The 57671-nt window shown below is 48.9% G+C and carries 50 protein-coding genes, 4 pseudogenes and 1 riboswitch (2 of these 55 cut by a window edge); of the genes and pseudogenes, 35 read left to right on the forward strand and 19 right to left on the reverse strand.

The features are described from left to right. The 4 genes from HUN05_01330 to HUN05_01345 form a co-directional block, all read left to right on the forward strand. Positions 1 to 550 carry the final stretch of an iron ABC transporter permease gene (locus HUN05_01330; protein WDP87870.1) on the forward strand. Its footprint begins 1109 nt before the window's first position, so 550 of the gene's 1659 nt are visible here — the last part of the coding sequence; its start codon lies beyond the left edge, outside the window; the stop codon is at positions 548 to 550. Positions 551 to 554: 4 nt separating this feature from the next. Then, a complete protein-coding gene (locus tag HUN05_01335) occupies positions 555 to 1268 on the forward strand; it encodes an ABC transporter ATP-binding protein (protein WDP83973.1) in 714 nt (237 codons plus the stop codon). Between the two features lie 115 nt (positions 1269 to 1383). Then, positions 1384 to 1902: a helix-turn-helix transcriptional regulator gene (locus tag HUN05_01340; GenBank protein WDP87871.1), complete on the forward strand. Its 519-nt coding sequence runs from the start codon at positions 1384 to 1386 to the stop codon at positions 1900 to 1902. Positions 1903 to 2079: 177 nt separating this feature from the next. Beyond that, a complete protein-coding gene (locus HUN05_01345) occupies positions 2080 to 2922 on the forward strand; it encodes a TonB-dependent receptor plug domain-containing protein (GenBank protein WDP83974.1) in 843 nt (280 codons plus the stop codon). Between the two features lie 148 nt (positions 2923 to 3070). Here HUN05_01345 and HUN05_01350 read toward each other — a convergent pair whose 3' ends face one another. Then, a complete protein-coding gene (locus HUN05_01350) occupies positions 3071 to 3730 on the reverse strand; it encodes an IS6 family transposase (protein WDP83975.1) in 660 nt (219 codons plus the stop codon). 116 nt (positions 3731 to 3846) lie between these two features. Between HUN05_01350 and HUN05_01355 the strand changes: the two are divergent. Beyond that, positions 3847 to 4421, forward strand: a pseudogene (locus tag HUN05_01355) (sigma-54-dependent Fis family transcriptional regulator). Positions 4422 to 4642: 221 nt separating this feature from the next. Here the strand turns inward: HUN05_01355 and HUN05_01360 are convergent. Continuing rightward, positions 4643 to 6328 carry a cation:proton antiporter gene (locus HUN05_01360; GenBank protein ID WDP83976.1) on the reverse strand — a complete coding sequence of 562 codons (1686 nt, stop codon included), beginning with the start codon at positions 6326 to 6328 and terminating at the stop codon, positions 4643 to 4645. Positions 6329 to 6463: 135 nt separating this feature from the next. On the opposite strand from HUN05_01360, the gene HUN05_01365 reads away from it, so the two are divergent. Further along, on the forward strand, positions 6464 to 7111 hold the full coding sequence (locus HUN05_01365) for a hypothetical protein (GenBank protein WDP83977.1): 648 nt from the start codon (positions 6464 to 6466) through the stop codon (positions 7109 to 7111). Positions 7112 to 7131: 20 nt separating this feature from the next. Further along, positions 7132 to 7842: an IS6 family transposase gene (locus HUN05_01370; protein ID WDP83978.1), complete on the forward strand. Its 711-nt coding sequence runs from the start codon at positions 7132 to 7134 to the stop codon at positions 7840 to 7842. Here the strand turns inward: HUN05_01370 and HUN05_01375 are convergent. The 3 genes from HUN05_01375 to HUN05_01385 all read right to left on the reverse strand — a co-directional run bounded on the left by HUN05_01375 (position 7830) and on the right by HUN05_01385 (position 11282). Next, entirely contained in the window at positions 7830 to 9008 is a 1179-nt protein-coding gene (locus HUN05_01375) for an IS4 family transposase (protein WDP87872.1), read from the reverse strand. The two genes, HUN05_01370 and HUN05_01375, sit on opposite strands and share 13 nt — an antisense overlap. 97 nt (positions 9009 to 9105) lie before the next feature. Beyond that, positions 9106 to 10659 (reverse strand): DEAD/DEAH box helicase family protein, encoded by a 1554-nt coding sequence (locus tag HUN05_01380; GenBank protein ID WDP83979.1) that lies wholly within the window; start codon positions 10657 to 10659, stop codon positions 9106 to 9108. Between the two features lie 5 nt (positions 10660 to 10664). Then, positions 10665 to 11282: a class I SAM-dependent methyltransferase gene (locus tag HUN05_01385; protein ID WDP83980.1), complete on the reverse strand. Its 618-nt coding sequence runs from the start codon at positions 11280 to 11282 to the stop codon at positions 10665 to 10667. Positions 11283 to 12117: 835 nt separating this feature from the next. Between HUN05_01385 and HUN05_01390 the strand changes: the two genes are divergently transcribed. From HUN05_01390 to HUN05_01410, 5 genes and pseudogenes are all read left to right on the forward strand, one after another. Beyond that, complete coding sequence (locus tag HUN05_01390) at positions 12118 to 12702, forward strand: penicillin acylase family protein (protein ID WDP83981.1); 585 nt, start codon at positions 12118 to 12120, stop codon at positions 12700 to 12702. A 12-nt stretch (positions 12703 to 12714) separates the two neighbouring features. Then, positions 12715 to 14505 (forward strand): penicillin acylase family protein, encoded by a 1791-nt coding sequence (locus HUN05_01395; GenBank protein WDP83982.1) that lies wholly within the window; start codon positions 12715 to 12717, stop codon positions 14503 to 14505. Positions 14506 to 14529: 24 nt separating this feature from the next. Further along, complete coding sequence (gene sbcD / locus HUN05_01400; GenBank protein ID WDP83983.1) at positions 14530 to 15786, forward strand: exonuclease subunit SbcD; 1257 nt, start codon at positions 14530 to 14532, stop codon at positions 15784 to 15786. Next, positions 15783 to 19481, forward strand: coding sequence for an AAA family ATPase (locus HUN05_01405; protein ID WDP83984.1), 3699 nt, complete (start codon positions 15783 to 15785; stop codon positions 19479 to 19481). The genes sbcD and HUN05_01405 overlap by 4 nt, the downstream gene beginning before the upstream one ends. A gap of 14 nt (positions 19482 to 19495) precedes the next feature. Further along, positions 19496 to 20975: pseudogene (locus HUN05_01410) on the forward strand (MFS transporter). 145 nt (positions 20976 to 21120) lie between these two features. Here the strand turns inward: HUN05_01410 and HUN05_01415 are convergent. Continuing rightward, complete coding sequence (locus tag HUN05_01415) at positions 21121 to 22290, reverse strand: IS4 family transposase (GenBank protein ID WDP87873.1); 1170 nt, start codon at positions 22288 to 22290, stop codon at positions 21121 to 21123. A 228-nt stretch (positions 22291 to 22518) separates the two neighbouring features. On the opposite strand from HUN05_01415, the gene HUN05_01420 reads away from it, so the two are divergent. Beyond that, positions 22519 to 24351 carry a PAS domain S-box protein gene (locus tag HUN05_01420; GenBank protein ID WDP83985.1) on the forward strand — a complete coding sequence of 611 codons (1833 nt, stop codon included), beginning with the start codon at positions 22519 to 22521 and terminating at the stop codon, positions 24349 to 24351. Between the two features lie 84 nt (positions 24352 to 24435). Here the strand turns inward: HUN05_01420 and HUN05_01425 are convergent, their stop codons facing one another. The 3 genes from HUN05_01425 to HUN05_01435 all read right to left on the reverse strand — a co-directional run bounded on the left by HUN05_01425 (position 24436) and on the right by HUN05_01435 (position 27428). Then, positions 24436 to 24732 carry a methylenetetrahydrofolate reductase C-terminal domain-containing protein gene (locus HUN05_01425; GenBank protein WDP87874.1) on the reverse strand — a complete coding sequence of 99 codons (297 nt, stop codon included), beginning with the start codon at positions 24730 to 24732 and terminating at the stop codon, positions 24436 to 24438. Between the two features lie 26 nt (positions 24733 to 24758). Continuing rightward, positions 24759 to 25925, reverse strand: coding sequence for a methylenetetrahydrofolate reductase (locus tag HUN05_01430; GenBank protein ID WDP83986.1), 1167 nt, complete (start codon positions 25923 to 25925; stop codon positions 24759 to 24761). Positions 25926 to 26069: 144 nt separating this feature from the next. Then, on the reverse strand, positions 26070 to 27428 hold the full coding sequence (locus HUN05_01435) for an MATE family efflux transporter (GenBank protein WDP83987.1): 1359 nt from the start codon (positions 27426 to 27428) through the stop codon (positions 26070 to 26072). 221 nt (positions 27429 to 27649) lie between these two features. Between HUN05_01435 and HUN05_01440 the strand changes: the two genes are divergently transcribed. The 5 genes from HUN05_01440 (at position 27650) to HUN05_01460 (ending at position 31824) form a co-directional block, all read left to right on the forward strand. After that, a complete protein-coding gene (locus HUN05_01440; GenBank protein WDP83988.1) occupies positions 27650 to 28150 on the forward strand; it encodes a rubrerythrin family protein in 501 nt (166 codons plus the stop codon). A gap of 105 nt (positions 28151 to 28255) precedes the next feature. Next, positions 28256 to 29251 carry a radical SAM protein gene (locus tag HUN05_01445; protein WDP83989.1) on the forward strand — a complete coding sequence of 332 codons (996 nt, stop codon included), beginning with the start codon at positions 28256 to 28258 and terminating at the stop codon, positions 29249 to 29251. Between the two features lie 37 nt (positions 29252 to 29288). Continuing rightward, entirely contained in the window at positions 29289 to 30233 is a 945-nt protein-coding gene (locus HUN05_01450) for an ABC transporter substrate-binding protein (GenBank protein ID WDP83990.1), read from the forward strand. Continuing rightward, entirely contained in the window at positions 30230 to 31003 is a 774-nt protein-coding gene (locus HUN05_01455; GenBank protein WDP83991.1) for an ABC transporter permease, read from the forward strand. Before HUN05_01450 ends, HUN05_01455 begins: the two co-directional genes overlap by 4 nt. A gap of 44 nt (positions 31004 to 31047) precedes the next feature. Beyond that, complete coding sequence (locus tag HUN05_01460; GenBank protein ID WDP87875.1) at positions 31048 to 31824, forward strand: ABC transporter ATP-binding protein; 777 nt, start codon at positions 31048 to 31050, stop codon at positions 31822 to 31824. Here the strand turns inward: HUN05_01460 and HUN05_01465 are convergent. Next, entirely contained in the window at positions 31821 to 33050 is a 1230-nt protein-coding gene (locus HUN05_01465; protein ID WDP83992.1) for a hypothetical protein, read from the reverse strand. The two genes, HUN05_01460 and HUN05_01465, sit on opposite strands and share 4 nt — an antisense overlap. Positions 33051 to 33425: 375 nt before the next feature. Here HUN05_01465 and HUN05_01470 point away from each other — a divergent pair, with 375 nt between their 5' ends. After that, the gene (locus HUN05_01470; protein ID WDP83993.1) at positions 33426 to 34136 is read left to right on the forward strand and encodes an IS6 family transposase; all 711 of its coding nucleotides are present in this window, start codon (positions 33426 to 33428) and stop codon (positions 34134 to 34136) included. Between the two features lie 246 nt (positions 34137 to 34382). Here HUN05_01470 and HUN05_01475 read toward each other — a convergent pair whose 3' ends face one another. Beyond that, on the reverse strand, positions 34383 to 35582 hold the full coding sequence (locus tag HUN05_01475; protein WDP83994.1) for an ornithine--oxo-acid transaminase: 1200 nt from the start codon (positions 35580 to 35582) through the stop codon (positions 34383 to 34385). Positions 35583 to 35720: 138 nt separating this feature from the next. Here HUN05_01475 and gcvA point away from each other — a divergent pair, with 138 nt between their 5' ends. Beyond that, a complete protein-coding gene (gene gcvA / locus HUN05_01480; protein ID WDP83995.1) occupies positions 35721 to 36641 on the forward strand; it encodes a transcriptional regulator GcvA in 921 nt (306 codons plus the stop codon). Between the two features lie 60 nt (positions 36642 to 36701). Here the strand turns inward: gcvA and HUN05_01485 are convergent, their stop codons facing one another. Then, positions 36702 to 38498, reverse strand: coding sequence for a tetrathionate reductase family octaheme c-type cytochrome (locus tag HUN05_01485; GenBank protein WDP87876.1), 1797 nt, complete (start codon positions 38496 to 38498; stop codon positions 36702 to 36704). A gap of 259 nt (positions 38499 to 38757) precedes the next feature. Between HUN05_01485 and HUN05_01490 the strand changes: the two genes are divergently transcribed. After that, entirely contained in the window at positions 38758 to 39468 is a 711-nt protein-coding gene (locus HUN05_01490; protein ID WDP83996.1) for an IS6 family transposase, read from the forward strand. Positions 39469 to 39522: 54 nt separating this feature from the next. Here HUN05_01490 and HUN05_01495 read toward each other — a convergent pair. Next, positions 39523 to 40308: pseudogene (locus HUN05_01495) on the reverse strand (sigma 54-interacting transcriptional regulator). Between the two features lie 198 nt (positions 40309 to 40506). On the opposite strand from HUN05_01495, the gene HUN05_01500 reads away from it, so the two are divergent. The 3 genes and pseudogenes from HUN05_01500 to hybB all read left to right on the forward strand — a co-directional run bounded on the left by HUN05_01500 (position 40507) and on the right by hybB (position 42814). Then, a complete protein-coding gene (locus HUN05_01500; GenBank protein ID WDP87877.1) occupies positions 40507 to 40770 on the forward strand; it encodes a sulfurtransferase TusA family protein in 264 nt (87 codons plus the stop codon). A 1-nt stretch (position 40771) separates the two neighbouring features. Beyond that, positions 40772 to 41674, forward strand: a complete 903-nt coding sequence (locus HUN05_01505) for a 4Fe-4S dicluster domain-containing protein (protein WDP83997.1) — start codon at positions 40772 to 40774, stop codon at positions 41672 to 41674. Continuing rightward, positions 41674 to 42814: pseudogene (gene hybB / locus HUN05_01510) on the forward strand (Ni/Fe-hydrogenase cytochrome b subunit). Before HUN05_01505 ends, hybB begins: the two are co-directional and overlap by 1 nt. A gap of 3 nt (positions 42815 to 42817) precedes the next feature. On the opposite strand, the gene HUN05_01515 reads toward hybB, so the two are convergent. Next, on the reverse strand, positions 42818 to 43528 hold the full coding sequence (locus HUN05_01515; GenBank protein WDP83998.1) for an IS6 family transposase: 711 nt from the start codon (positions 43526 to 43528) through the stop codon (positions 42818 to 42820). A gap of 170 nt (positions 43529 to 43698) precedes the next feature. Here HUN05_01515 and HUN05_01520 point away from each other — a divergent pair, with 170 nt between their 5' ends. The 4 genes from HUN05_01520 to HUN05_01535 all read left to right on the forward strand — a co-directional run bounded on the left by HUN05_01520 (position 43699) and on the right by HUN05_01535 (position 46807). After that, positions 43699 to 45345 carry a hypothetical protein gene (locus tag HUN05_01520; protein ID WDP83999.1) on the forward strand — a complete coding sequence of 549 codons (1647 nt, stop codon included), beginning with the start codon at positions 43699 to 43701 and terminating at the stop codon, positions 45343 to 45345. Positions 45346 to 45553: 208 nt separating this feature from the next. Beyond that, on the forward strand, positions 45554 to 45961 hold the full coding sequence (locus HUN05_01525) for a hypothetical protein (protein WDP84000.1): 408 nt from the start codon (positions 45554 to 45556) through the stop codon (positions 45959 to 45961). 74 nt (positions 45962 to 46035) lie between these two features. Beyond that, a complete protein-coding gene (locus HUN05_01530; protein ID WDP84001.1) occupies positions 46036 to 46317 on the forward strand; it encodes a DUF1778 domain-containing protein in 282 nt (93 codons plus the stop codon). Then, positions 46304 to 46807 (forward strand): GNAT family N-acetyltransferase, encoded by a 504-nt coding sequence (locus HUN05_01535; protein WDP84002.1) that lies wholly within the window; start codon positions 46304 to 46306, stop codon positions 46805 to 46807. The genes HUN05_01530 and HUN05_01535 overlap by 14 nt, the downstream gene beginning before the upstream one ends. Before the next feature lie 65 nt (positions 46808 to 46872). Here HUN05_01535 and HUN05_01540 read toward each other — a convergent pair whose 3' ends face one another. From HUN05_01540 to proV, 5 genes are all read right to left on the reverse strand, one after another. Next, positions 46873 to 47688 (reverse strand): epoxyqueuosine reductase, encoded by an 816-nt coding sequence (locus HUN05_01540; protein ID WDP84003.1) that lies wholly within the window; start codon positions 47686 to 47688, stop codon positions 46873 to 46875. Positions 47689 to 47854: 166 nt separating this feature from the next. Then, positions 47855 to 48889, reverse strand: coding sequence for a glycine betaine/L-proline ABC transporter substrate-binding protein ProX (gene proX, locus HUN05_01545; GenBank protein ID WDP84004.1), 1035 nt, complete (start codon positions 48887 to 48889; stop codon positions 47855 to 47857). 279 nt (positions 48890 to 49168) lie between these two features. Continuing rightward, complete coding sequence (proX, locus tag HUN05_01550) at positions 49169 to 50203, reverse strand: glycine betaine/L-proline ABC transporter substrate-binding protein ProX (GenBank protein ID WDP84005.1); 1035 nt, start codon at positions 50201 to 50203, stop codon at positions 49169 to 49171. A gap of 48 nt (positions 50204 to 50251) precedes the next feature. Further along, on the reverse strand, positions 50252 to 51082 hold the full coding sequence (locus HUN05_01555) for a proline/glycine betaine ABC transporter permease (GenBank protein WDP84006.1): 831 nt from the start codon (positions 51080 to 51082) through the stop codon (positions 50252 to 50254). After that, positions 51075 to 52313, reverse strand: a complete 1239-nt coding sequence (proV, locus tag HUN05_01560) for a glycine betaine/L-proline ABC transporter ATP-binding protein ProV (protein ID WDP84007.1) — start codon at positions 52311 to 52313, stop codon at positions 51075 to 51077. Before proV ends, HUN05_01555 begins: the two co-directional genes overlap by 8 nt. A 367-nt stretch (positions 52314 to 52680) precedes the next feature. On the opposite strand from proV, the gene HUN05_01565 reads away from it, so the two are divergent. The 7 genes from HUN05_01565 to thiD form a co-directional block, all read left to right on the forward strand. Beyond that, entirely contained in the window at positions 52681 to 53145 is a 465-nt protein-coding gene (locus HUN05_01565) for a MarR family transcriptional regulator (GenBank protein WDP87878.1), read from the forward strand. 178 nt (positions 53146 to 53323) lie between these two features. Beyond that, positions 53324 to 53435, forward strand: a riboswitch (TPP riboswitch). A 42-nt stretch (positions 53436 to 53477) separates the two neighbouring features. Further along, complete coding sequence (locus HUN05_01570) at positions 53478 to 54233, forward strand: ABC transporter ATP-binding protein (protein ID WDP84008.1); 756 nt, start codon at positions 53478 to 53480, stop codon at positions 54231 to 54233. Beyond that, on the forward strand, positions 54220 to 54960 hold the full coding sequence (locus HUN05_01575; GenBank protein WDP84009.1) for an ABC transporter permease: 741 nt from the start codon (positions 54220 to 54222) through the stop codon (positions 54958 to 54960). The genes HUN05_01570 and HUN05_01575 overlap by 14 nt, the downstream gene beginning before the upstream one ends. Before the next feature lie 58 nt (positions 54961 to 55018). Further along, positions 55019 to 55954, forward strand: a complete 936-nt coding sequence (locus HUN05_01580) for an ABC transporter substrate-binding protein (protein WDP84010.1) — start codon at positions 55019 to 55021, stop codon at positions 55952 to 55954. Positions 55955 to 56008: 54 nt separating this feature from the next. Beyond that, positions 56009 to 56806: a hydroxyethylthiazole kinase gene (gene thiM / locus HUN05_01585; GenBank protein ID WDP84011.1), complete on the forward strand. Its 798-nt coding sequence runs from the start codon at positions 56009 to 56011 to the stop codon at positions 56804 to 56806. An 11-nt stretch (positions 56807 to 56817) separates the two neighbouring features. Continuing rightward, positions 56818 to 57447 (forward strand): thiamine phosphate synthase, encoded by a 630-nt coding sequence (gene thiE, locus HUN05_01590; protein WDP84012.1) that lies wholly within the window; start codon positions 56818 to 56820, stop codon positions 57445 to 57447. A gap of 14 nt (positions 57448 to 57461) precedes the next feature. Next, positions 57462 to 57671 carry the 5' end (the start) of a bifunctional hydroxymethylpyrimidine kinase/phosphomethylpyrimidine kinase gene (thiD, locus tag HUN05_01595; protein ID WDP84013.1) on the forward strand. 600 nt of this gene lie beyond the right edge of the window, so only the first 210 of its 810 coding nucleotides appear in the window; its start codon is at positions 57462 to 57464; its stop codon lies beyond the right edge, outside the window.

Below are 57671 nucleotides of genomic sequence, written 5' to 3' on the forward strand. Positions count from 1 at the left end.
CCATTGCGACCAGAAACCAAAGCATAAAATAGTTGCCTTTTTCGACCCTATTTTCATGCTGCCCCTGAGCACATCGGCGGTGACCTTAGGATTTGGCATCATCATTACTTTGGACCGGCCCCCATTGAACCTGAGAACCTCTGTTTTTCTCATCCCCCTGGTCCATGCCTTAGTCGGGTTCCCCTTTGTACTCAGAGCCATTTTACCGGCCCTGAGAAGCATTTCCCCCCAGATCAGGGAAGCGGCCGCCCTTTTAGGCGCCTCTCCCATTCAAGTTTTAAGATTCATTGATCTGCCCCTGATGACCAGGGCCCTTGTGGCCGCCGCCGTGTTTGCCTTTACCATCAGTCTCGGGGAATTCGGGGCCACCATTTTCACGGCCAGTCCGGACACCCCGACCATCCCCTTAGCCATCTACAGATTCTTAGGCCAGCCCGGGGCCTTGAACTACGGCCAGGCCATGGCCATATCCACCATTTTAATGATTGTCACGGCAGCAGGCTATATCCTCATAGAAAATTTCAGAGGCCAAAACGCCCAAGGAATATAAAAAAATGGAAAATCAATTGGAATTAACAGGGATTTCAAAAAAAGATGACCAGGGTGAAATCCTCTTGGACAGCCTGGATCTTTGCCTTGCCAAGGGAAGCCGCCTGTCCGTACTGGGGCCGTCAGGAAGCGGGAAAACCACGCTGCTGAGAATGATCGCAGGCCTTGAACACCCGGACAAAGGAGATATCCGGTTTAATGGAAAATCCATTCTGGCCCTGCCCCCCCACCGGCGGAATTTCGGCCTCATGTTCCAGGAATATGCCCTGTTCCCCCATTTAAACGTCTTCGAAAACATAGCGTTTGGCTTGAAAATGGCGGGCCACCCCCCAAAAAAACAAACCATCCGGGTGGAAGAGATGCTGGAACTGACCCAACTTCAGGGATTTAAAAACCGCTGTGTGGATGAGTTGTCCGGGGGAGAACGCCAGCGGGTGGCCCTGGCCCGAACCCTGGCACCGGAGCCTGACCTGCTCATGCTCGACGAGCCTCTAAGCTCCCTGGACCGGGTATTGAGAAAGCAGCTTCTGGCCCAGCTGACCCAAATTCTATCCCAGCTTTGCATCACCACCATCTTTGTCACCCATGACCACGAAGAGGCCTTTGCCGCAGGCAGCCGGGTGGTGCTCATGAACCAGGGAAAAATTCAGCAGCAGGGACCTCCTGAAGATCTGCTCAATAGACCTGCCAACCCCTGGGTCAAAATGTTCATGGAATAGGGGATGAACGCCTCCTGATTGGAAAGTTGTTTTCCCGAAAAATAAGGAGACTCGCCTTTTTCTGTATCTTATAATTGACAACTGGTAAATTATAAGATACAAACGGCCGTAAATGATGAACCCATTTGATTTTTCCATAATCAGAACCCTTCGCATGAAGCGGGGGATTACAGCTGAAGCGCTTGCCGGCCGTGCCAAGATGACCCGAGCCACTGTGGCCAAACTTGAATCCGGCAGGGGCAACCCGACCATTGATACTGTTTCAGCATTGGGAAATGTGTTTGGGCTGACTGCGGCTGAACTGATTCAAATGGCAGAGACAAAAGAGGGTGAGGCGGGTAAAACCGCCCCCTATGAAAAGGATGGGCTAAAGGGATTTCGGGTAGGATTTTCCGATTTTGAAATTTACCATCTCACAGCCGAGGCCGGGACAAAGGCCGTATCAGAGGCAGGGCTGCATAAAAATACAGCAGAAATCTGCCTGGTCATTTCCGGCAGGATCAGGGTAAGTCTCTTGGATGCTGTCCATGATTTAGGGCCGGGTGAGGCCGTGAGGTTTAAAGCCCTGCAAGGCCATGAACTTGATATCATATCTGATTCATCATTTCTTTTGATACATATTAATCCGGCCTGATTTTTTAAGGTCAGGCCGTTTTTCAACAGACCACGAAGGTCAATTTCCTGCATGGGCAGGGAAGGTGATTTTCGTGGTCTTTTTTTTGTCAGAATCTAAAAATTCAAGAAAGGAATACTGATGAGATTGATACAAAATTGGCAGAGCCCTTGTCCAAAGCGCTTTACAAGGCACTTCATGCTGTCTGTTCTTTTCCTGGTGCTGCTAGGATCCGGCATCACCCTGGCCGGAGAAACCCCTGGCAAGGAAGATATCACCCAATTGGGCCCCATAACGGTCACGGCGGAAAGAAACCAGGCCCAGGGCACGGAGGTGGTTGACACGGATACAATCCAGTCTCCCCGGGTCAGCGGGAACCTGATCGACAGTCTGGGCACCCTGCCAGGGGTCCAGCTCAAGCGCTCCGGCACCTTTGGTACGGGAACCGGCCTGAGATTAAGAGGGTTTGACGAAACCCGTTTGATCATATTAAAGGACGGGGTTAACATAAACCGGGACGGCTCCTATGGAAACGGGGCGGTGGACTGGAGCAGCTTTGGTTTGGAATCTGCCGAACAGATCCAGATATACCGGGGCAGCTGTCCGGCCAGGTACGGCAATACCCTGGGCGGGGTAATTGATATCAAAGGCATTGCGCCGAGTCCATCGCCCGCCGGTAAGGTCAGCCTCTCCTACGGCAGCCTGGGGACCCTGTCGGCAGGGGCATCCCATTCCGGTAAAAACGGTGCCCTGGGCTGGGCCGTCTCTGCCGGTCACTTTGAAACCGACGGCTACCTGATCAACAATTTCTCAGACAGGGATTCGGGATCAGCACAGCTGACCTTTGATATTTTCAAAGGATGGACCCTGGGCGCTGGGGCTGAAATCTCCCAAACGGAAAACGGGAACCCGGTATACAACCGTCCGAACAGCCCCTTTTACGATTCTTCTTACCCCGAGGCTGATGAGCGGGAGCTGCGGGGACCCGGCATCAGTTCCCGCCTGCTTGACGGTCCCCTGGCCTGGGGAAAAGAAAGTTAGACAGAGGATAAAAACACAGGGTACTCAGCCTTTATAAAAGGGGAGGTTCTGTTGCAAAAAATATTTCCAGGACAAAGAGATAGTTCAGGCGTAAAATTTACGCAGCATAAGAAAACAGATTTTCGACGAATTCTTTCTGCTTTAAAATTTATCCCTTCCTGATATTTTTAACTTGTCCTTTTCTGATCATGTTCATAATTTCATAGCCTTTTAGTGTCCGCCAGGCAGAATGAAATGTCTTGAACCCCATACCAGCTCTGACAAGCTTTTTGATAAACCGGTGGTCTTGCTCAATAATATTGTTCAGATATTTATTCTGTCTTAGGATACAGTCCTTATTCAGAAGCTTTTTTTCTTTCAAAGCCTTTACTGCCGGAGGATATGCAGGATTTCCGTCAACACTCAGAACCCGAGGTCTGGAGCTATTGGAAGCTCGCAGCATCTTTTTAAAAAATCGTTTGGCAGATTCCATATTACGTCTGCTGCGAAGAAGAAAATCGATGGTATTTCCACGGGAATCGACCGCTCGGTAAAGATACTTCATTTTCCCCCGCACCTTGATATATGTTTCATCAATACGGTAAGAATCATTTGATTGCCGCAGATACTTCCTGCTTCGCTTTTCCATTTCAGGAGCATAGCGCTGAACCCATCGGTAAATGGTACTGTGATCCACAGACAAGCCCCGTTCTTGCATCATCTCTTCCAGATTCCTGTAACTCAGTTGATATCTCAGATACCAGCGAACATTCAACAGGATGATTTCTTTTTCATAATGACGCCACTTGAAAGGGTTTTCATTTTTCATACTATCTCTCTGCAAACAAATTAGTGCCAAAACGGACTTGTATCAGACATTAATAATTTTTTGCAACAGAACCGACCAAGCTATTAAGGGTTCTTGAGTCAGGCCAGTTTGAGAGAATTGGAGATATTTCACCAATCAAGGTTGACGTTCGAATCATCACGGCCACAAACAAGGACCTTGAAGAGTTGATAGAAAAAAAAGAATTCCGGCAGGATTTACTCTTCAGGATCAACGTCATCCCCATCCACCTGCCGCCGTTAAGAGACAGAAAAGAAGATATCCCTTTGTTGATCAGTTCTTTTATCCGCCGTCTGAATATAACCACCGGCAAAAACATTAGCGGAGTGAGCCGCGATGCCATGGAAGCGATTATGGATTACCATTGGCCGGGTAATATCAGAGAGCTTAAAATGCCATGGAGTATTCCTTTGTTACCACGGAAGGCAGTGCAATCCAGCCGGAGCATTTACCCAAACAAATAAGCACATTTAAAAGACGCGCTCCTTCTTCTATCAAAACCGAGACAAATGGCAAGATCCTGCCCGATGAAAAAGCCCAGTTAATTCAGGCCCTCAAACAGACAAATGGCAACCAGTCAAAGGCGGCAAGACGTCTTAATATAAACAGGGTCACCGTATGGAACCGCATGAAAAAATACAAGATAGATCTTAAAAAGGTTTTGTCAGTGTAAAAATAATCGTATGAAACCCGATTAAAAAATTTTGATACTGGATTCAGGCCAGCGTATCAACCGCTGGGGCTTGAGCCTATCCAGACCGGAAATTACTATTTTTCCAGGCCTGAATTCAACCGGGAGGCCAAAGGGGTCAACCTGTTTTGGGACTGGCTGAAAGCCACCCTGGACCTTCAAGAGACCGGCCCCTAAGGTTCAAACGCCGTGAATTTGAAATTTCATGATTCAGGACCTGCGGGGTCCGGGGTCTGCTGCCCACTGAGGCGGCAGGCCATGAGCGTGCAGTCTTCATCTGTCAGGTAATCGGCAATTCGCCGGCTCAGTTCCTCACCCATAAGGGTTTCCTCGTCCACCACCAGGGTGGCACCGGCAGCGTTTAGATCCTTAACATGCCGGTTGTAGCGCCCCCTGACCACAAGAGAGATGCCAGGGGACAATTGACGAATGGTTTTTATAATTTTCCGGGCAATCTGAGAATCCGGCACCGTAACCACAGCCATACAGGCACGGGACAGACCGGCATGGCTTAAGATCTCTTCATTTGCCGCATCCCCCAGGTAAATTTGGGCATTTTCCCGGGAGGCAAAGGCTTGACTGGCAGGATTTACATCAACAATCACAGGCATAAGACCCCTGGATTTCAAGGTTCTGACCACATGGCGGCCGGCCGGGCCCAATCCCACCACAATCACCCGTGGTTCGCCAAAGGATTCGTGGACTTCGGAATCAGGCATTGATCTCCCCAAAGACTTTGAAAATAGCCAGTCACTCAAGGGAAGGGCAAAATCCACCATATAAGGGGTGGCCATCATCAGCACAATGGTCACAGAGATAATAAAATCCATGGCCGGGACTGTCATCAGCCCCCCCTGGTTTGCCGCCGTGGCCAGGACAAAGGAGAATTCTCCTATCTGGCCCAGACAGATCCCTGTTGCCAGGGCATGGCGGCGGTTCAGTCCCAAAAGCCGGGTCACCCCGAAAATCACCCCTGCCTTGCCTGCAAATATCACCAGGGCCAAAGGCAGGATATAATGAAGATGCGCCATAAACCAAACCGGCTTGATAAACATGCCCACAGAGGCAAAAAACAAGGTGACCATCATGGTTCTCAAAGACCCGATATCTGCCCTGATTTGGGGGGCAAAAGGGGATTCTCCCAACAGCATTCCCGCCACAAACGCCCCGAGCGCAGGGGAAATGCCCACTTTATGCGCAGCCCAGGTCGCGCCCAGACCTGTGGACACAGCCAAAAGCACGGTCAGTTCCCTGTCTGCAAACAAATGGGCCGAGGATAAGAGCCGCGGGACCAGATGATAGAGAACAAGATACAATGCCAGGGCCAGTCCTGCCACGGAAGCCAGAAGCGTAACCATATGTATGACCATGCCATCCCCTGTGCCGGGGGAAGCTAAAAAACCGATCATCAATACCAGGGGCACAATGGCCATATCCTGGAACAAAAGAATACCTAAACTGGTCCTGCCCTGGATGGATTCCATTTGCGCCCGAGCCACCAGCACCCGGAGCACAATGGTAGTCGAGCTTAGGGTCAAAACCGCCCCCATGGCCAGGGCGGTTTGAATATTGAAAAAAAAAGACATGACAACAGCACCCAGGATCAGGGTAAGCCCCACCTGCATGGCACCACCGCCAAAGGCGGTTTTCCCCATGCGCCGAACCTGGCCAAAGGAGAACTCCAGGCCAATGGAAAACAGGAGCAAAGAGACACCCAGCTCAGCCATTTGGCCCACCATGTCGGCATTCCCGATAAAAGGCCCTGCTGCCACACCGGCAAAGATATACCCCAGAATCGGACTTTGCTTGAATTTTAAGGCCAGGCTGCCGAATATAAAGGCAGCTCCCAGCAGTAAAACCAATTCCATGAGAAAAAGCCAAATATCCATATTCTACGCTTCCATCTTAAATTCTTAAAATTAAGGCTCTTTGAATATACACTTTTTCCTCCCCAAAAAACAAGAAATCAGACCGTAACAAAAAACGCAAACTTTCAAAAAGGAAAAATATGGTTTATTCATCCCATGTTTTTCAAACTCCGCCATAAATTATTCCCAACAATTTGCTGCTGGATCATTTTTGGTTTTACCTTTTCCCCTTTTTGCTTTGCCGAGTCCGTAAAAAAGGTCATATCCGTCAGCCCGGCCTGGAACGACTTTACAAACAAAGACGGATCCGGTCTTTACCATGATATATTAAAGGCTGTTTTCACCCCCCATAATATCCAGGTCGCCCACAAGTACACCAATGCCAAACGCGGGATCTACATGGTCGAGAATAATTTGGCAGACATTTATACCTGTATAGACCAAATCAAAAATTTTCCGGGCATAGCCCTTGGGAAATATCCCATGTATGAAGGCCGGGTCTATGCGATATTTAAAAAAGAAAAAATAAAAGACTGGCAGGGACTATCCTCCCTTGAAAACCGGAATGTCGTATGGCAGCGCGGATATTACCAAGCCTCGGACTTCAAGGTTGACCTTGTCCCGGTGGTGGCTGATTCCGGGATATCTGCCCTGGGCCAGGTGGTGGTCGGCCGGGCGGATTTTTATGTTGACGATCTCAACCTGATCAGGGACTCCATCTTCAAAAGCCTGTTCACCATTGACATGGACGGGTTCTGTTGCAAAAAATTATTAATGTCTGATACAAGTCCGTTTTGGCACTAATTTGTTTGCAGAGAGATAGTATGAAAAATGAAAACCCTTTCAAGTGGCGTCATTATGAAAAAGAAATCATCCTGTTGAATGTTCGCTGGTATCTGAGATATCAACTGAGTTACAGGAATCTGGAAGAGATGATGCAAGAACGGGGCTTGTCTGTGGATCACAGTACCATTTACCGATGGGTTCAGCGCTATGCTCCTGAAATGGAAAAGCGAAGCAGGAAGTATCTGCGGCAATCAAATGATTCTTACCGTATTGATGAAACATATATCAAGGTGCGGGGGAAAATGAAGTATCTTTACCGAGCGGTCGATTCCCGTGGAAATACCATCGATTTTCTTCTTCGCAGCAGACGTAATATGGAATCTGCCAAACGATTTTTTAAAAAGATGCTGCGAGCTTCCAATAGCTCCAGACCTCGGGTTCTGAGTGTTGACGGAAATCCTGCATATCCTCCGGCTGTAAAGGCTTTGAAAGAAAAAAAGCTTCTGAATAAGGACTGTATCCTAAGACAGAATAAATATCTGAACAATATTATTGAGCAAGACCACCGGTTTATCAAAAAGCTTGTCAGAGCTGGTATGGGGTTCAAGACATTTCATTCTGCCTGGCGGACGCTAAAAGGCTATGAAATTATGAACATGATCAGAAAAGGACAAGTTAAAAATATCAGGAAGGGAGAAATTTTAAAGCAGAAAGAATTCGTCGAAAATCTGTTTTCTTATGCTGCGTAAATTTTACGCCTGAACGATCTCTTTGTCCTGGAAATATTTTTTGCAACAGAACCACTATGAGAGCCCTGCTCCTCGCAGCCAAACAGGTCATTTAGAATGGCGGTTCGCAGCTGCCGAACTCTTTTGATCGTGACCTTTTCATTAAACTGTTTTTGGCAATGGATTGCCAGTAACAGGTAAGTGATAAGGCCGCCAAGAATCTGAACCATAAGGCCGTATTCACTGCGGGCAATGAGATGATATACCTTCAGATGTTCTTTCCACCATTTGAAAAAATCCTCAATGGTCCACCGGAGTTTATAAATTGTTGCTATTTGTTCCGCTGTTAAATCATGCCTGTCAGTTGCCACATAGTATTTGACGCCAGCAATTTTATAGCCAACAACCCGAACAGGCCTTTTCGTCTGGTTTTGATTCGGAGTACCAAGTTTAACCAGTGCATCATAAAAAATGTAGCTGTCGGAAGGGGTCTCGTGGTTATCAATAATTGTTCTTGTTGTCCTGGTTTTTATACGGCAGACAAAATGTTTGCCTTGCTCCTGAAGCAGGTCAAATTCTTTATGGGATTGATATCCACGATCCATAACACCTGTTTGCCCCTTGGAAAGTATTTTGGGAACAAAAGTGCGTTCAGCGCCGTTGCCTTCAGTCAAAAAGATTTTGTTTGGGATTCCGTGATTAATGTCAAATCCGCAATGTACTTTGGCTTTTTTACTTCCTTTTCTGTAGTTCGCCCAGTGCATTGAAAGGACTGCATTTATGAGACTACCGTCAATGGAAACCAACTCTCCTAACTCGGCGTGTTCACCCGGATGACACTCAAGAGCCTGTTTATAAAGATCCTCAAAGATAAATTGCAGTTGTTCGAGTCCCCTGTGATTGATGGCTTCACAGAAACTACTACGGCTGATACCACCGTCTGGCGCAATATTTTCTTTAGCAAAAACATTCTCCTTGAGATCCTGAATTAAATGTCGGGCAGACTTGTGCTCCTGAAGATGGAAATAAACCAAAGCATTTATCTGGTCTTCGAATGTCATTTTTAAAGGGCGGTCTCCTCGAGATTGTAATTCCGGTGCTTTTGAAAGTGACTTTATCAGAGGGCACCTGAAATTGTCAAAGTTCAGGGACCGTAGTTGTTTTTTAGGGACTGAGATGTGCGTCATTTGAGCTCCTTGAGTTAAATTTTCAAGGCGCACAAAAATTTTTACGCACATTTGTCAACACAAAACAGACTGTTTTTTCAATGATTTTAGATGCTTTTTATATGCAACAACCTAACCGGACACTACTGATGGTGACTGCATGTTTGACAGAGACACAGAAAATAACGCCTTGTTTGAATGGGAGGCTTGAGTCGGGATTTACAAAATATTTTAAGAGAACATCAACGATAAGCTGATCCCTTGACGGCGCAATCACTTTTCTTTGCAGATCTGTGGCCATGTAATCCTTACCATTAAACCGAACCTGGCTCAGATCAATATTGCTTTTGATCCGGAATGCCTTGATCGGTGCGAGCAGTCCCGTTTTGATGGCTTGGTCCAGGCTTAAATCTGTTTCATATTTTCCAAAGATTGTTTCCAGTTTTTTGTCGTCAAGACGCTTATCCGTGGCGGTAAATCCGATCAGGGTATTGGGCCTGAAATGCTGGATTACCTTTTGAACTGTGGGGGCCACTGCATGGTGCGCCTCGTCTATGGCGATGTAGTCAAAGAAATCAAAGGGGATTTTTGGGTAATGTCGGCTCAGCCAGGAATAGGTCTGTACGATGACGGCATGTGAACTGATATCCTCTCCCACCTTGATTCTGTCCGAGAGATCATAGTCTTTTAACCGCAGTGTAAGTTTAGCAATATGATCGATTTTCAGTTGCCTTGACGGCACCATCACCAATGTCCTGTCAGCCTGTCCTTTTTTGAATTCATTGGAATGATCTGCGATGAGTATTTCTGTTTTACCTATTCCTGTGGGCAGAACCACTAAAAAAGAGGTGTGTCCTTTTTTTCTTTCTGTTTTAAGGCCTTCAAGGACATTTTCCTGGTGCTCAAAGAGTTTGAAGGATCTTGTGACAGATACTTTCTGGGTCAGTAAAAAATTGTCCGGGCTCCCGAAAAACAGCTTCATCTCTTCGGAAAAATTGTCCGTGAATTTCATCCCCTGGAGGGACCATCGAAAGACTTTTGCTCCGTATGCCGCAAGAGAGTTCTGCTTGATCAGCTGGTTTTTATATTTTGCGGCACCGGTAAGCAAAGGGTGATGGTAGAGTTCTCCGTTTTTTTCTATGGCAATGTCAAAATCATTTCTGCGGATATAATAATCCACCCACCTTGTCTGGCCGTTGATATCAATAACAGGATATTCCCTTTGCACCCGGTCCAGTCTTTCACGGCCGAAACAATCAATGAATGTCTGCTCAAAGCAGGCTTCCGGCATTGTGGGATCAACTTCTTGAAGCGCCCTGTTGCCGCCGCTTGTATATATGTTGTCTTCATCAAAGTGACCGGAAAGGAATTGGTCAAATAACCTGGCTGCTTCATCAAGTTCTTGGGTGTTATCCACCATAAAGCGGAATACCCTGCCGTATTCATGCATCAATAAATTTTGCTCTTTGGTATATTCCGTGTAATCGTAGGGGAAGCAAGAATCGCAGATCAGGTGGTCGAGCAGCACAGCCGTACCTTTCGCTTTATCCGTAAAAAAACATCCCCTTAAGGTCTGGCCGGAAAGCCCGAATCCGTGCCCGGATAGTTTTTTTTCTGCCGCAGCCAGAAGACGGCTGTCAAAGCCGGGGTATACTTTTAGGGATGGTGTCATAAGACCTATTCTGATTTTTCCATCAGGCAGTTCATCCAGAAAATGCTGTCCCTTCCCAAGCCGTCCTTAGTGATGCTGGATTGGATGGTTTTAAATCCATATCTTTTGCATAGATTCAGCCAGTCATCCTGTGTCAGAGCGGTAAACCTGCGTCCTTTGCCGTTAAATTCATTTTTTTGGGTATCGTCCCTTTGAATGGGGACTGAAAAGAAGAATAGTCCTTTTGAAATCAACAGCGATCTGATCGCTACCATTGTTTTTTCAATGTCCGGACGGGAAAGGTGCATGAGTGTTGCAATGGAAAAAACCCCTTCAAAGGGGCCCAATTTGGCTGACAACCCTTTTGGGATCTCAATGGTATGAAGGCAGCCGGATAATTCAGGATGATGGATCAAGGCGGATTTCACCATGGCATTAGAACCATCAATACCAATAACCTTAAACCCCTGGCTCATCATAAAAGAGGCGTCCCGCCCGGATCCGCATCCAAGCTCCAATAAATTCGCCGATGGTTTAAAGGAATTTTTTAAGAGTATATGCAGGTCTGAAACATCTGCAGTCTCATACCTGGCTGCTGTTTGTTCTGCGTTCTCGTTGTAATATCTGAGTGTACTGTGATTCATAATCCAATTTCATTTTTATCTGCCACTGTTGATAAGAATAGTATCCAATATTTCTAATCAAGCCTGTATATTAAAGAAAGGAAGAATGCAAATTATTTTCAATGGGTGAACCTGCCTACACCTAAACCAAGCTCAAGATGATGGCCGATGCCGGAAAGGATGAAAAACAAACCCGTGGCATAGATCGTAAACGCAAAAAGGGCTGGAAATTTATTTTCCAGTCCTTTTGGGGTTGTCCTTTAATGGATATTTATTCAGTTTTCGGGGTTTCAGTTGCTGATTCCGGTGGGGGGGGCTGTCATTTTTTTAAATTCTTTTTTCTGTAATTTTTTGAGTGTAGTAGGTTTTATCAGACGAGGGGTCTTTTACCATGTAATAACTTGCGCAGCCCGTGAATAAAAGCATCATAAAAAGTGTCAGAAATAAAACAAATAGTTTATTTTTCATTTTTACCTTCCTTTTTTTAAACGTTATCCGGGGTTGTTTGAAGCGACCATGAATATTAAAATAATTTAAAAGACAGGCGGCGAAAAAGTCAAGTTATTTCATATGGTAATGCAAAAAGAGCGATCGGTCCGAAGGTTGGGCGCCTGGGAACCGGGTTGTTTATTTGCCGTCTGTTAAGATGCCCCCGTCATTGTCATGGTGGAAAAAAAGGATGCCCGGTATGAGATAAGCATGATGAACAGATTTCAGGGGGATCATTTTCAAAAGGTTTGATTCCTCTTGAGTTTCATTATATCGTACCCAGGTATGTTTTTTTGGGGCAGTATTGGGGTTCAATGGCTCGTTTGGGGCTGCACGTTATCAAAATATTTTTAGATTTGGAGGCCGAATGAAACTTCTCAAAGGGATAGTTCTGGTTGTACTTTTGCTCTGCGGTCTGGGATTCGGGGGTTATCATTTCTTTTTTACCCTGGCGGTGCCCTCTTATTCAGGCGAGGAAGAACTCAAGGGGCTGACATCCAAGGTCACGGTGAAAACCGATGAATTCGGGGTGCCCCATATTTTTGCGGACAATGAAAAAGATCTGTTTTTTGCCCAGGGGTATATTACGGCAAGAGAAAGGCTCTTCCAGATGGACATGACTCGGCTTGCCGGCAGGGGGGAGCTTTCTTCGGTGTTCGGCAAAAGGACATTGGAATCAGATAAGTTTTTAAAGACCGTGGGGTTTTTCCGCCAGGCCAAAAAAAGCCTTGCCGCCCTTTCCCCTGAGGGCAGACAGATTTTGCAGGCCTATGCAGACGGGGTGAATGCCTATATTGAAACCTGCGATCATCTGCCCAGGGAGTATGTATTTTTAAGGACCCGGCCCATGGCATGGACACCTGAGGATTCCGTTTCAGGGATACTGCTTATGTCCTACAGCCTGACCCGGTCCAAAAAAGTGGATCTGATCATGAATCTGATCCGGGCCTAGGCCGGGGATGAGGTGCTTGAGGCCATTTTACCCTCTTATCCCGAATTTGCCCCGGTGCTGGTCATGGATGGGGTCAAAAAAAGGGGCGATGAAGCCATGGCCCCGAGGGTGGGGGATGCAGGGAAAAAGGGCATGCCCTGGCAGGGGTTTCCCATGTCCCTGGATATTGCTGCCTCCAACTGGATGATATTTTCGCCTGCGATGACCCGTACGGGCAAGGCCCTGTTTGCAGGCAGCCCGGATCTTTCTCCTACCCTGCCGGGCCTGTTTTATCTGACCCGGTTAAAGGGCGGGACCTTTGACGCCATGGGCGGGGCGCTTCCCGGGGTGCCCGGGATCGGGCCTTTGGGCTTTAACGGATCAATGGCCTGGAGTGCGGTCAACGGCCGGGGGGATGAGCTGGATTATTTTGTGGAAAAGATCAACCCTGAAAATCCCAACCAATATCTGACTGAAACCGGGTATGAGGATTTTAAAATCATAGAGGAAACCCTGAAAATCAAGGGAGAGGACGGGGTAACAGAGGAAGCCTTTGAGGTGAAAATTTCCAGGCACGGCCCCATGATCTCCCATGTTATGGCGCTTGCCCCTGAAAACTGCGCCATGGAATGGGCGGCCCTGGATATTGTGGGGCAGGAGTTTGACGGGCTGCTGGCCATGAACCGGGCCAAAAACTTTGAGGAATTCCGCCAGGCGCTTTTTCAGATCCGTACCATGAATTTGAATCTCGGGTATGCAGATGACCAGGGCAATATCGGGTGGCAGTTTACTGCAGCACCGCCCATCCGGAAAAAAGGGGACGGGTCTCTGCCCGTGCCGGGCTGGACAGGGGAGTATGACTGGACAGGATTTATCCCGGTAGAAGATCTGCCCTGGGACAAGAATCCTGCCCGGGGGTATGTGGCCTCGTTTAACAATGAGCCTGGCAATGCAGACTACCACCTGACCCGGTATTATCTGTTTGAGCGGGCCATACGGTTTGAAAATATCATGAAAGAAAGAAAGGGTGAACCTGTGGATTTTAAGGCGCTCAAGGAGATGCAGCTGGACAAGGTTTCCGTGGTGGCCCAGCGCTGGGTGCCCAAAATCCTTGGGGCCTGCAAAGGGGATCAAGCGCTTGCCCCCTATCTTGAGATGCTGGCCGGCTGGGAATGCGACAATGATATACGTCACCGTGCCCCGACCCTGTTTAATTATTTTTATTTCAGGATGATGAAAAACACCCTCATGGATGAGGTGGGCCAGGAGGGATGGGACAAGGGGCTTGCCAGGGAATATCTTTATTATGTGTCGGATCTGGCCCTGACAAAAATCATGGAAGATGAGAGGCATTCTTTGTTTGACGACAAGGCAACGGTGCAGGAGCGTGAGGGCCGGGACGACATGATCCGCAAGAGTATGAAAGAAACCGCCGATTATATTGTTCAGAACTTTGGCGGACCCGATGGCGACTGGACCTGGGGTCAGGTCCACCAGATGCATTTTAAGCATCCTCTGGGGGAAAAACTCTTTTTTCTCAACCTGGATCCCGTGGCCACAAACGGGTCTCACCACACCATCAACTCGGGATTCTGGACCCCTGTGGAGCCCTTTAGGATGACCTCGGGCAGGGTGATCCGGATGATGGTGGATTTTAATGATATTGATACGGCCACCACCATCTGTCCGCCGGGGCAGTCCGGGCATTTTAAAAGCCCCCATTATGATGATTTGGCCCAGACCTGGGCAGACGGAGACCAGATTCCCATGCATTTTAATCGTAGGGATTTTAAAGCGAGTTTGACCCTGACCCCGGGGCGATAGGACAGGAAAACCATAGAGAACATCATGCGGATTATTCATACCTCAGACTGGCATTTGGGCCAGCATTTTATGGGCAAAACAAGGCAGTCGGAGCACAAGGCCTTTCTGGATTGGCTGGCAGATGAGATCAAGTCACGAAAGGCAGATGGACTGGTGGTGGCCGGAGATATATTTGATACGGGCACCCCGCCCTCCTATGCCAGAACCCTGTACAATGAGTTTATTGTTTCGCTTCAGGCCGCAGGAGGGGTTCAGACCCTTATTCTGGGCGGCAACCATGATGCCCCGGCCACCCTGAACGAGGCCCGTTCCATCCTGGCCTGCCTCAATACCCGGGTGGTCGGCAGTTTGTCCCGGGAACCAAAGGATCATCTCATGGTGCTCAACGATAAAAAGGGCTCTCCCGGCCTCATTGTCTGCGCCCTGCCTTTTTTGCGGCCCGGGGATCTGGTCAAAAGCCTTGGAGGACAGTCTGCCCGGGATAAACAAGATGCCATGGGCCAGGCCATCCAGGCATGTTATGCCCGGGTGTTTGAGGCGGCCCGGGCAGAACAAAAAAGGCTTGGGCCCGGGCCGGGGAATGCGGTTTTGCCCATCATGGCCACAGGCCATCTCACCGTGGTGGGGGGAAAGAGCAGTGAATCGGTCAGAGATATTTATATCGGCTCTTTGGATGCATTTGCCGCCAAAAATTTTCCAGGGGTAGACTACCTGGCCCTGGGCCACCTTCACCGGCCGCAGCAGATCAAAGATCAGGATCATATCCGCTATAGCGGTTCGCCCATTCCCTTAAGCTTTGACGAGGCCTCAATTCCCAAGCAGGTGCTTGAGGTGGTGTTTGACCAGGGCAGGCTCAAACAGATCACCCCGATTCCCCTGCCCTGTTTCAGGTCCTTGATCTCCCTTAAAGGCAGCCTGGAAAAGATAGAAAATGAGATCAAAGCCCTTGGGGCAGGGGAAAAACAGGGGACATTGACATCCTGGCTGGAGGTGGAGGTTTCAACCGATATTTATCTTACCGATCTTCAGGAGCGGATCCAGGCCATGATTGAGGCGGGATTTAAGGATCCGGGACAGATGGAACTGCTCAGGGTAAAACGCAAAAAAGCAGGGCCGGGATCAGCTGATCTGCCCCCCAAAGGAGAGCAGCTCGAAGAATTGACCCCAAAGGAGGTCTTTGCAAGGCGTCTGGCCAAAGAAGAGTTGGGCCCGGACCAGGAAATCATGCTCAATCGTCTGTTTGATGAAATTTTAGATCAGGTCAAAGAAGGGGTAAAATGAAAATCCTCGGGCTGAGATTTAAAAATATCAACTCTTTGAAAGGGGAGTGGGCCATTGATTTCAGAACCCCGGAGTTCAGGGATTACGGGTTTTTTGCCATTACAGGACCCACAGGGGCGGGCAAGACAACCATTTTAGATGCCATCTGTCTGGCCCTGTATCATCAGACCCCCAGGCTGGTGGTCTCCTCGGGTTCCAATGAACTTATGACCCGGCATACCGGGGACTGCCTGGCCGAGGTGGAATTTGAAGTTAAAAACAAGGAATACCGGGCCTTCTGGGCCCAGCGCCGGGCAAATCTTCGTCCGGACGGCAGGCTTCAGCCCTTCCAGGTGGAGCTGGCCCATATGGACGGCACCATCATTGCCAGTCAGATCAAGGAAAAACTCAAACAGGTGATGGCCATTACCGGCCTTGATTTCTCCAGGTTTACCAAATCCATGCTCCTTGCCCAGGGCGGGTTTGCCGCCTTTCTCAATGCAGGGACCAATGACCGGGCCGAGCTGCTTGAAGAGTTGACCGGCACAGAGATTTACTCGGAGATTTCAAAGGCGGTGTTTGAGCGGACCCGGGATGAAAAACAGCCCTTGGAGCTGCTTCAGGCAAAGGCCGGGGTTGTTGAATTATTGAGCCGGGAAGATATTGCTCTGCTTGAAAAAGAAGTCAGATCACTCAAGCACCGGGAAAAAGACATTGGGGCCCAGATGCAGGCGGCCGTTAAAAAAGCCTTGTGGCTGGACCGCAAGTCAGAAATTGAAGCCGAGCTTGCCCGAGCCGGCCGGCAAAAGGCTGAGGCCGCAGAATTCCGCAAGGCCCATGAAACAGATCTGACCCGGCTGACCCGCGCCTTGCCCGCTTTGGACATCCAACCCCTGTTTGACAGGGCCAGGGGGTGTGAGCAGGCAAGGGTCCTTAAAACCCGTGAGCTGGAAGATCTGGGCCTGGAAATAAAGACCTGCAAAACCAGGCGGGTGAGGCTGGAAAAGGAGGTTGCCAGGACCAAATCAGACCTGGACCATGCAAAGCAGGCGCTTAGAACAACCCAGACCCTGATCACGGAAACCATTCTGCCCCTGGACCAGGAGATCAAGGGCCTGGAAAAAGAAAACAATAATCTTGGTACCCAGAGAAAAGAGGTTCTGGGCCGGCTGGCAAAGATTGAACAAGAGAAAAAGGACAAGATTGGGTTGGCCAGGGCTGCTGAAGCCGCAGGGAAAAAAGAGGCAGACTATCTTTTATCCCATGGTTCGCACAAACAATTAGGAGAGATCCTGCCCCTGGTCAAGGCCCTGTTTGAGCGTCGGTTCTTTTTGAAAACCGAAGAAAATCAGCTTGTGGACGCCCAAAAGGCCAATGGTTTCGACCAGGTCCAGGCAGACCAGGTTCTTGCCGACTTGAAGATCAGGGCCGATTCCCTTGAAAAAGAGATCCAAGGTTTGGATGCTGAGATTGCCAGCCTTGCAGACCAGAGGAAAAATCATCTGGCAGGAGATTCTGAACAGGCCCTTGCCAAAGCCGTTTCAGACCTGTCTGAAACGGCGGGGCTGCGCGGGGAAATGGCGGCGCTTGTCCATCAATACCAATCCCTTGAAACAAATCAGGCCAGGATCAGCACCCGGGTCAAGGCCTTTGAAAAAGAGCTTGATCTGCTTGAAAAAGAAGCCGGAGGATGGGATCGGACCCGTACAGATCTTAAATCCCATTTATCAGACCTTGAAACCCTCTGGGTCATGGAAGAGCGGATTGCAGGCCTTGCAAGCCTAAGGGCTCGGCTGGAAAAAGATCAGCCCTGCCCCTTGTGCGGGTCAACCCGTCATCCCGGCATCGAGGCTTACAAAGAGCTGGACCTTTCCATTACCCAGAAACAAAAAAAAGCAAAGCAGGAAGAACTGGCCCTGGCAGAAGCCCGGTGGGAACAGGCCAACCAATCCCTGGCCGGGGTTCGGGCAGGGATTGAGGCCGCCCAAAAAGAGGGCAGGGACACCCGGCGTCTTTTACTCCGGTGTTCAGGGGAGTGGGAACGGGTGACAGCAGCTCTTAAAATTGTGCTGAACCCGGAAAAAGAGGCAGTGACCGAATGGATTTCGGGCCGGGAAGCCCTGATGCTTGAGCTGAAACAGCGGCTGACCCGTCTTGACCATTTGGATAAAAAGACTGCAGAACTTGAGGCAGGGACAGCAGAGGCCAGAAAAAAAGATCAGGGACTTGGCCATGATATGGCCATGGTTCAAAAGGAGAAACAAGGCCTGGTACGATCTGAGGCAGATCTTCTGGCCAGGCAAAAAAAACAGGAATCCCAGATTCGGGAGATGGAATCCCAATTGTCCCGAATATTGGGCAGGATAAATTCTGACTTGCCCGCCTGTGAAGATCAGGCGGCCTGGCTTGAGACCCACACCCAATTGTGGTCAGCATGGCAGGCGGCCGTGACGGCCAAAGATGAGGCCGATCTTGCCCAGGCTGGCATTGACCATGAACTAAGTCTTCTTGAAAAAGAAAAAAATTTAAAGAAAGAGGAAAAAACAAGGCTGGAAGGCCAATTTCAAAAAAGGGAAAAAAGACTGTCCCTGTTAAGGGAAGAGCGCTTTAATTGGTTTGAAGACAAGGATACAATAAAAGAAGGCCACCGCCTTGATCAAGGGGTGGAAAGGGCCCAGATCCTGGCTGCAAAAGCCGTGAAGACCCGGGACAATGCCCTGAATTATCTCAATCAGGTCATGGGGCAAAAAAAGATGGGGGAAAAAAATCTGGTCCAGGCCCTGGCAGAGGAAAAAGAGGCCAGGATGGCCTGGGCAGAAAGTCTCGGGGCCAGCCCCTTTGATCGGGAGGCTGATTTTCTGGCCGCCCTTGTGGACAGGGAAGAATTTGAAAACCTGGAGGCATTAAAGAAGAAAATTATCCGAGCAGAGGACAGGGCCGCTGTTCTGGAACAACAGACCCGTATCGCGCTTGAGGCTCACAATGCAAAGGGGTTGACCCGGCGTACACGAGAAGCGCTGACCCAGACCATAAAAGAGTTTGAACAAGAGATCCAGGCGCTTGTGCTTTTACAGGGAGAGGCTGAACAGAAAATAAAAGCAGACCAGGAGCAGCGTGCGGCCAAGGCTGCCCTGTTTGAACAGATTGACCAGCACCAGGAAATTTATGACAACTGGGTTCGTCTTTCAGGGCTTATCGGGTCAAGCCAGGGGGATAAGTTCAGAAAATTTGCCCAGGGCCTGACCCTGGATCATCTGCTCTGCCTTGCCAATACCCGGCTGGACGCTCTTCAGGGCAGATATCTTTTGCAGCAGAAAACAGATGATACCCTGAGCCTTGAGGTGGTGGACAAATGGCAGGCCGACACCGTCCGGGATACCCGGACCCTGTCCGGGGGGGAAAGTTTTCTGGTCAGCCTCGCCTTGGCCCTTGCCCTCTCTGATCTGGTTTCGAGCAGGACCCGGATTGACTCTTTGTTTCTGGACGAAGGGTTTGGCACCCTGGATCCTGAAACCCTGGATATTGCCCTTTCTGCCCTGGACAGCCTCAATGCCGGGGGCAAGATGATCGGGGTGATCTCCCATGTGGAGGAGATGAAAGAACGGATTGCCACACAAATTGAGGTGAGCCCCAGGGCCGGAATGGGGATCAGCCGTTTACACGACCGGTTTATCAAGCAGACGTTAACATCTTCAACGGTCCGGGGAAAGGGATGATTCCTGACGAGGGGATGGGGACCCGGGACCGGGGGATGATTATTTCCTCCGCCCTGATGGCCCTGTTCTTAGGGGCTTTGGATGCCCTGGTCATGTCTGCGGCCATGCCCACCATTATTGCCGAGCTTGGGGGCCTCTCCCTTTATGCCTGGGTCTACTCCGCCTATTTTCTGGCCCGGGCTGTTTCCCTTCCGGTATTTGGCAAACTCTCCGACCTTTTTCCGGCCAAACAGCTCATGCTGGTATCCATGTTTTTGTTTGTTGCTGCATCTGCCGCTGCCGGGGCATCCCCGTCCATGGGATTTTTAGTGGGGGCCCGGGTGTTCCAGGGGATTGGGGCCGGCGGGATATTTGCCCTGGTCTATCTGGTTCTCTCTGATGTTACCCTGCCGGGCCAGCGGGGTAAAACCTTGTCCCTGGCAAGTTCTGTCTGGGGACTTTCCTCTGTGATCGGCCCCACCCTGGGGGGATTCATTGTGAGTTATTTTTCCTGGCGCTGGATTTTTTTTATCAACCTTCCTTTGGGCCTGGTCTCTTTTTTGGGGATATTTATATTTTTTAAGGAGTTCAGGGAAAAGCCTTGCCACCCCTCGCTTGACTGGGCAGGGATTACTTGTTTTTCAGGGGCGGTGCTAGGCGGGTTGACCCTGGTCATGACCGGGGGACAGCAGATCCCATGGACATCGGCGACCGGACTGGCCCTTGCCGGTGCCACCCTTGTTTTGGCCCTTGGGTTTGTTCTGGCAGAGCAGCGGGCCCGGGATCCGTTCTTGGATTTTCGGTTTTTTAAATACCCGGGATTTGCCCTGGGCAATATCATGGCCTTTGGTGCCAGTTTTTCCATGTTTTCCCTGTTTGCCTATGCCCCCCCTTTTTCTTCAGGTCGCTTTGGGTCAGACACCCATGGTGGTGGGATATGCCATGCTCTGCCTGAGTTTGGGCTGATCAGCGGGAAGCCTGGTGCTGGGCCGGGTGGTTCATGAACGTTCAGCCAAAAATGCCGCAATTGTGGGCAGCCTGCTCATGGTGGCCGGGACCTGTCCCGGTATTTGGTTTACCATGGACACCCGTCTTGGGTATTGCTTTGCCCTGTTCACCGTGACCGGCCTTGGCATGGGCTGCATTATCCTGTCTACCCTGCTCATTGTCCAGGACAGTGTGGGAAAAAAGGATCTGGGCCTTGTCACCTCGTTTCATCAATTTGCCAGAACCCTGGGCGGTACCGTGGGCGTGGGGGTCTGCGGCGGACTGGTCAATTCAAGATTGTTTGCCGCCCTTGACGCCGAGGCAGGAGGGGTGGCCCCTCACATGGTGGAAAAGCTCCAAAAGAGCATGCCCCATCTGTTCCAGCCTGAATTCCAGGCCCAGATGCCAGGGGTTTTTCTTGATTTGCTTCAATCTGCTCTCCTGGAAGGGGTGGGTGCTGTTTTTGCCGTGGTGGCCGGGGTCTCAATCCTGGGAATTGGCCTTGGCTTTTTCCTGCCCGGAAAATAAACCCATCAAGGGGGGCGAAAAATGACCCGTTTAGATTCAAACGCTTAAACCTGCCCCGTGTTTTGGATTTTTAATCAATGGAAAATTTATAGTGCCCGTGATATGCTTCCGCGTTTGATATGTATAATTTATCAGTGATGTCCGGTTAGGTTTTTGCTTGCTCAATAATTTTTTGATCTTTGACAATATTGTCCCTGTTTGAACTATGAGAGCCCTGCTCCTCGCAGCCAAACAGGTCATTTAGAATGGCGGTTCGCAGCTGCCGAACTCTTTTGATCGTGACCTTTTCATTAAACTGTTTTTGGCAATGGATTGCCAGTAACAGGTAAGTGATAAGGCCGCCAAGAATCTGAACCATAAGGCCGTATTCACTGCGGGCAATGAGATGATATACCTTCAGATGTTCTTTCCACCATTTGAAAAAATCCTCAATGGTCCACCGGAGTTTATAAATTGTTGCTATTTGTTCCGCTGTTAAATCATGCCTGTCAGTTGCCACATAGTATTTGACGCCAGCAATTTTATAGCCAACAACCCGAACAGGCCTTTTCGTCTGGTTTTGATTCGGAGTACCAAGTTTAACCAGTGCATCATAAAAAATGTAGCTGTCGGAAGAGGTCTCGTGGTTATCAATAATTGTTCTTGTTGTCCTGGTTTTTATACGGCAGACAAAATGTTTGCCTTGCTCCTGAAGCAGGTCAAATTCTTTATGGGATTGATATCCACGATCCATAACACCTGTTTGCCCCTTGGAAAGTATTTTGGGAACAAAAGTGCGTTCAGCGCCGTTGCCTTCAGTCAAAAAGATTTTGTTTGGGATTCCGTGATTAATGTCAAATCCGCAATGTACTTTGGCTTTTTTACTTCCTTTTCTGTAGTTCGCCCAGTGCATTGAAAGGACTGCATTTATGAGACTACCGTCAATGGAAACCAACTCTCCTAACTCGGCGTGTTCACCCGGATGACACTCAAGAGCCTGTTTATAAAGATCCTCAAAGATAAATTGCAGTTGTTCGAGTCCCCTGTGATTGATGGCTTCACAGAAACTACTACGGCTGATACCACCGTTTGGCGCAATATTTTCTTTAGCAAAAACATTCTCCTTGAGATCCTGAATTAAATGTCGGGCAGACTTGTGCTCCTGAAGATGGAAATAAACTAAAGCATTTATCTGGTCTTCGAATGTCATTTTTAAAGGGCGGTCTCCTCGAGATTGTAATTCCGGTGCTTTTGAAAGTGACTTTATCAGAGGGCACCTGAAATTGTCAAAGTTCAGGGACCGTAGTTGTTTTTTAGGGACTGAGATGTGCGTCATTTGAGCTCCTTGAGTTAAATTTTCAAGGCGCACAAAAATTTTTACGCACATTTGTCAACACAAAACAGACTGTTTTTTCAATGATTTTAGATGCTTTTTATATGCAACAACCTAACCGGACACTACTGATAATTTATAGGACCTTGTATTATTTTCACCTTTAATAAATATTATGAAAAAATTCAGAGCCTGATTATCATCAAAATTCTGGGCCTGGAAAAAGAATCCATGGAGAGCCTGTTATTCTGGCGGATCCACATTCTTTTTTCCATCCTCTTTGTCGGGGTCTTTCTTGGGTTTGTGGCCCTGATCATCGTGATGCCCATGTTTTTGGAAAGACAATTATGGGGGCTTTTGGCTGCCGACACAGGGCTATGGGGACTTGGCCTGGTCCTTTTGGCTGTCCCTGGCATCAGTTTCAGGGTCAGGACAATCCTGTCTCTTTTGGGTGTTTACAGTTTAGCCCTTGTGATCATTATCAATGTGGGGTTGTTGAGCGGCGGTCCTGCCGCCCTTTTTGCCTTTTCCGTATTGTGCGGGGTGTTACTCGGGTATCGGGCAGCCCTCTTGTCCGTGGTCCTGAATGCTGTCACCCTTTGCCTGTTTGCCGCTCTGACCACCCAGGGCAGTCTGGAAACCGTTTCTGCCTTTTTTGATTCCCCTTTTTTGATGGTGACCTCCGGGGCCACCTTTATTTTTTTAAATGCAATGGCTGCACTCTCTGTTTCGGTTCTGCTCAGGGGGGTGGTGCTGAGCAATAAAAAGGAAAAACAGCTGAGCGCCTCGCTTACGGATGAGACCCGAAAGCTTATGGAAACCCGGGATATTCTGGAAAAGGAGATTCAAAAGCACAGACTCACAGAAGAGGCGCTCTACGAAAGTGAACAAAAATATCGGCATCTGTTTAACCTGGCCCCTGCCGGGATGTATGAGATTGATTTTACAAACTTTTGTTTTGTCGAGGTAAATCAGCTTTTGTGTGATTTTTCAGGGTATTCCCGTGAAGAATTTCTGGCCATGAATCCCATGGATTTTTTAAAAGAAGAAGACAAGCTCAAATTTATTTTAAGGTACGAAGAACTAAAAAAGGGCCAAATTGACAATACTGAACAGGAGTATAATATCATTATGCCGGACGGCAGGGAGTTAACCGTGGCGCTGAGCAATGATTATCTCTATACAAACGGGGAATTAAAAGGGGCAAGGGTGGTGGTCCATGACCTTACCCGGCGGAAAAAAATAGAGGAGATGATGGTCCAGTCCGAGAAGATGATGTCCGTGGGCGGGCTTGCCGCGGGCATGGCCCATGAGATCAACAATCCTCTGGCCGGCATCCTTCAAAATGCCCAGGTGATTGAAAATCGTCTGATCCGGGATCTGCCTGCAAACCATTCTGCTGCCTCGGCCCTTGGTACATCCATGGATGTCATCAAAGAATTTATGGAAGAACGGGGGATATTGGACCAGCTTTCACGGATCAGGGAAGCCGGCAACAGGGCGGCCCGGGTCGTTGACAATATGCTCAGTTTTGCAAGAAAGGAAAATGCCTCTAAAAATGGGCATAGCCTGGGCGCATTGATTGATTCAACCATTCACCTGGCAGAAAACGATTATACCCAGGCCTCCAATTACGATTTTCGTCAGATCGATTTGGTAAAGGAATATGCGCCTGATATCCCGGATGTCTGGTGTGAAAGGTCCAAGATCCAGCAGGTGCTCCTTAATATTATAAAAAACGGGTACGATGCCATGTCATCGGCCGGTACAGAACATCCCCAACTCATTTTCCGGCTTAAAGCCCGGACAGGGATGGCTGTATTGGAGATTGTCGACAATGGTCCGGGGATGTCGCCCGGGGTTCAGAAGCGTATTTTTGAACCTTTTTTTACGACCAAAAAAGTGGGTGTGGGCACGGGCTTGGGCCTTTCTGTCTCCTATTTTATCGTTGTGGAAGACCATGAAGGAGAACTCTTTGTTGACTCGGCACCCGGAAAGGGCAGTTGTTTTGTGGTCAAACTTCCCCTGGTCGGCACTGCCATGACGTCTGGTCAAAAAATTTAGCCTGATTTTTTTTTGACCGTTTCAAAAGTACAAATTGTCACCCTTCGGGCGAATCGATTCGTGAATTATGCGGGTTGGATTTTTTTATTTTTGATGGTCCCGGTCCAGGTGAAAATTAACCCAGGAGCTGGTTTTGTTTAGCTCCCAGTTCCGGGGCGGGACATTTTTTTCCATGAATTGTTCCAGCCTGCCGGCCTGGTTGAGACGGTCATAGGCCCTGATCCATATACATTTTTTATCGGGATAGACTTCGCAGAATCCATTCCTGCTGCCCCCGCAGGGGCCGTTTCGGGTATGTTTGGGGCATTGGGATTCAGGGCAGAGAAATCCCGCATGCTGGATGGCGCAGTCCCCGCAGCTCTGGCAGGACAAAAGACTCATCTTTACAGGATTTTCAAGGCAGCATTTCAATATCCAGGTTTTATCCTGATCCTCCAGAAATTGGGCCAGTTTTCTATAGGCAGGCGCCAAGGTATTTTTTTTATCAAAAAATAAGGTGTGGGCGGTATTGAGTATAGATAGGGAAGGTGTTCCAGAACACGGGCTTTGATGCCCGGGCTGTTCCTGGGAGCGCCGTTGGCGGAGGTGGTGTTGTCATAGTAATAATGGGCATTTTTTTGTTTTGCCGAAAATTCACTGAGATATTTGGGCCAGTCATCCTGGATCTCTTCCATCCGGTTGAGGATGGCCCCAATGGTATTAAAATCTTTGTGGACCCCGCCGATGTGAATGCCCCGGTAGCCAAATCCCTTGAGGACCACCCCCAGCCTTGCGGCCCGTTCTATGCCGGCCTTGATGCCTTCTTTGGGGTCTTTCCATTCCAATACCACCTGGTTGTACAGTGCATCTGAAACATAGGCTCCGGGCACCCGGCCCATGTTCATGGCCTTGGCCGCCCTGGGGCTGAGCATGTAAACCGATGCCATCATGGGGATGTGGCTGTGGTTTTCATTGTGAAACCGGATAAGTTCGTTGAACTTGTTGATATCATAGCCCAGCTGGGTAATGACAAAGGTGGCGCCGGCTTGAAGTTTTTTATTCAGTTTTTTGTATTGGGCCAGGCATTCGGCTTCCTGGGTTTTAAAGGGGGAAACCCCGCATCCGGCAAAAAAAGGTTCAGGATCCCCCAGGGCCAGGAGCCGGTCGCTCAATTTTTTGATCATGGCACTCAAGAGTACGGAGTCCAGGTCAAACACGGGTGCGCCCCTGCCGCCGAATCCTTTGCCGCTATAGTCTCCTGTCAGGCATAATATGCTTTTCATGCCCATGCGGGCCAGTTGAAGTGCCCGGCTTTCCATGCCCACCCGGTTCATATCCCGGCAGGTAAAGTGAACGATCACATCCAGGCCGTATTTGAAAATTTCATATCCCAGAACATCCGGAGACAGGGAGGGGTTGCCTCCGGGGTTGTCTGTGATGGATACGGCAGAAATCCTGCCGTCGGCAAAGGCGTCTTTTGCAATGCCCACCAGGGTGTCTGTGGTTCGCCCAAAAGATTCCCGTCCCGGCACCAGCTCAAGGGTGACCACAAAATTTTTAGGATCCATCAACTCTTCACTGAAGATGCGCAGCATGGAAAGTCTCCTTGTCAGGTGCCAAAGCCCTTATCATAGGCTTCCCAAAAAGTGGGTTTAATGGGGTGATTATATATTAATTTATACGTCTGGGCCTTTTTTTTCAAGCAAAGAAATTTTTGAAAAGCTTGTTCCTCGGGTCTATCAAGCCTTGACCAAATTCCTGATCCATTTTTTTGAAAAAAACCGGGGCAGGCCGATTATTAGTTTGAAAAGTTCTTCTGCGGCAATCAGGGCCATGACCCAATAGACGGGAAGGTCCAGGTAAAACGCGGCAAAAAAGGCCATGGGAACCCCAATGCACCAGACCCCTGTGAGGTCCAGTAAAAAACCGAACCTGGTATCTCCTCCGCCCCTGAGCACAGAGACCACATTGGTGAAATTGGTGGTTTTTGCCCAGAGAATGAGGCCTGACACCAGCATGAGATAATGGGCATTTTCATAGGTGCCAGGGGAAATCTTATAGAATCCCAGGATAAAATCCCGGGAAAGAATCATTAAAAGTCCTGCCCCCAGAGCCATGATCAGCTGGGCAATCAAGAGGAATTGCCCATAGGCATAGGCTGTTTTTTTATTTCCGGCACCAATGCTGTTGCCGATCATGATGGATCCGCCGTGGAAAATTCCGAAAAAGGGGATGAACATGAATTCCTCAATGGTGGAAACGATATTCACGGCCGCAATGGATTCCGTACCTATTCTGGCATAGACCAGCTTGTACATGGAAACACCCGTGACCCAGAACAATTCATTGAGAAACACGGGCCAGCAGGTGGCCAATACCCGTCTTAAAAAGAGGATGTCAAAACTGAACATCTCCTTGAATCCTGCGGCCAGAGGATACTTTTTTTTGTAAACAATGGTGATGATGACCAGGCCTTCAAGGATTTTTGCCGTGCAGGTAGCAATGGCCGCCCCTTTGACCCCAAGGGCGGGAAACCCGAAATGACCAAAGATGAGCGCATAGTTCAGAAAAATATTCAGGATCACCGCAACCATGGAGGAGATTATGGGCACCATTGCAAATCCCATACTTCTCAGATTGGACATGAGAGAAAAAATGGTGGCGGACACGGCAAAGGCAATGCCGACAATTTTCAGATACCCTGCCCCCAGAAGAACCACTTGGGGGTCTGTGGAAAATAAAGAGATCAGTTGAGTAGGGAAAAACAAGGCCCCCACAGAGAAAAGCAAAGAGACCGCCACCCCGGCCAGAATGCCCATGCCGGACAATTGCTTGATCCGGCTCAACTCTTTTTTGCCCCAGTACTGGGCCGTGAAAATGGAGACCCCTGAATGGATTCCGTACTGGATCACAATGAACATGAAAACAAATTGATTGGCAATGCCTACGGCGGCAATGGCGGTTTCATTGAGCTGGCCGATCATGAGAATATCAATGGTGCTCATGGAACAGGTCAAAAGGTTCTGCAATGAAATGGGCAGGGCCAGGGTGAGGAGTAATCCTAAAAATGTTTTTTGGTGCTGTCCTGAGGAGATCATTATCTTCTTGGCCCTTTTAAACGGATGGGTATCTTTACAGGGAAAATTGATTCAATGGTCTATACCAGACCCGGGCCTGTTTTTCCACTCAAACAAATATCTTTCTTGACATAAAGCCTGAAAATCCTGGTATAGTTGGTCGTGTCTTTGGAAAATCAAGTTCTTTTTAACTCAACTATAACCTATTATTTTTTTGTATTGTAAAAAGGAGATAAGAAATTATGGGAACCATGGAAAATTTAGCCGCTGCATTTGCAGGTGAAAGCCAGGCCAATCGTAAATATCTTGCCTTTGCCGCCAAGGCTGAAAAAGAAGGCTTTGCCCAGGTGGGTAAATTGTTCAGGGCCGCAGCCGAGGCTGAAACCATTCATGCCCACGCACATCTTTGGGCCATGGGAGGGATTAATTCCACCCTTGAAAATCTTGAAGCCGCGGTTGAAGGCGAGGCCCATGAATTCAAGGAGATGTATCCAAAATTTCTGGCCACGGCCCAAGAAGAGGGCAATAAAAAGGCTGTGGTTTCCTTTAAAAACGCCATGCCCGTGGAAGAGACCCACCATGGACTTTATCTTAAGGCCCTGGATGCGGTAAAAGCAGGCAAAGACCTTGATGAATCCGGTATTCACATCTGTCCTGTCTGCGGGCATACCGTGGATGCGGGTGTGCCTGATACCTGTCCTGTATGCAATGTGCCGGGTAAAAAATTTATTGAAATTTCATAGCCATGGGCCGGGAACAAAAAAGTTTCAGTTCTTTGGGACCTGTTTGATTCCTTAGCCTGCTGTGCAAGCGTTCAAGTTGTGAATTCAAGTCAAGGATAGATTATTATGGGCTGGAAAATAGAGTCAAAAATAGAAGAGATTCTGGATAAATCCATGGATGACGGCATTACCCGGTCTGATGCCCTGGAACTGATCCATCTGGATCTGCATTCAAAGGAAACATACGCCCTCATGGAAACGGCAGACCGGCTCTCCCGTCAGACCTTCGGCAGCAAGGGGGAAAATCATCTTCACATCGGGGTGAACGTTGAGCCCTGCCCCCTTAACTGCCGGTTTTGTTCCCTGACCCGTGAGGCCGGCATATTCACCCAAAAAGTTGAATTTGAGAGAGAGCAGATTCTTGACTGGGCAAGGACGGCTGAAGCAAAAGGGGCAGATGCCCTGAATCTGATGACCACAGGGACCTATTCTTTTAAAAAGCTTCTTGATTTGGGGCGATTGCTTAAAAAAACAGTCTCCACCCCTTTGGTGGCCAATACCCGGGATATCTCCCGTCAGGAGGGGGAAAAACTTTTAGAGGCAGGGTTTGTCGGGGCCTATCATGCCGTCCGTTTGGGCGAGGGCAAAGATACCCCTTTGAAAAGGGAAAAACGGATTCAGACCATTTCCACATTCAAGGATGTGGGCCTTAAATGGATGAACTGCGTTGAACCTGTGGGGCCTGAACACGAAGCTCAGGAGATTGTGGACCTCATGTTTCTGGCAAGGGAGTATGAGGCCACCTACTCCGGGGTGATGCGGCGGGTGAATTTTCCGGGCAGTCCCATGGAAAAGTTCGGGATGATCACAGAGTTTGAAATGGCAAGGCTTGTGGCGGTGAGCCGTCTGGTCATGGGCCGGGTGCCCAGGGCCCATTGTACCCATGAACCCCATACCGCATCCCTGACGGCCGGTGCCAATCTCTTTTTTCCGGAAAAGGGATCCAGCCCCAGAGATTGCAAAGAAGATACGGGAAAGGGCCGGGCCCTGGACATTCCTGAATGCCAAAGATTCTTCTGGGAAACCGGATGGGATCCAAATTTGCCTTCAAATTGTTTTTAACCTGGAACAGGATGCCTAAAAATTAAGGATGTGGGGTATGAAATATCTGTTAAAGGGGTTGATATGTCTGGCAGGAATTTCTCTGGCCGGACCCTCTTTGGCCCTGGCCTTTAATGTCGGGACCTGGAAGACGGCCCAGACCATCCAGCCGTTTTATTATCACCAATTTGCCCCAAACAGGGTTAAGGTGTTTTCCTTTACCAATCCGGCAGACCAGAAAACCGCACTGCTGGCAGGGGACCTGGATATTTGCGGCACCACCCTGGCCCATGCGATTCATTCAGCCGCCTTGGGCCAGCCTGTGGTGGTTGTGGCCGCCCTGTGCAATAAATGCTCGGCCTTTGTGGTTCGCAAGAACGCCGGGATCAAACGGGTGGCGGATTTAAGGGGTAAAAAGATCGGGTATGTGCCCGGCACCATGCACGAGATCTTGCTCAGGGAGAGTCTGGTCCGGAACAATCTTTTACCGGAAAAGGATGTAAGGCTGACCCGGGTGGATTTTTTTGACATGGGCCTGGCCCTGGCCCGAGGAGGCATTGATGCCTTTGTTTCGGGGGAGCCTTTTCCCACCCTGGCCCTGGTCAAAGGGTATGGCCAGATTCTGTCCTACCCCTATTACGGAGACTCCATCGGCAGCATCAATGGAGGGATGCTGGTCAGCCAAAAGACCATTGAAAACCGTCCCGATCTTGTCTTAAAGATGGTCAGGGCCCATGCCAGGGCCACACAATTTTTGAAACAACATCCCGGTATCTGGCTGGAAAAGGCTGAATCTTTCGGCACGCCCATGACGGTTCTTGAAAAAGCCGCCCCCAATATGGAACTTGCCTGGGATATGGACAGGGATTTTATCCGGAAAACCAGGGCCTTGGGCGAGCGGATGCAGGCCCTGGGACTGATCAAAGACCAGCCAGATTACAGCCGGCTCTTTGATTTGAGTTTTGTGAACCAGATCCGAGAAGAAAAAGGCCAGGCTCAATGAAGCGTATTCTGCCCTGGATACTGCCTGGCAGCCTTTTAGGAGTCTGGTTCTTGGCGGGCTTTTTTTCCTGGATACCCGCCTATTTGCTTCCCCGTCCCTGGGAGGTGGCCGAGACCGCCGGAATTTATATTTTCGGCCCTCCAGGCCAGGGTCCCTACAGCGGGCGGTTTTTCATGGATGCTCTGGCCAGCTGCACCCGGGTGGCCCTTGGGTTTGGCCTGGCTGCCGCCTTGGGCCTGCCTTTGGGAATTTTGTCCGGACGGGTGGGCTGGGTGAGGCATTTTTTAGGTTCATGGGTGAACGGGTTAAGGGCGGTCCCCGGAATTACCTGGCTGCCTCTGGCCATGATCTGGTTCGGCATTGGATTAAAAACAACCCTTTTTCTGGTGGCCCTGGCCGGGTTTTTTCCCATTTATCTCAACGCTGCCGCAGGGGCGGCCCAGGTGAATCCGGTACTGCTCCAGGCCGGAGCCATGATGGGGGTGGACCGGGTGAGAGGCACCTTTGCCATTCTTCTCCCGGCGGCCATGCCCATGCTCGTAACCGGCCTGCGCCTGGGCCTGGGTATTTCCTGGGCTTACCTGGTGCTGGGGGAATTGTCCGGGGTGCCTGACGGCCTTGGTGCCGTGATCATGGATGCCAGGATGCTCGGACGGATCGACATGATCGTGGTGGGCATCATCATCATTGCTGTCATGGGCAGGATCAGCGATCTTTTGCTCAAGAAGGGGCTGAAGTTTTGTTTTAAAAGTGCGGCAAGGATGACATGAACGGGAACAAAGAAAAATCAAATGGATTGGCCCAGGACGTTGAAATGCAAGGCCCTGAATATTCCGGCCCTTTGCTGGGCATCAGGCGGCTGTCAAAGTCATTCATGGTGAACGGGTCAAGGGTCGAGGTGCTCAAGGATCTTTCCTTTGAGGCCAGGGAAAAGGAGTTTGTCTGTATTCTCGGCCAGAGCGGTTGCGGCAAATCCACCCTTTTAAAGGTCATGGCCGGATTTATCCCTTTGGATTCAGGCCAGGTCCTTTTCCAGGGTTCCCCCATTACCAAACCAGGGCCTGAACGCTGTGTGGTCTTCCAGGAAGATGCGCTGTTTCCCTGGCTTACCATTGAAGAAAATATTGGATTCGGCCTGGTTAAAAAGACCCGGGGCCAACGGCAAAAACAGGTGGACAAATTTTTAGGCCTGGTCGGTCTTTCCCCGTTTAGAAAGTATTTGCCCAAGGAAATTTCAGGGGGTATGAAACAGCGGGTGGCCCTGGCCAGGGTGCTGGTGCTCAACCCCAGGATTCTTCTCATGGATGAGCCCTTTGCCGCCCTTGATGCCCAGACCCGGGAAAATATGCAGGATCTGCTGCTCGCCCTCTGGCAGACCCTGGGCCATACCATTGTTTTTGTGACCCACGATGTCAGGGAGGCTGTGGCCCTGTCAGACCGGACCATGGTCATGAACCAGGGGCCCGGGGATTTTGCCCGGATTGTGGACATCAACCTGGACCGGCCAAGATTCCAGGAAGATGAGCGCTTCATGGGATATGTGGGTCGTTTAAAACGGCTTGTCTCCTCGGCAGATACGGGCAGGCCTTAGGGCGTTTGTTTTTTTATATTTGTATATCTGAAATCATCTGCATTGATATGGCCCCAGCCGCCGGCATGGTTATCCTTTATACAAATTTTTGCTGTTTTCCCCTTGTATTCACTGACATCCCAGATTTTTCGGGTCATGGTCTCATTGTTCTTCCCCGTGGCAGAGAAAATCGTTTTTCCTTCAACCACAAGAGAGACTGTCTCTTTGTCCGGTACATGGCCTCCTCCGATGAGGAATGAAATTTGATCCCCTTTGATGGTAAAGTCGGCAGAGGTCAGGGTGCCCACAGGGCGGTCTCCTTGACGGCTTCCAGGCCTCTGGTTTTCATTGCCCTGGTATTTTTCAAAGGTGCCGATCCAAAACTTTTTCTGGTGGTGTGAGGGCATTGTTTTCCGGCCCCGGGCGGTGGGGTTGTCTCCCTGGGTGGGTGCAAATTCAAATGCATTGCCCTCAGGGGTCCAATGGGTCAGGTCTCCCATTTCAAAATCAGAGTTGGGAAATAAAAGCAGCGGATCTTCAGCCAGGGCTTTTTTTTCAGGATCCAAGGGGTTGGGCATGGGGGAGGGTTCCGCAGCTGAAGGGGGCGCCAATTCCGTTGATTCAGGGCCGTCTTGAGCAATTGGAGGCCCAGCTATTGGGGATGAGGGTATTGATTCGTTGTTCAGGGGGGCGTTGAACCCGGGGGGACTGCCGGCAGACCATTGCCCGTTTTTGTAGATTAACAGACCATTGCCCGGGTTAAATTCCCATTGGCCGCCGCCGTTATAAACAAGCTGGCAGGAGGTGTCGTTTTTTTCGTATCCGGGAAAGCCAAAGGCTGCCAGCTTGTTTGGATCCTGGACCCTCACATTCACAAAGCTCACAGGTGCCGGGTCATATTGATAATGGGGTACAATTCCCATTTGATCTCCCATATCGTATTGGATGGCGCTGTTCCACATGTATTTTCCCCGGGGGACTTTGGGGATTCTCACCGGATAAATTTTATCTGCCTTTGTGTCCAGAGCGATTAGTTTTTCCATCCTGTCATTGGGCCTGGACATGGCCTGGGTCTGGACCTGGTAACGGCCGGTATTAATCCGTGTGGCGCTGATTCGGTAGGGGCCGCCTTTGAAAGAAAATCCGTATTTTTTAAGCACGGTATTGTCCTGAACCATGCATTGGGCAGTTAGGTTTACCCCCTGGGTTTGAATGGCCAGGGACATACAGCCCAAGTCCTGGCCCATTGGGATTTCGCCTCATCGTCAGTGGATCCGGCTGCCCAGGGGGCAGGTGCCAAAAGTATGAAACCCAAGGTAAGAGCCGTCCAGGTTAAGATCTTCAATCGCCGGTTCATTTTTCCTCCCGGGCTGTTTAGAAGGCCGGGACAGGCCCGGCCGTTTATTTTTTATGGGAGATTTATCCTATCTGCATCCGCATTGGCCGCCCTGCCACCGGCAGGTCATGGCCTTTGCGCAGCATTCCCGGTCCACAACCCATTCACAGGCGCAGGGACCCCCGTCGTTGTTGGGACTCCACCAGTTTTTCGGGTTCTGTTGCAAAAAATTATTAATGTCTGATACAAGTCCGTTTTGGCACTAATTTGTTTGCAGAGAGATAGTATGAAAAATGAAAACCCTTTCAAGTGGCGTCATTATGAAAAAGAAATCATCCTGTTGAATGTTCGCTGGTATCTGAGATATCAACTGAGTTACAGGAATCTGGAAGAGATGATGCAAGAACGGGGCTTGTCTGTGGATCACAGTACCATTTACCGATGGGTTCAGCGCTATGCTCCTGAAATGGAAAAGCGAAGCAGGAAGTATCTGCGGCAATCAAATGATTCTTACCGTATTGATGAAACATATATCAAGGTGCGGGGGAAAATGAAGTATCTTTACCGAGCGGTCGATTCCCGTGGAAATACCATCGATTTTCTTCTTCGCAGCAGACGTAATATGGAATCTGCCAAACGATTTTTTAAAAAGATGCTGCGAGCTTCCAATAGCTCCAGACCTCGGGTTCTGAGTGTTGACGGAAATCCTGCATATCCTCCGGCAGTAAAGGCTTTGAAAGAAAAAAAGCTTCTGAATAAGGACTGTATCCTAAGACAGAATAAATATCTGAACAATATTATTGAGCAAGACCACCGGTTTATCAAAAAGCTTGTCAGAGCTGGTATGGGGTTCAAGACATTTCATTCTGCCTGGCGGACGCTAAAAGGCTATGAAATTATGAACATGATCAGAAAAGGACAAGTTAAAAATATCAGGAAGGGAGAAATTTTAAAGCAGAAAGAATTCGTCGAAAATCTGTTTTCTTATGCTGCGTAAATTTTACGCCTGAACGATCTCTTTGTCCTGGAAATATTTTTTGCAACAGAACCTATGGGCTTTCGCGGTGCCCAGGTAATTATCCAGGAATTAGCCAATATGCTCTGTTAAGGCCAACCTGAAAAATACCGGTAACCCTGTGCATTATCCCTTCATAAGGGCTGAGCCGCCTATCCGGGGGATGGATAAAAAAAAGGAAAAGGGGGGAGACAATCACCCCTTTTCCCTGTGGCTGATTAAAGAGCATCAGGCAAATGCGGTTTTGATTTTATCCACGGCCCAGTCAATATCAGATTTTGTAATGACCAGAGGCGGGGCAAACCGGATGGTATAGGTATGGGTCTCTTTACAGAGGATGCCCATGGTCATCAGTTTTTCGCAGATGGCCCGAGCCCCCCCGGGAGTGCCCTCTTCAAGCTCAATGGCGATCATGAGCCCGATGCCTCTGATCTCTTTGATGGCCGAATGCTCCATGGTCTCAAGCTGTTCTAAAAAATAGGCGCCCATTTCCTGGGCGTTTTCAACCATTTTCTCATCCACCATCACCTTGAGGGCAGCCCGGGCCACGGCACAGGCCAGGGGGTTGCCGCCGAAGGTGGACCCGTGCTGTCCCGGCTGAAGCAGTCCGAGAACCTCATCGTTGGAAAGCACGGCAGATACGGGATAAAACCCGCCTGACAAGGCCTTTCCGATCAGGGTAAGATCCGCCTGAATCCCCTCATGCTCTTCTGCCAGCATTTTACCGGTCCGGCCGAGGCCCGTTTGAATCTCATCTAAGATCATGAGGACATTTTTTTCAGTGCAGATACGGCGGACCGCTTTGAGATATCCTTTGGGCGGGATGATGACGCCTGCCTCTCCCTGGATGGGTTCCACCATAAAGGCTACGGTGTTGGGGGTGATGGCGTCTTCCAGGGCTTTTTCATCCCCAAAGGGAATGGTTTTAAATCCCGGGGTAAAGGGCCCGAAATTTTGACGGGCATTGTCATCGGTGGAAAACCCGATGATGGACAGGGTCCTGCCGTGAAAATTATCATTGCACACCAGAATCTCTGCCTGGTCTTCTTGAACGCCCTTGGATTCATACCCCCATTTTCTGGCACATTTGATCACTGTTTCAACGGCCTCTGCCCCTGAATTCATGGGCAGCATCTTGTGGGAATCGGTAAGCTGGCACAGCTCGTCGTAAAGCAGGGGCAGCTGGTCGTTGCGAAAGGCACGGGAGGTGAGGGTGAGTTTGTCTGCCTGGTCCACCAGGGCCTGCCTGATTTTCGGATGGCAATGTCCCTGGTTGACTGCGGAATAGGCAGAAAGGCAGTCCATGTATTTATTGCCTTCCACATCCCATACCCAGATGCCCTCTCCCTTGGAAAGGACCACGTCCAGGGGTTTATAATTTTTGGCCCCGAACTTGTCCTCAAGATCAATCAATTCTTTTGCTTTCATATTGTATCCTTATGCTTAATTGTTTTTGCCTGATCTTTTCTAGGGCATCCTGTGGAGACATCCCTTGCTTTTATAATAAAACCATATTAATAGGTGTCGTCAAACGATTTTAACACATGGGATGGATGAAGAAAACTCATGCACAATAAAAAAACAGTCCCCCTTCCCTCATTAAATGCCCTAAGGGCATTTGAGGCGGCGGCCAGACATGAAAGCTTTACCCGGGCGGCCAAAGAATTATCCGTTACCCAGGGCGCCATCAGCCGCCAGGTCAAACAATTGGAAACCCAGCTTGATGTCATTTTATTCCATCGGCGGCACAAGCACCTGACCCTCACGGACCAGGGCATGCTCCTTTTATCTCCCCTGACCCAGGCGTTCTCCATCATGTCAAGGGCCGTTGAAAAACTCAAAAACCAAAGCCAGGATCTCAACCTTAAAGTCCATCCCACATTTGCCATCCGCTGGCTGATTCCAAGGCTCCACATTTTCCAGGCCCTTTACCCGGATATACGGGTGAGGCTGACCACTTCAGGAATTAATGCTGATTTTAAACATGAAAATTTTGACGCCGGCATCACCCATCTGGGCAATGAGATCCCCGGAGTGGTCAGAAAAAAAATTCTTAAAGAACAATTGGTCCCGGTCTGCTCTCCTGACCTTGCCAAAGGAGCCCCCCCCATTAAAAAGCCCAAGGACCTTTGCTATCGCACCCTGCTCCACAACAGCCCGGACCTGAAAGAATGGCAGACCTGGGCAGACCAGAAAGGGGTTAACGGCCTTTTTCTCGAGCATGGTCAGGTATTTGAGGTAGATGATGCCGCACTCCAGGCCGCCACATCAGGCCTGGGCGTTGTCCTGGGAGATATTTTCCTGATCAAGGAAGAACTGGATTCAGGCCGCCTGGTCGCCCCGCTGGGGCTTGAGCCCATCCAGACCGGAAATTACTATTTTTCCAGGCCCGAATTCAACCGGGAGGCCAAAGGGGTCAACCTGTTTTGGGGCTGGCTTAAAACCACCCTGGACCTTAAACCCGTAGACCCCAATAAAAAAGCCTGATGCATCCCCCCAACTCATATTATGGGTACACCAGGCTTTTGGGCATAATGAATACATTATTTATTCATTATGTTTTTCATAGCCCATGGGCAGTTTTTTGAAACGACCGCCATGGATAATGGGATCTCCTTTATATCCCAGACCCTTAAAATCAATATAATCGGTTTTATTGATCAACTCATCCACATCCCGTCCCTGGGATTTCATATAGGAAAAATCGGTTCCTTTATGGGCGACCTTTTTAAAATCAACGTTTCGGTTGTCCTGGTGGCAGCGGTTACAGGTTTTATCACCTGCAAGGCTGTCATGGCACTGGACACATGATAAGGCCATCTCCTTGGGCATCACCTCATGATCCGCATCAATTGCCTGGACAGCCTTCATTATTTTAAAAGGAACAATCTTGGAGCCAGGATCGTTGATGGATCCCACAGGCTCGGTAATATTAATAATATCAGCGTTGAGATCAACCTTATCCCCCATGAGCACCCGTTTCATATACCCTGAATCCCAGGCATAGGTGGGGACCACAGACTCGTCCCATTTAAATTCACCTTTTTTCTTGTTATAATCGGGCTTGCCGTATTTGTCTTTTTTGGGCTTGCGGTTTTTATCCCCTGCCTTGGACCAGTCCCACCAGGTCTTGGTGGGTTTGCATTTTGCATAAACCGGTGCATGGCAGACATTACAGTCAAGGGTTTTTGCATGCTCATTTAAATGGTGATCCATGACGCTGCCGCAATAATGGGGTTCCTTAGAATGACATTGCTGGCAGGTGACCTCGCCTTCGGCAACCGGGACGGATGAGCTTCTGCCCGCAATCTTGTGATTTCTTGTTTCATGACATTCCGCACAGGTAAAATCATATCCCCCCATATGAACGTCATAGTTTCTGCTGGGCTCCAAGAGCTGGCGTGACAGATCCGCATGTTTAACCGCATCTCCGCCCCCACCATTAAAGTGGCAGGAACCGCAGCTGGCACGGCTTGAATGCCCCACATTCTGGGCAATAAATTTTAAATCAATATCCTTTGCCGGCATGCCGGCATCCGGCCCGGGTTTTTTATACTTGCCCGTGGTATCATGGCAAACCAGACAATCCATTTTGGTCTTATCACTAAAATCGAAACTATCGTCTTTCCAACCATATCCTGCATGACAACTTGTGCAACGAGCCTCGTTGCTTATGGGACTAATTCAGTAGTTGTTCAGGGCGGTTGTGCCCTTGCCGTGCATGACGTCCTTTCTATGCCCCGTTGTATAGGGAGAGGGCCCTTTCCACAGCCAGTGGGCTGTGGTCAGCATGTCTTGGGCCTGGGCATCATGACAGCGCTGACATTCGGCTGTCACCTGGAATGGATCCGGGTTATCCGGCAGCTCGACCAACTCCTTGTGATCGGGAACATTTTGTAAATGGCATCCCTTGCAGCCCACAGGTCCCTTGGCTTTTTCCTGATGGCATTCGATACACTGCTGATGATAGGCCGCCTTAAGGCCGATCCGTTCAGGATGATCCGGATTAAAAGAGTCCTGATGACAGGCCGAGCACCGTGTTGTTTCCAATGCCGCTTCATCCTTTGGCCGAAAATGATGGCATTTGCTGCAATCATTGGTGAGAGCTGCATGGCGTTTATGGGAAAATCTGACAGGCTCGTAATGGTCTTCGCGCTCCTTGATAATTGGACTGTTCAGCAAAAAATAAGTATCTTGAACATTATCTAAGGAAATGCCGGCATCCAGCAGACACATCCGTCTATTTACCATGCAGTCGTCCTTGTATTCCTTGATAAAGGGAACGACCTGTTTAGCCCTTTGCTTTGCTCGTTCCTGATCCGGGGCCTTCCAGACCTCTGCCATACACAGGGCAGTCGTCAAAATCCCAAGGCCAGCCAAAAAAATAATTTTCTTTATTTTTCTCTTTATCACGAAGACACCTCCTTGGGGGCCTGTAGAACAGGCAGATAGGTCACAACAAATCTATAAATAAACATCAAGGTTGCAATAAGCCCTAAAGTGACCAGAATTTCTCCCAGGGCCGGGAAAGGTTCTGTTGCAAAAAATTATTAATGTCTGATACAAGTCCGTTTTGGCACTAATTTGTTTGCAGAGAGATAGTATGAAAAATGAAAACCCTTTCAAGTGGCGTCATTATGAAAAAGAAATCATCCTGTTGAATGTTCGCTGGTATCTGATATATCAACTGAGTTACAGGAATCTGGAAGAGATGATGCAAGAACGGGGCTTGTCTGTGGATCACAGTACCATTTACCGATGGGTTCAGCGCTATGCTCCTGAAATGGAAAAGCGAAGCAGGAAGTATCTGCGGCAATCAAATGATTCTTACCGTATTGATGAAACATATATCAAGGTGCGGGGGAAAATGAAGTATCTTTACCGAGCGGTCGATTCCCGTGGAAATACCATCGATTTTCTTCTTCGCAGCAGACGTAATATGGAATCTGCCAAACGATTTTTTAAAAAGATGCTGCGAGCTTCCAATAGCTCCAGACCTCGGGTTCTGAGTGTTGACGGAAATCCTGCATATCCTCCGGCAGTAAAGGCTTTGAAAGAAAAAAAGCTTCTGAATAAGGACTGTATCCTAAGACAGAATAAATATCTGAACAATATTATTGAGCAAGACCACCGGTTTATCAAAAAGCTTGTCAGAGCTGGTATGGGGTTCAAGACATTTCATTCTGCCTGGCGGACGCTAAAAGGCTATGAAATTATGAACATGATCAGAAAAGGACAAGTTAAAAATATCAGGAAGGGAGAAATTTTAAAGCAGAAAGAATTCGTCGAAAATCTGTTTTCTTATGCTGCGTAAATTTTACGCCTGAACGATCTCTTTGTCCTGGAAATATTTTTTGCAACAGAACCGCTTGGTCTGAATGGACAAGGGAATATCGCCGATTTCATCCAGGAAAAAATCCCCTTGGTTGGCAGCCTCAAATCTACCGATACGATTGCTGTAGGCACCGGTGAATGCACCTTTAACGTGGCCGAACAATTCGCTTTCAAGGACGGATTCATTTAATGCGGCACAGTTGAGCTGAATAAAGGGTTTGTTTTTTTTTCCACCGCATAAATGGATGGCATTTGCCACCAATTCCTTGCCTGTACCGCTTTCTCCAAGGATGATAACAGGGGCGTTGCTCTCGGATGCTTTTCGGATCATATCAAAAACCTTCAGCATTTCAGGTGATTTGCCCACAAGACCTAAAAAATCAGCGTCCCTGTCACATTGCCTGGTAAGAATATGGACCTTTTCATCCAATTGGGTAAGTTCGGAAATATCGGTTAGCGTTTCCACAACACCAAGGGCTGTCTGGTTGTCGTCCCATAATATAGCGGCATTTTTTAAGACCGGTACAAAATTTCCGTCCCTGCATTTGATCAGGCAACAGCATTTTATCATGTCTTTTTGGCCTTTTTCAAATAATTTGCACCATACTGATTCTTTGGCGGTCTGCAGGGTCTGTTCGCATGCATCACATCCCAGCATCTGGCAGGACATGCCAATGGCTTGTTCGGATGTATACCCGGTAAGCCTTTCAAAGGCTTTGTTGACCATTAAAATGGAACCCTCGGGACCGATAAGCATGAGACCGTCATTTATGGTATTCACGATCTTCTTCCAGAAGATGTTCATCTCGTGGTCTTTCACTGGCCCGCTCCTTTATGGAGTATTTAAACATATGTTTAAATACTATTAAGCGGGCAAATCGTCAAGCCTTGGTTGTATATCCAAATAATTGATCCATAAAAACAGATGGTTATAAAGGGAGCGATTATCAGCGTTGTACAGGGCACACCTGTTGCAAATAACCTTTATAATTTTTACATTTTAACACTTGGGGTTTTAATGACAGCAAAACATATAGTGGATCTCAGGGGGGTGATTTTGCCCCTTAACCTGCTCAAATGTAAGAATTGTCTTAAATCCATGGAAAAAGGAGATGTTCTTGAGGTGTTTATTGAAGATGTTGATGTGGTGCAGGATTTGAGAACGATTGTAAAACGCTCCAATGATGAAATCGTTTATACAAAAAACAGGGATGATTACATCTGTCTTGGCATAAAAAAGGGGCCGAGAAATCGTTTTAATATATTTTTACATGGGAGGTAGAATGCAACTCAGTAGGCGAAATTTTTTTAAATTCATGGGAGCCGCCAGCGCCTCAGTTACGGCCTTGCCATCATCTGCCGATGCCTGGGAATCAAAGGCGCCGCCTGATCCTTACGGATGCCTGGTGGACCTGACCCGGTGCGTTGGCTGCCGCAAATGTGAGGAAGCCTGTGCCCAGGTCAATGGCCTGCCCGCACCGGAACGGGTCAATTGTCAATGTACGATTTTTGACAAAAAAAGAAGGCCGGACCACAAGGCATATACTGTGGTCAACCGGTATTTTACAGGTCAACTGGATCGTTTTGACAAACCGCTTCCAACCTATGCCAAGGTTCAGTGCATGCATTGCCAGGACCCGGCCTGCATTGTCGGGGCATTGACCAAGGATGACACGGGCAGTGTCAGGTATGATGTGGATAAATGTATTGGCTGTCGATATTGCATGGTGGCCTGTCCCTTTGAAATACCCGCCTATGAATATGCCGATCCCATCACACCCAGGGTGATGAAATGTAACTTTTGTTACGACAGGATTTCCAAGGATGGCGGGATTCCCGGCTGTGCCACCATTTGTCCCACCGAGGCCATAACTTTTGGCAAGCGAGCCTCTCTTTTAAGGGTAACCAAAAAAAGGCTCAGGGAAAATCCAGGGGTATACATTGATCATGTGTATGGTGAACGAGAGGTGGGCGGAACATCCTGGCTTTATATTTCTTCTGTGCCCTTTGAACGAGTAAATTTGCCCGCATTACCGGATAAACCGTCACCCAAACTATCCGAAACCATACAGCATTCGCTGTTCAGCTATCTATGGTCGCCCATCGCACTTTTCAGCGTTCTGGGGGTGTTCATGTATAAATCAAACAAAGCTGAGGAAGAGCCAAAAAATAAAGGAGGTGCCTGATGGAGCATAAATCAAGTCCGTTACACCGGCCCTTCTGGAGCCCCGGTGTCCTTGTCATGCTGGTTTTTATGATTGCAGGAGCCGTTGCCATCGTTGCACGGTTTACCGGCGGCATCGGCTATGTCACTAACCTGACCAATGCCAGGCCCTGGGGACTGTGGGTGGGAGTTGATGTGGCCACCGGTGTTGCCCTGGCAGCCGGCGGGTTCACCACGGCTGCTTTGGCCCATATTGCAGGCAAACATTATTATGAACCCCATTACCCGGCCGGCACTTTTAACGGCTGTTTTGGGGTATACCTTTGTTGTTCTGGGACTTTTGGTGGATATCGGGCGTTCCTGGGCCATCTGGAAACCCATATTCAACTGGAATACCAATTCAGTGCTTTTTGAAGTGGCCATGTGTGTGATGGTCTATCTCCATGTGCTCTATTTTGAATTTTTTCCCATTGTTGCAGAACAGTTCAAGGGAAGGGTTAACCTTCCGGGCGTTCTTTCTTCGTTCAACGATCTTACGGAGATGATATTGAAAGTGGGGGACGCTGTCATGGGTAAAATCATGTGGGTGTTTATCATTTTAGGGGTTGTCCTGTCCTGTATGCATCAATCAAGTCTGGGCTCTCTCATGCTGGTGGCGCCGACCAAGCTGCATCCGTTGTGGTATACACCGATGTTGCCCCTTTTGTTTCTTACCTCGGCCTTTGCCGTGGGATATCCCATGGTGGTTTTTGAAACAACCCTTGTGACTGCTTCGTTTAAGCTGGATTCAGAGATGAGCATTCTGGCGCCTTTGACACGGATTACTATTTTCCTTTTGGACATTTATATGTTTCTCAAACTTGGGGATATGGTTTACAGGGGCACCTATGTCTATCTTCTGGACGGGACCCATCAAACCAATTCCTTTATTGTGGAGATACTTTTAGGCGTAATGGTGCCCTGGGTAATGCTGCTCGTTGACCGGGTCAGAAATTCCAGAAGAGGTCTCTTTACTGCGGCATCTTTGATTGTCTTTGGTGTGGTTTTGAACCGGGTCAACGTATTCATTGTCGGATATAAACCGCCATTGAGTGACAATGGATATTTCCCGGGGTTCTGTTGCAAAAAATATTTCCAGGACAAAGAGATCGTTCAGGCGTAAAATTTACGCAGCATAAGAAAACAGATTTTCGACGAATTCTTTCTGCTTTAAAATTTCTCCCTTCCTGATATTTTTAACTTGTCCTTTTCTGATCATGTTCATAATTTCATAGCCTTTTAGCGTCCGCCAGGCAGAATGAAATGTCTTGAACCCCATACCAGCTCTGACAAGCTTTTTGATAAACCGGTGGTCTTGCTCAATAATATTGTTCAGATATTTATTCTGTCTTAGGATACAGTCCTTATTCAGAAGCTTTTTTTCTTTCAAAGCCTTTACAGCCGGAGGATATGCAGGATTTCCGTCAACACTCAGAACCCGAGGTCTGGAGCTATTGGAAGCTCGCAGCATCTTTTTAAAAAATCGTTTGGCAGATTCCATATTACGTCTGCTGCGAAGAAGAAAATCGATGGTATTTCCACGGGAATCGACCGCTCGGTAAAGATACTTCATTTTCCCCCGCACCTTGATATATGTTTCATCAATACGGTAAGAATCATTTGATTGCCGCAGATACTTCCTGCTTCGCTTTTCCATTTCAGGAGCATAGCGCTGAACCCATCGGTAAATGGTACTGTGATCCACAGACAAGCCCCGTTCTTGCATCATCTCTTCCAGATTCCTGTAACTCAGTTGATATCTCAGATACCAGCGAACATTCAACAGGATGATTTCTTTTTCATAATGACGCCACTTGAAAGGGTTTTCATTTTTCATACTATCTCTCTGCAAACAAATTAGTGCCAAAACGGACTTGTATCAGACATTAATAATTTTTTGCAACAGAACCCTCATAGTTCAAACAGGGACAATATTGTCAAAGATCAAAAAATTATTGAGCAAGCAAAAACCTAACCGGACATCACTGAGTCACCATGGCAAAGCTGATGAAAAAACATGGAATATCAGCCATGGCCGTCAGCGGCAAAGACAACCAATCCGAATCATATATCCAGGAGTACCAGAAAGGAAGAACTCAATTTCTGGCCACCTGCTCCCTGTTGAATGAAGGGTGGGATTCCCCCCAGACATCTATTATTGTCATGGCCCGCCCGACCATGTCCAAAGTCCTGTATACCCAGCAATTGGGCCGGGGGACAAGGATCCACCCCGAAAAGGAAGCTCTTTATGTCATTGATGTGGTGGATAATTACGGGGGGTTGGGAGGATTCACCAATAGGCCATGGTCAATACATGCGCTATTGGGCATTTCAGACTATATGCCCTGGGGCAGCATGCTCAATGGGAAGCAAAATTCATATTCAAAAGAAGAAATTATTTTAGCCGGGCTGTACGAGCAGGAACGGACAATCGAGCATATCAACATTTTTACCTTTGAAAATAAATATCCCGATCATATTGATGATGAACAAATGGCCCGGGAGTTATTCGTCTCCACGGGAACCGTCAAAGCCTGGGTTAAAAAAGGTAAAATAAAACCCAAAGTCACCATACCCGTGGGCCGCCAGAAAATAAATTATTTTGCTTTGGATCAAATAGAGCAGATCATCAAAGATCTCCAATTAAAACGGCATGATGAAACCACTCAGCACAATGACTTTTTTGAATTTATTGACAAAGATGATTTTTCAATGTCCTATAAAATGGTGATGCTCCTTTCAATGCTCAAAGTGGTCGACCATAACGGAGAATGCCATTTAGACGACCTTCTCAGGGAGTATACTGATTTTTACAGATTCCGCCTTGGAAAAAAAATCAAAGTAGACCGAGCCAACTGCCCCTACATCCAGGAGGAAACTCTGGATGATATGGTAATAATAAAAAGAAGTCTGCTGCAAAATCCCTTTGAGAAATTCGAACGAAAGCGGTTCATATACCATTGTAAAGATCTCAACCACATCTCTTTTTCCAATAATCTATGGACAAAAATCAATAACAAAAAAGATCTGGGCCGACTAAAAAACACATATTTCAAAAGCCTGATTCATTATTACAAAGATCTGGACGGACTGCCCAATGAACTGGACCTGCGGCAAAAATGGATGATTCCGGCAGAAGCTCAAGAAAAAGATATAAAGATGCCTGCCCGGGAAAATATCAGGATTCTTGAATTTAAAAAGATCAGAACCGCCAGGTTTAAAACAGCCCTGCCCCTTGTGGGAGACATCGCAGCAGGAGAGCCGTTCAGGGGATTTGATATCCATGATCTTAAGAATGCTGACGCTGATCTTCAATGGATTGAGCTTCCTGACGCCTTGTGCAATGACCGCCGCTTTCTGGTCCGTGTTGCAGGAGATTCAATGGAACCCACCATAATAAAGGGGGATTATCTTGTCTGCGAATACCACCGGCACCGCCAGGAAAATCATCCCATAGTCATCATGGGTGATTTTTCAGCCTTAAACGCCGGAGAGGTTGCCGTCAAAAGAATCTCAGAATCTGAAAACCACTGGATTTTCAAGTCAGACAACCCGGAATACGAGGATATTCTTCTGGAAAAGGAATATGATGATCAATATCCTATTTTAGGGATAGTCGTCTATAATCTCACCAAAATGGTACGATGCTATTAGAATTCATGACACCTATCTTTAAATCCTTTTCCACAGAGGATAAAGATAGGTTGATGTTCTACCCAAATTATTATTGAAACATGGGGTACAGACCTATTGATTAATAGAGTATCCTCCAGGCCCTTCCTCTGCTTGCTTTTTTTCATGCACAATGATTGTATTATGCAGCCCTGAATGATTTGCCTTAACCCCAAAAAGGACATCGATAATGAGAGTATTATTCTGGTATTGTGACACATTTGCCTGGACCCCGACCATCAAAAGCCTTGAACAGGTTCCGGAATCCGGGCCCAATGCGGCGGATGAGGTTGTGGTGGCCTTTGTTCATGTTGAACCCAGGGACCTTGAAAAGGGAAATTCCTCTGAAACCAAACTGGTGAAAAATGCCAAATGGCTGGCCCGCAAATGGGATGTATCAAAAATTTTACTCCATTCATTCACCCATCTTGGAGAAGACAAGGCCGATCCTGACGCCGCCGGCCAGATCCTGGAACAGGCCCGGGACCGGCTGATCAAAGCCGGCTATGATGCCTCCTTAACCGCCTTTGGATATTATAACGATCTGGTAATTGAGGCAAAAGGGCATCCTTTGGCAAGAATATTCAAGGAGTTTTGACCCACAACACTTGCCATTATGGCACAGATCCATTATAATAAGCCCAATAGAATTTACGGGTAAAAGGAGGGACCATGGCTGGAGTGGAAAAAAGATTTCAGACCCGGATGCCGTTTCATGTGCATGAAAAGCTTATAAAGGCGGCAGAGTTGTCAGGATCGACCTTAAATCAATTTGTTGTCCAGTCTGCATTGGAAAAAGCCAGTGACATCCTGGAAAAGGAACGGGTGCTAAATCTGAGCTACAATGATGCCCATACCATATTTGAGGCCATTGAAAACCCGCCGGAACCCAAAAATGCGCTAATCCGGGCAGCCAGGGAGTATCAGCAGGAATTCGGCAATGAATCGGTTTGAGGAACTCAACCGTTCACATAATAGAGCCGGATTTGACTGCGGAGAAGAGGAGCTAAACGGATTTCTGAAAAACCTTGCCCGCCAGAATCTTAAAAAGGGACTCTCAAGAACATTTGTATTAACGGCAAAGCAGATACCGGAAGAAATTCTTGGTTTTTTCACCCTGTCACTTTTCGAAATTAAGGCTGAAAGACTCCCTGAAAAATTTGCAAAAAAGTACAGAGTAAATATCCCTGCCGTAAAAATCGCCCGACTGGCCGTTGCCAAAGGCCTTCAAAATCAGGGGATCGGCAGGTATTTGATGATAAATGCCATCTACCGGACAATAAAGATTTCACAAAATGCCGGTATTACCGGACTGTTTGTGGATTCAAAAAACCAGAAAGTAAAAAAATATTACCAAAAATTTGGATTCATACCCTTACCTGACACGCCCTTGTCACTTTTCCTGCCTTTGGAAACCCTTTTGCAGATGCAGGCGTCTATTTAAATGCACCGGATCCAAAGGCAATCCCCCCCCATACCGAAAAAACACCGGCCCGGGTTCAGCAGCGGTTAGGTTGTCCTGCCCACAGGACAGGCCAGCTCACAATTACGGCAGTATTTGATGGTGGGTAAAACAGAGTCTGCCCCATCCGTTGCCCACCCCTTCAGCTCCCTTTCATCCCAGTCCATTTGGACCTGGCACCCAGGCCTGGAAAATCTGCCGTCCCTGCCCGGAAGCTGGGACTGATCATACTCGTCTGCCGTATAAATCCGGGTTGAAAAGGCGTTTGGGGGGCATGCGTTACGACAGAATTGTTCACAACCGGTACAGGGATCAAAATTCACAGGGCCGGTGGAGGGCAGATCAACGTCCAGAGTCATGGCCCTAAGGCGAATCCGGGGACCGAACTGCGGGGTGACCAGAAGATTGTTTTTCCCGATACAGCCCATTCCTGCCAGGACGGCTGCATCCTTAAGATAGGTACCGCCTTTTTCCACACGATAGGGCAAATGAAAGGTCTTTATGCCGTAGGTCTCTTCTATCCATGGGCCCAGGGCCTGGATCGTTTTGATCAGCCTGCGGTTGCCGGAAGGATTTTTCAACCCGAGCCACCAGTCCATTTCCGGCTCATCTTCAGGATGTGACAGCCCAATGACCAAAAGGATTTTGGCCTGTTCGGGCCAGGCAACTTCACCGGGGTGCAGACCCAGATCCTTTTCCCAGGTTTCCTGCTCTGATGCTGTCACAGGCATGTGTGGCGCAAAGGTAAATGAAGGGGCGCACTTGAGGGCTTTTACCGAGGCAAACCCAGCAAGGGAGGCGCCAATGTCCTTTGCATGGCTGAGTATGGCCGAAGAAATCTCTGACCTGCTTTGTATATTCATGGGTCCCTCCTTCACTGATCAGACAGCAGAACTGGCACTGCGGGGACCAATATAGCACAACACCGGGATAAGCACAGGGGGTTAAAAAGCCCCGTCTCTGTGCAAAAGACAGAAACGGGGCTTGGGGAAGTCGTCCATTGATATGATAGTCTAAAAGGCAGAAATACTATTGGGCAGCCTTAACGGATTCTGCAATCCATGCGTCCCATTGGGCCTTGTTTTTGGCAATCCACTCATCTGCATGACGGTCAATGTCTTTTTGTGATTTTTCACCATCATTCATCTTGGTGTTCTGCTCATTAATATCTGCCAGGGGCAGGGACAGGAGTTCAAAAAACCTTTGAGCAGCCGGATTCTTTCGGGTAAATGTCTTGTTGGCCACGATACGGATATCCGAAACCACGAATCCCAAATCAACGGGATCAGAGACGGCACCCTCAATACCGGATTGGGTCATCCGGTCCTCGGCAATTTTCTGGGCCGCCGTGGGCATGGTCTTGGGAACATTGATCCACATGACATCCTGGTTGGGTTTGAGTTTAAAAATGGTCCAATTGGGTGCCCAGGTGTAAAAGAAAATGGGTTCGCCTGCTTTGTAAGCCCCTAAGGCAGAGGCCATGCCTGCCTCATAGGAGGCTTTTACCGGATTGATGGCATCCCCAAGGTCATAGACCTTCATGTGATGGGCAATGACGTTTTCGCAGCCCCAGCCCGGAGGGCAGGCCGTGAGATCTGCTTTTCCGTCTTTATTTTTATCAAAGGCTTTTTTAACCTCTTCCCGCTTAAAATCATCCAAAGACTTGATCTTGTATTTTTCAACATCCCGTTTGGAGACCATATACCCTTGCAGACCGCCGGCCTTGACCACATAGCCGTAGGTATCTGCCTTGTCATAAAAATTGTCAGGCAGCTGACTGTTGTGATTGGGAAACCAGCCGTTTGTCCAATAGTCCACATCCCCTAAGGCAACGGATTTATAAAAAATAGGGTTTTGAAGATCTTTGGCTTTTTTCACATTATAGCCCATGGCTTCAAGGCCTTTTCTTACCAAAGCCTCCTGGAAAAATCCGGTATTCCATGTGGCCCGGGCCGGTTTTACCGTAATGCCCTCGCCGGGCTTGTCTTCCGATGCCCACAAAGCGGTTGTTGTCATCATCACGAGGATGCATGCAATGGCCGTTAGTCTGGTTGGTACGCGCATAATGTCTCCTTAAAAAATTAACCTTAAATTTTCCTATTTGACCTTCTTTAGTACTTGCTTTTTACCGGCCATGGACGGGGTAATTCATATCCTGCTGCACCATGGCAGGGCAGCCGCCACCCGGTTTTGATTGTTCACGGATTGTATCTGAACGGGTATAGTTCAATACAAAGACGATTCTGGGACCAGGACTGTAAAAAAAACCCCGCCTCTATCTAAAAAGACAGGGACGGGGCCTGGGAGTATTCCATTGATATGATACTCTAAAATGCAGAAATACTATTGGGCAGCCTTAATGGATTCTGCAATCCATGCGTCCCATTGAACCTTATTCTTGGCAATCCACTCGTCTGCATGACGGTCAATGTCTTTTTGTGATTTTTCACCATCATTCATCTTGGTGTTCTGCTCGTTAATATCTCCCAGGGGCAGGGCCAGAAGCTCAAAAAACTTTTTGGCAGCCGGGTTCTTTCTGGTAAATTCCTTGTTGGCCACAATACGGATATCAGCAACCACAAATCCCAGATCAACCGGATCTGTTACCGCCCCTTCAATGCCGGTCTGGGTCATCTGGGCCACATCAGGTGCCTGGGCCTCAGTGGGCATGGTCTTGGGAACATTGATCCACATGACATCCTGGTTGGGTTTAAGCTTAAAAATGGTCCAGTTGGGCGCCCAGGTGTAAAAAAAAATGGGATCACCGGCTTTGTAAGCGCCAAGGGCAGAAGCCATGCCGGCCTCATAAGAGGCTTTTACCGGGTTGATGGAATCTTCAAGGTCATAGACCTTCATGTGATGGGCAATGACTTTTTCACAGCCCCAGCCCGGAGGACAGGCGGTGAGATCCGCTTTTCCGTCTTTATTTTTATCAAAGGCTTTTTTAACCTCTTCCCGCTTAAAATCATCCAAAGACTTAATATTGTATTTTTCAACATCCCGTTTGGAGACCAGGTAGCCCTGAAGGCCGCCGGATTTAACCACATACCCGTAAGTGGCGGCTTTTTCATCAAAATTTTTGGGCAGCTGGGCATTATGCATGGGAAACCAGCCGTTTGTCCAATAGTCCAGATCACCCAGGGTAACGGATTTATAAAAAATAGGGTTTGCAAGATCTTTGGCTTTTTTCACCTTATACCCCATGGCTTCAAGGCCTTTTCTCACCAAAGATTCCTGAAAAAAACCCGTGTTCCATGTGGCCCGGGCCGGTTTAACCGTAATGCCCTTTCCAGGCTTATCTGCCGATGCCCACAAAGAGGTTGCTGCCATCATCACGAGGATGCATGCAATGGCCGTTAATCTGGTTGTTACGCGCATAGTGTCTCCTTAAAGAGTTTAAAATTTAATCTTCCTGTTTGACTTTCTTTATTTTTTCCCTGCCATGGACTGGGTAATTCTATCCAGAACCATGGCCAGAAGGACAATGCTCAAGCCGGCAATGACTGCCAGGCCGATATCCAGAGTGTTAAGCCCCAGAACCACAGGGGACCCCAAGCCGCCTGCCCCGATAAGGGCGGCAATAACCACCATGGCCAGGGCCATCATAATGGTCTGGTTCAAACCGGCCAGGATGGTAGGCATGGCCAAAGGCACCTGGACCTTGACCAGGACCTGCCAGCGGGTGGCGCCAAAGGCCAGGGCCGCTTCCACAAGCTCGGGATGCACCCCCCGGATCCCCAGGCTGGTCAGCCGGATAATGGGGGGCATGGCAAAGATGATGGTGGCCAGAACCCCTGCCACGTTGCCCACGGAAAAAAGCATGACAATGGGGACCAAATAGACAAAGGAGGGGGTGGTCTGCATGGCGTCCAAAAAGGGACGCAGCCCTTTTTGAACCCGATCGTTCCGCCCGGCGGCGATTCCCAGCGGGACACCTGCAACGCAGCAGAACAGCACAGAAGACAAGACCATGGCCAAGGTGGTCATGGTATCCTCCCACAGGCCTAAAAGGCCGATGAGCACCATGGCGATGATGGAAAAAAGAGCCAGGCTCTTGCCTGAAAATTTCCAGGCCACCAGGGCCAGGGCAACAATGATAATAACGGGGTGCAAGGCGTTGAGGCCGGTGTCAAAACTGACCAGGGTCTGTTCCACCGGCCATTTGATCATCTGAAAGACCTCTCTGTAATTTTCCACCAGCCATTCCACAAAATTGGAAATCCAAATATCTAAGGGGATCACTTTGTCTTCAAACATGGGATGCCTCCGTAGCCAATGAGTTGCCGTTGCCGTTTTGGTCTGATTTGTGAAGGGTTTTCAAAAACCTGTTTTTAGAAACAACCCCCATATAACGGTCTCCCCCATTGGTCACGGGCACCGGCCAGGGCCGCTGGGCCACCTCGGCCAGAATCTCCTGCATATTATCCTCTATGCTCACGGTCTTGACCCCGGGCAGATAGCAGATATCAATGGGCTGTTCAGCCCGGCCCTCTTCAACGGCCTTGCCCAGAGAATCCACGGACACGGCACCGAGAAATTTGCGGTCGGCATTCAGAACATACCCGTAACTATAGTCCTTTGCATTGAGAAGTTCGAGACTGGCCCGAATCCCCCCTTGTTTGGTTTTAATGATGGTGGGATAAGATTTAATGGCAATGTCGCCGGCGCAGATCACATTGGTGGGGTCCACCCCCCGGAAAAAGGCGCGGACATAATCATCAGCCGGATTCTGGAGAATCTCTTCGGGAGTACCCACCTGGACCACCCGTCCCCCTTCCATGATAGCGATCCGGTCTCCGATGCGCAGGGCCTCGTCCAAATCATGGGAAATAAACACAATGGTTCTCCGGTTGTTTTCCTGGAGTTTGAGCAATTCATCCTGCATCTCGGTCCTGATCAAAGGATCCAGGGCGGAAAAGGCCTCATCCATGAGCATGATATCCGGATCCACCGCCAACCCCCTGGCCAGGCCCACCCGCTGCTGCATGCCGCCGGACAGCTGTTTGGGCAATTGATTTTCCCAGCCTTCCAGGCCCACCTGCTTCAAGGCTTCCATGGCCCTTTCCCTGCGCTTGCCGGCAGGTTCACCGGCCAGTTCCAGACCAAAGGCCGCATTTTCCAGAACGGTTAAATGGGGCATGAGGGCAAAGGATTGAAAGACCATGCTCATATGCTTAAGCCGGAATTGGACCAGGTCATCCTGATTCATCTGGGTGATATCTTTTCCATTGATGATCACACTGCCCGAAGAAGGCTCGATAAGGCGATTGATCATCCTCACCATGGTGGACTTGCCCGAACCGGACAGCCCCATGATCACAAAAATCTCCCCTTCCTGAATGGCAAATTCAGCATTGTTGACCCCAACGGTCATCTTTGTTTTTTCAAACACCTCATCCTTTTCAAGGCCATCTTCCAACAGCTTAATGGCTTTTGAGGGATCGGGTCCAAACACTTTATATAAATTCCGAATGACTATTTTATCCATTCATTTCCCTTAACTAAAAGTTAAACCTATGGCGCAGATGGGTCTTTAAAAGAGATAAACCAAAACCATCAACGGGCACAATATATTGAATACGATGCATTTTGTCAACCATACCCGGGTGTCAAATACTTTGACCAAACAAATAAAACAGCTATAAAATCAGAATGATAAGCTTTTTTTATATCATTACTAATAAATTTATAATATATCGTACCCATTGTATTTTTTTAAGATCACTATATGTATTGCCTGGAAAAACCAACTAGTTTAAGATAGGGCTTAGATAATTTAAAATTACCGTCTAACCCAATTTAAGAGGCAAACAGTCTTGACAAACGATCTTCATGACCAACGGTGCCGTGAACTGCTGATTTCCCTGAGAAAAATCATCCAGGCCATTGATATTCATTCAAGAACCCTGAATAAAAAATTCGGAATCACCGGTCCCCAGCTTGTTGTGCTCCAGGAAATTTCAAATCACGGGCAGATCTCCATCACCCCCCTGTCAAAAACCACCAGCCTGAGCCAGGCCACTGTTACGGACATCTCCAAGCGCCTTGAGGGCAAGGGGCTGATTGCCAGAAAAAAACGGGAAGATGACAAAAGATCTGTCGGCCTTTCCCTAACCCCGGCCGGACAGGAGATCATGAAAAACACCCCCTCTCCGCTTCAAGATGTTTTTACCAGCCGGTTTTCAAAGACAGAAGACTGGGAACAGATGATGATTCTAAGCGCCTTTGAACGGGTGGTTTCCCTGATGGCTGCCGAAAAACTCGATGCCTCCCCCATCATGGTGACAGGCCCCATCCAGCCCGAAGGAAACAAAAAATAACGTCCTGGGTTTGCCATGGGATTTTCCAATGTACAGTCCTGGGCCACACCTTGTTTCAAGACTGTTCTGTTTAAATTCAGCGAGGGCCATCGTTTATCTTAAATTTTTGTGCCCCCTAGGGGTATTGTTTGACAAGGCCCCGGCCCCATGGTAATTTTGCCAAACAATTGCAGCGTCAATAAAAGGCTGGGGGAGTTGATAAAAATCGGCTGAGAGGAAACAGACCCTTGTTTCGACCCCTGGAACCTGATCCAGATCATTCTGGCGAAGGAAAGCCCTTTCCCCTCCGGACCTTTGTCTGAGCGCATAACATCTTATTGAGGGGCAAGACCATGCTTGAGGTCACGGGCGCAGGCAAATCCTTTGACAACCAGACCATATTCAAGGCCTTTAATCTCACGGTTCAGCCGGGACAATTCACGGTCCTGGTCGGCCCCTCCGGCTGCGGGAAATCCACCCTGTTCAACGGGCTTACCGGAATCACCGCCCTGGACCGGGGAACGATTTTCTGGAAGGGCCGCCCCCTTGACCATGTTCAGAACCATGCCGCCTATATACAGCAAAAAGACCTGCTGTTACCCTGGTTTACCCTTCTGGACAACAGTCTGCTGCCTGCCAGAACCCGAAAAACCCGATCTTTTGACATCAAAAAAGACAAGGCCCTGGCCAAGACATTATTTGAACGCCTGGGGCTTAAGGGGTATGAAAACCACTACCCAAACCAGGTTTCAGGCGGGATGCGCCAGCGGTGTGCCCTGGTCAGGACCTTGATTTTCAGGCGGGAACTCATCCTTTTGGACGAACCCTTGTCCGCTCTGGACGCCATTACCCGCCAGGGCCTGCAGACCCTTTTGCTCATGCTCCAATCCGAGTTCAGCAAAACCATTCTCATGATCACCCATGATATAGAAGAGGCCCTGGTCCTCGGGGATGAAATCTGTCTTTTAGGGCCGCGGCCCATGTCCATTGTTGAACGTTTTGTGCCCAGACTGCCCAAGCCCAGAGCCTTTGATCATCCGGACCTCATCGCGGCCAAAGCCCATATGATGACCCGGCTCCAGGAGGATATTGACCATGTCAAAGGCTAATCTCATTGCCCTTTGTCTGTGCCTAGGTCTTTTAGGCCTCTGGGAGGCATGGGCCAGGATGACCGGGATTCCCGTCTTTATCCTGCCCCTGCCCTCTGAAATTGTTTCAACGGCCCTGACCCGGGCGCCTATGATTCTGCCCCATGCCCTGACCACGCTCATGGAAATTCTTCTGGGCATTGGACTGGCATTGATCACAGCCGTGCCCCTGGCCATTCTCATGTTTGCCAATCCCGGCTTTGAAAAGGGGCTGGCCCCATTTTTAGTGGCGTCCCAGGCCGTGCCCGTCTTTGCCCTGGCGCCTTTGCTTGTGGTCTGGCTGGGATACGGCATAGCCTCCAAGGTCTTCATGGCCTGGATCATTATTTTTTTCCCCATCACCATCAGTCTGCTCTCCGGGTTAAAAAGCTGTGATCCTGAATTCAGAATGCTGTTCAGGCTCATGGGGGCCTCTTTTGGTCAGAAACTGCGCCTGCTTTACTGGCCCTGGGCCCTGCCCCAGTTTTTTTCAGGACTGAAAATGGGGGTGACCGTGGCCACCATCGGGGCGGTGATCGGAGAGTGGGTGGGGGCCCAGCAGGGCCTTGGATATCTCATGATCCAATCCAATGCACGGCTCCAGACCGATCTTGTCTTTGCCGCCATTCTTTGGCTCACCGCCATGGGCTTAGGGCTTTGGATCCTGGTGGGCGCTGCTGAAAAACGATGGGTTAAATGGAAAAATTAAAAAACGGGATACCCTAAATTTACCCTCTATCCCAACTTACAAACATAAGGATATAAAGATGAAAAAAAATTGTATTTTGCTGCTGCTGGCGATGATCCTCCTTGTACCTGTTTCTGGAATGGCTGCTGAAAAACTCAAACTCATGCTGGACTGGTTTCCCAATGTGGATCATCTGCCCATCTACCTTGCCCGGGATGCAGGATATTTTGCAGACCAGGGCGTTGAGGTGGAGATTATCACTCCCTCTGAGACCTCGGATGCCCTGAAGCTGGCAGCCTCCGGCAACGTGGACCTGGCCGTCTCCTACCAGCCCCAGACCATTATTGCGGCCGGCCAGGGCCTGGACCTGAGGGCGGTGACCCCTTTGGTGGTTCATCCCCTGACCACCCTGCTCTTTCTGGACCCATCCATAAAGATCCCCTCGGACCTGTCCGGAAAAAAGATCGGATATACGGTGCCCGGGCTCATGGATGTCCTGCTCAAGGCCTTTGCCGATATTAACGGGATAAAAGAATTCACACCGGTGAATGTGGGCTTTACCATTCTGCCCGCCCTGGTTTCCAAAAAAGTGGCGGCTGTTATGGGCCCGTTTAAGACCTATGAAACCGTGGGTATGGAAAAACACGGGTACGAGGCCCGATTCTTTGAGTTGGAAAAATACGGAATCCCAGACTATGAAGAGCTGATCTTTGTGGCAGGTGCCAAGGTTTTGGCCCAAAAAGAAGAGGCCATCCACGGGTTTGTCAAAGCCATCCGCATGGCCATGGCCCAAATCCAGACAGATCCAAAGATGGCCATGGGTATTTATCTGGCAGCGGTTCCCCAGGCGGATACGACCGTTGAAACCGCGGCCTTTGAACTGACCCGGCCCTATTTTGCAGGACAAAAGGAACACGACCCTGAAAAATGGCAGGCCTTTGCCGACTTTACTCTGAAATACGGATTGATCAAGGCAAGGGTGGATACGGCCCGGCTCATCCATACCTGGAAATAAGATATACATTTAAGGATAAAAAACACCATACAACGCTAAGGTTAGGAAAAAAACATGCAATTAAATCCAGCTGAAATTTATAAAGACATCTGGTCCATTCGGCAAAAAAGCCCCCTGGTCCACAACATCACAAATTACGTGGTCATGAACAATACGGCCAATGCACTATTAGCCCTGGGCGCCTCACCGGTCATGGCCCATGCCGAGGACGAGGTGGAGGATATGGTCAGTATTGCAGGCGCCCTGGTCATCAACATCGGCACCCTGAGTCCTGAATGGGTGCGGTCCATGGTCAAGGCGGCCAAAAAAGCCAAGGAAAACGCCACCCCCATTGTCCTGGATCCCGTGGGGGTCGGGGCCACACCCTATCGGACAGATACGGCAAGAGATCTTGTAAAAGAGGCCCCCCCTGAAATCATCCGGGGTAACGGATCTGAAATCATGGCCCTGAGCCAGGCCGGGGTTACCACACGAGGCGTGGACTCCACCTCAGGGGCGGACCAGGCCATTGAATCGGCCAAAAATCTCAACACGGTCTTTAAATCCGTGATCTGTGTCACCGGAAAGACTGATTATATCCTGGCCAAGGATTTTCTGGCAACCATAGACAACGGACATGAGATCATGCCCAGGGTCACAGGACTTGGATGCACGGCCACCGCCCTCTGCGGTGCCTTTGCCGCAGTCAATCTTGATTATAAAAAAGCCGCGGCCCATGCCATGGCCGTCATGGGTATTGCAGGGGAAATGGCAGCAGAAAATGCAAAAGGGCCGGGCAGTTTCCAGGTCGCGTTTATCGATGCCCTCTACCAGATCTCTGAAAATGATATTCAAACCCGGTTAAGGGGTTGAGGAGAATCACCATGAAAAAAAACGCCCGATTCCAGGGGGTTTATCTGGTGACCGGGGATTGTCTTTACCACAATCTTGAGACCGTGGTGGCAGATGCGGCCAAAGCCGGTGTCTGTGCGGTTCAGCTCAGGGAAAAAAATGCAGACACCCGGACATTTCTGGACAAGGCCCTGGCCCTGAAAGCTTTACTCAAAGCGTATTCCATCCCTTTGATCATCAATGACAGGGTGGACATTGCCCTGGCAGCCAAGGCGGACGGGGTCCATATCGGACAAAACGACATGCCCTACTCAAAAGCCAGAACGCTTTTAGGCCCCGACGCCATCATCGGTCTCTCGGTTGAAACCTGGGAAGATGTTGAGGCTGCTCAACCCATGGACCTTTCTTATATCGGGGTCAGCCCTGTTTTTTCAACCCCCACCAAAACAGACACCAAATCCCCCTGGGGGCTTGAGGGGCTGGCACGAATCCAAGGATTTTCCCGCCACACCATCGTGGCCATCGGCGGTTTAAACCAGACCAATGCAGAGGCGGCGGCAGGGGCAGGGGCTGACGCCATTGCCGTGGTTTCTGCCGTCTGCGGGGCAAAAGCGCCCTTTGATGCCGTCCAGAGGCTCAACATGGAATTTCAAAAGAAATAAAAAGGAGACAAAAGATGAGTTCATATTTTTGCGCATTGACCATTGCAGGATCCGACTCCGGCGGAGGAGCGGGTATCCAGGCCGACCTCAAGACCTTTTCCGCCCTGGGCGTTTTCGGTATGTCCGCCATTACCGCCCTGACCGCCCAGAACACCCGGGTGGTCACGGGTATTTTTCCTGCCCCCCCGGAATTCATCGGCAGGCAGATTGATGCGGTCATGGAA

Source organism: Desulfobacter sp., from assembly GCA_028768545.1.
GTDB lineage: Bacteria > Desulfobacterota > Desulfobacteria > Desulfobacterales > Desulfobacteraceae > Desulfobacter.

What these genes read in the sequence shown, in the direction of transcription:
- HUN05_01335 (WDP83973.1), top strand. Translation starts at nt 555, where the DNA reads ATGGAAAATCAATTGGAATTAACAGGGATTTCAAAAAAAGATGACCAG.
- HUN05_01340 (WDP87871.1), top strand. Translation starts at nt 1,384, where the DNA reads ATGAACCCATTTGATTTTTCCATAATCAGAACCCTTCGCATGAAGCGG.
- HUN05_01345 (WDP83974.1), top strand. Translation starts at nt 2,080, where the DNA reads ATGCTGTCTGTTCTTTTCCTGGTGCTGCTAGGATCCGGCATCACCCTG.
- HUN05_01350 (WDP83975.1), bottom strand. Translation starts at nt 3,730, where the DNA reads ATGAAAAATGAAAACCCTTTCAAGTGGCGTCATTATGAAAAAGAAATC.
- HUN05_01360 (WDP83976.1), bottom strand. Translation starts at nt 6,328, where the DNA reads ATGGATATTTGGCTTTTTCTCATGGAATTGGTTTTACTGCTGGGAGCT.
- HUN05_01365 (WDP83977.1), top strand. Translation starts at nt 6,464, where the DNA reads ATGTTTTTCAAACTCCGCCATAAATTATTCCCAACAATTTGCTGCTGG.
- HUN05_01370 (WDP83978.1), top strand. Translation starts at nt 7,132, where the DNA reads ATGAAAAATGAAAACCCTTTCAAGTGGCGTCATTATGAAAAAGAAATC.
- HUN05_01375 (WDP87872.1), bottom strand. Translation starts at nt 9,008, where the DNA reads ATGACGCACATCTCAGTCCCTAAAAAACAACTACGGTCCCTGAACTTT.
- HUN05_01380 (WDP83979.1), bottom strand. Translation starts at nt 10,659, where the DNA reads ATGACACCATCCCTAAAAGTATACCCCGGCTTTGACAGCCGTCTTCTG.
- HUN05_01385 (WDP83980.1), bottom strand. Translation starts at nt 11,282, where the DNA reads ATGAATCACAGTACACTCAGATATTACAACGAGAACGCAGAACAAACA.
- HUN05_01390 (WDP83981.1), top strand. Translation starts at nt 12,118, where the DNA reads ATGAAACTTCTCAAAGGGATAGTTCTGGTTGTACTTTTGCTCTGCGGT.
- sbcD (WDP83983.1), top strand. Translation starts at nt 14,530, where the DNA reads ATGCGGATTATTCATACCTCAGACTGGCATTTGGGCCAGCATTTTATG.
- HUN05_01405 (WDP83984.1), top strand. Translation starts at nt 15,783, where the DNA reads ATGAAAATCCTCGGGCTGAGATTTAAAAATATCAACTCTTTGAAAGGG.
- HUN05_01415 (WDP87873.1), bottom strand. Translation starts at nt 22,290, where the DNA reads ATGACGCACATCTCAGTCCCTAAAAAACAACTACGGTCCCTGAACTTT.
- HUN05_01420 (WDP83985.1), top strand. Translation starts at nt 22,519, where the DNA reads ATGGAGAGCCTGTTATTCTGGCGGATCCACATTCTTTTTTCCATCCTC.
- HUN05_01425 (WDP87874.1), bottom strand. Translation starts at nt 24,732, where the DNA reads ATGAGTCTTTTGTCCTGCCAGAGCTGCGGGGACTGCGCCATCCAGCAT.
- HUN05_01430 (WDP83986.1), bottom strand. Translation starts at nt 25,925, where the DNA reads ATGCTGCGCATCTTCAGTGAAGAGTTGATGGATCCTAAAAATTTTGTG.
- HUN05_01435 (WDP83987.1), bottom strand. Translation starts at nt 27,428, where the DNA reads ATGATCTCCTCAGGACAGCACCAAAAAACATTTTTAGGATTACTCCTC.
- HUN05_01440 (WDP83988.1), top strand. Translation starts at nt 27,650, where the DNA reads ATGGGAACCATGGAAAATTTAGCCGCTGCATTTGCAGGTGAAAGCCAG.
- HUN05_01445 (WDP83989.1), top strand. Translation starts at nt 28,256, where the DNA reads ATGGGCTGGAAAATAGAGTCAAAAATAGAAGAGATTCTGGATAAATCC.
- HUN05_01450 (WDP83990.1), top strand. Translation starts at nt 29,289, where the DNA reads ATGAAATATCTGTTAAAGGGGTTGATATGTCTGGCAGGAATTTCTCTG.
- HUN05_01455 (WDP83991.1), top strand. Translation starts at nt 30,230, where the DNA reads ATGAAGCGTATTCTGCCCTGGATACTGCCTGGCAGCCTTTTAGGAGTC.
- HUN05_01460 (WDP87875.1), top strand. Translation starts at nt 31,048, where the DNA reads ATGCAAGGCCCTGAATATTCCGGCCCTTTGCTGGGCATCAGGCGGCTG.
- HUN05_01465 (WDP83992.1), bottom strand. Translation starts at nt 33,050, where the DNA reads ATGGGCCAGGACTTGGGCTGTATGTCCCTGGCCATTCAAACCCAGGGG.
- HUN05_01470 (WDP83993.1), top strand. Translation starts at nt 33,426, where the DNA reads ATGAAAAATGAAAACCCTTTCAAGTGGCGTCATTATGAAAAAGAAATC.
- HUN05_01475 (WDP83994.1), bottom strand. Translation starts at nt 35,582, where the DNA reads ATGAAAGCAAAAGAATTGATTGATCTTGAGGACAAGTTCGGGGCCAAA.
- gcvA (WDP83995.1), top strand. Translation starts at nt 35,721, where the DNA reads ATGCACAATAAAAAAACAGTCCCCCTTCCCTCATTAAATGCCCTAAGG.
- HUN05_01490 (WDP83996.1), top strand. Translation starts at nt 38,758, where the DNA reads ATGAAAAATGAAAACCCTTTCAAGTGGCGTCATTATGAAAAAGAAATC.
- HUN05_01500 (WDP87877.1), top strand. Translation starts at nt 40,507, where the DNA reads ATGACAGCAAAACATATAGTGGATCTCAGGGGGGTGATTTTGCCCCTT.
- HUN05_01505 (WDP83997.1), top strand. Translation starts at nt 40,772, where the DNA reads ATGCAACTCAGTAGGCGAAATTTTTTTAAATTCATGGGAGCCGCCAGC.
- HUN05_01515 (WDP83998.1), bottom strand. Translation starts at nt 43,528, where the DNA reads ATGAAAAATGAAAACCCTTTCAAGTGGCGTCATTATGAAAAAGAAATC.
- HUN05_01520 (WDP83999.1), top strand. Translation starts at nt 43,699, where the DNA reads ATGAAAAAACATGGAATATCAGCCATGGCCGTCAGCGGCAAAGACAAC.
- HUN05_01525 (WDP84000.1), top strand. Translation starts at nt 45,554, where the DNA reads ATGAGAGTATTATTCTGGTATTGTGACACATTTGCCTGGACCCCGACC.
- HUN05_01530 (WDP84001.1), top strand. Translation starts at nt 46,036, where the DNA reads ATGGCTGGAGTGGAAAAAAGATTTCAGACCCGGATGCCGTTTCATGTG.
- HUN05_01535 (WDP84002.1), top strand. Translation starts at nt 46,304, where the DNA reads ATGAATCGGTTTGAGGAACTCAACCGTTCACATAATAGAGCCGGATTT.
- HUN05_01540 (WDP84003.1), bottom strand. Translation starts at nt 47,688, where the DNA reads ATGAATATACAAAGCAGGTCAGAGATTTCTTCGGCCATACTCAGCCAT.
- proX (WDP84004.1), bottom strand. Translation starts at nt 48,889, where the DNA reads ATGCGCGTACCAACCAGACTAACGGCCATTGCATGCATCCTCGTGATG.
- proX (WDP84005.1), bottom strand. Translation starts at nt 50,203, where the DNA reads ATGCGCGTAACAACCAGATTAACGGCCATTGCATGCATCCTCGTGATG.
- HUN05_01555 (WDP84006.1), bottom strand. Translation starts at nt 51,082, where the DNA reads ATGTTTGAAGACAAAGTGATCCCCTTAGATATTTGGATTTCCAATTTT.
- proV (WDP84007.1), bottom strand. Translation starts at nt 52,313, where the DNA reads ATGGATAAAATAGTCATTCGGAATTTATATAAAGTGTTTGGACCCGAT.
- HUN05_01570 (WDP84008.1), top strand. Translation starts at nt 53,478, where the DNA reads ATGCTTGAGGTCACGGGCGCAGGCAAATCCTTTGACAACCAGACCATA.
- HUN05_01575 (WDP84009.1), top strand. Translation starts at nt 54,220, where the DNA reads ATGTCAAAGGCTAATCTCATTGCCCTTTGTCTGTGCCTAGGTCTTTTA.
- HUN05_01580 (WDP84010.1), top strand. Translation starts at nt 55,019, where the DNA reads ATGAAAAAAAATTGTATTTTGCTGCTGCTGGCGATGATCCTCCTTGTA.
- thiM (WDP84011.1), top strand. Translation starts at nt 56,009, where the DNA reads ATGCAATTAAATCCAGCTGAAATTTATAAAGACATCTGGTCCATTCGG.
- thiE (WDP84012.1), top strand. Translation starts at nt 56,818, where the DNA reads ATGAAAAAAAACGCCCGATTCCAGGGGGTTTATCTGGTGACCGGGGAT.